Annotated in this window: 51 protein-coding genes and 2 tRNA genes (2 of these 53 cut by a window edge); 35 read left to right on the top strand and 18 right to left on the bottom strand. The window is 70.5% G+C overall.

What is annotated here, in order from left to right:
* The 12 genes from FFG40_RS14520 to FFG40_RS14465 all read left to right on the top strand — a co-directional run.
* Positions 1–4535 carry the 3' portion of a choice-of-anchor G family protein gene (locus FFG40_RS14520; RefSeq protein WP_138803830.1) on the top strand. It extends 3055 nt beyond the left edge of the window, so the window shows 4535 of its 7590 coding nt (coding positions 3056–7590); its start codon lies beyond the left edge, outside the window; its stop codon occupies positions 4533–4535.
* Positions 4536–4699: 164 nt separating this feature from the next.
* The gene (locus tag FFG40_RS14515) at positions 4700–7381 is read left to right on the top strand and encodes a DNA polymerase III subunit gamma and tau (protein WP_143882753.1); all 2682 of its coding nucleotides are present in this window, start codon (positions 4700–4702) and stop codon (positions 7379–7381) included.
* Positions 7381–7980 carry a recombination mediator RecR gene (gene recR / locus FFG40_RS14510; protein WP_017888680.1) on the top strand — a complete coding sequence of 200 codons (600 nt, stop codon included), beginning with the start codon at positions 7381–7383 and terminating at the stop codon, positions 7978–7980. The genes FFG40_RS14515 and recR overlap by 1 nt, the downstream gene beginning before the upstream one ends.
* A gap of 116 nt (positions 7981–8096) precedes the next feature.
* Positions 8097–9362: an aspartate kinase gene (locus FFG40_RS14505; RefSeq protein WP_017888681.1), complete on the top strand. Its 1266-nt coding sequence runs from the start codon at positions 8097–8099 to the stop codon at positions 9360–9362.
* A gap of 43 nt (positions 9363–9405) precedes the next feature.
* Positions 9406–10458 (top strand): aspartate-semialdehyde dehydrogenase, encoded by a 1053-nt coding sequence (locus FFG40_RS14500; protein WP_138803828.1) that lies wholly within the window; start codon positions 9406–9408, stop codon positions 10456–10458.
* A gap of 96 nt (positions 10459–10554) precedes the next feature.
* Positions 10555–12042, top strand: coding sequence for a malate:quinone oxidoreductase (locus tag FFG40_RS14495; protein ID WP_138803827.1), 1488 nt, complete (start codon positions 10555–10557; stop codon positions 12040–12042).
* A gap of 58 nt (positions 12043–12100) precedes the next feature.
* Positions 12101–13219, top strand: a complete 1119-nt coding sequence (locus FFG40_RS14490) for an Rv2578c family radical SAM protein (RefSeq protein WP_138803826.1) — start codon at positions 12101–12103, stop codon at positions 13217–13219.
* Between the two features lie 170 nt (positions 13220–13389).
* A complete protein-coding gene (locus tag FFG40_RS14485; protein WP_138803825.1) occupies positions 13390–14610 on the top strand; it encodes a sensor histidine kinase in 1221 nt (406 codons plus the stop codon).
* Positions 14607–15791 carry a hypothetical protein gene (locus FFG40_RS14480; protein WP_138803824.1) on the top strand — a complete coding sequence of 395 codons (1185 nt, stop codon included), beginning with the start codon at positions 14607–14609 and terminating at the stop codon, positions 15789–15791. Before FFG40_RS14485 ends, FFG40_RS14480 begins: the two co-directional genes overlap by 4 nt.
* Positions 15778–16479 (top strand): response regulator transcription factor, encoded by a 702-nt coding sequence (locus FFG40_RS14475; protein WP_035808846.1) that lies wholly within the window; start codon positions 15778–15780, stop codon positions 16477–16479. Before FFG40_RS14480 ends, FFG40_RS14475 begins: the two co-directional genes overlap by 14 nt.
* The gene (locus FFG40_RS14470) at positions 16479–17105 is read left to right on the top strand and encodes a thymidine kinase (protein ID WP_138803823.1); all 627 of its coding nucleotides are present in this window, start codon (positions 16479–16481) and stop codon (positions 17103–17105) included. The genes FFG40_RS14475 and FFG40_RS14470 overlap by 1 nt, the downstream gene beginning before the upstream one ends.
* Positions 17106–17225: 120 nt before the next feature.
* Complete coding sequence (locus FFG40_RS14465) at positions 17226–18275, top strand: LLM class flavin-dependent oxidoreductase (RefSeq protein ID WP_138803822.1); 1050 nt, start codon at positions 17226–17228, stop codon at positions 18273–18275.
* Between the two features lie 88 nt (positions 18276–18363).
* On the opposite strand, the gene FFG40_RS14460 is transcribed toward FFG40_RS14465, so the two are convergent.
* The 5 genes from FFG40_RS14460 to FFG40_RS14440 form a co-directional block, all read right to left on the bottom strand.
* On the bottom strand, positions 18364–18981 hold the full coding sequence (locus tag FFG40_RS14460) for a response regulator (protein WP_138803821.1): 618 nt from the start codon (positions 18979–18981) through the stop codon (positions 18364–18366).
* Positions 18978–20012 (bottom strand): sensor histidine kinase, encoded by a 1035-nt coding sequence (locus FFG40_RS14455; protein ID WP_138803820.1) that lies wholly within the window; start codon positions 20010–20012, stop codon positions 18978–18980. The genes FFG40_RS14460 and FFG40_RS14455 overlap by 4 nt, the downstream gene beginning before the upstream one ends.
* Positions 20013–20166: 154 nt before the next feature.
* A tRNA-Pro gene (locus FFG40_RS14450) sits at positions 20167–20240 on the bottom strand.
* 93 nt (positions 20241–20333) lie between these two features.
* The gene (locus FFG40_RS14445) at positions 20334–21290 is read right to left on the bottom strand and encodes a metallophosphoesterase (protein ID WP_138803819.1); all 957 of its coding nucleotides are present in this window, start codon (positions 21288–21290) and stop codon (positions 20334–20336) included.
* Positions 21287–23851, bottom strand: coding sequence for a transglycosylase domain-containing protein (locus FFG40_RS14440; protein ID WP_138803818.1), 2565 nt, complete (start codon positions 23849–23851; stop codon positions 21287–21289). Before FFG40_RS14440 ends, FFG40_RS14445 begins: the two co-directional genes overlap by 4 nt.
* A gap of 50 nt (positions 23852–23901) precedes the next feature.
* Here FFG40_RS14440 and FFG40_RS14435 point away from each other — a divergent pair, with 50 nt between their 5' ends.
* Positions 23902–24060, top strand: a complete 159-nt coding sequence (locus FFG40_RS14435) for a DUF4177 domain-containing protein (protein WP_017888699.1) — start codon at positions 23902–23904, stop codon at positions 24058–24060.
* Entirely contained in the window at positions 24057–24518 is a 462-nt protein-coding gene (locus tag FFG40_RS14430) for a RidA family protein (RefSeq protein ID WP_138803817.1), read from the top strand. The genes FFG40_RS14435 and FFG40_RS14430 overlap by 4 nt, the downstream gene beginning before the upstream one ends.
* An 80-nt stretch (positions 24519–24598) precedes the next feature.
* On the opposite strand, the gene acs is transcribed toward FFG40_RS14430, so the two are convergent.
* Positions 24599–26551 carry an acetate--CoA ligase gene (gene acs, locus FFG40_RS14425; protein WP_138803816.1) on the bottom strand — a complete coding sequence of 651 codons (1953 nt, stop codon included), beginning with the start codon at positions 26549–26551 and terminating at the stop codon, positions 24599–24601.
* Positions 26552–27174: 623 nt separating this feature from the next.
* Between acs and FFG40_RS17175 the strand changes: the two genes are divergently transcribed.
* Positions 27175–27528 carry a hypothetical protein gene (locus FFG40_RS17175; protein ID WP_185974199.1) on the top strand — a complete coding sequence of 118 codons (354 nt, stop codon included), beginning with the start codon at positions 27175–27177 and terminating at the stop codon, positions 27526–27528.
* A gap of 55 nt (positions 27529–27583) precedes the next feature.
* Here FFG40_RS17175 and FFG40_RS14415 read toward each other — a convergent pair whose 3' ends face one another.
* From FFG40_RS14415 to FFG40_RS14405, 3 genes are read right to left on the bottom strand one after another with little or no spacing between them, the layout of a single operon-like run.
* Positions 27584–28642 (bottom strand): hypothetical protein, encoded by a 1059-nt coding sequence (locus FFG40_RS14415; RefSeq protein WP_138803815.1) that lies wholly within the window; start codon positions 28640–28642, stop codon positions 27584–27586.
* On the bottom strand, positions 28639–29091 hold the full coding sequence (locus FFG40_RS14410; protein WP_138803814.1) for a hypothetical protein: 453 nt from the start codon (positions 29089–29091) through the stop codon (positions 28639–28641). Before FFG40_RS14410 ends, FFG40_RS14415 begins: the two co-directional genes overlap by 4 nt.
* Positions 29088–29411: a hypothetical protein gene (locus FFG40_RS14405; RefSeq protein ID WP_138803813.1), complete on the bottom strand. Its 324-nt coding sequence runs from the start codon at positions 29409–29411 to the stop codon at positions 29088–29090. The genes FFG40_RS14410 and FFG40_RS14405 overlap by 4 nt, the downstream gene beginning before the upstream one ends.
* Before the next feature lie 265 nt (positions 29412–29676).
* Here FFG40_RS14405 and FFG40_RS14400 point away from each other — a divergent pair, with 265 nt between their 5' ends.
* Together FFG40_RS14400 and FFG40_RS14395 are read left to right on the top strand one after the other, a co-directional pair.
* A complete protein-coding gene (locus FFG40_RS14400) occupies positions 29677–29865 on the top strand; it encodes a hypothetical protein (protein WP_138803812.1) in 189 nt (62 codons plus the stop codon).
* Between the two features lie 52 nt (positions 29866–29917).
* Complete coding sequence (locus tag FFG40_RS14395; RefSeq protein ID WP_138803811.1) at positions 29918–31180, top strand: hypothetical protein; 1263 nt, start codon at positions 29918–29920, stop codon at positions 31178–31180.
* A gap of 115 nt (positions 31181–31295) precedes the next feature.
* Here FFG40_RS14395 and FFG40_RS14390 read toward each other — a convergent pair whose 3' ends face one another.
* From FFG40_RS14390 to FFG40_RS14365, 6 genes are all read right to left on the bottom strand, one after another.
* A complete protein-coding gene (locus FFG40_RS14390; protein WP_185974198.1) occupies positions 31296–32441 on the bottom strand; it encodes an AAA family ATPase in 1146 nt (381 codons plus the stop codon).
* A 594-nt stretch (positions 32442–33035) separates the two neighbouring features.
* On the bottom strand, positions 33036–33371 hold the full coding sequence (locus FFG40_RS14385) for a hypothetical protein (protein ID WP_138803809.1): 336 nt from the start codon (positions 33369–33371) through the stop codon (positions 33036–33038).
* Positions 33372–33664: 293 nt separating this feature from the next.
* Positions 33665–34435, bottom strand: coding sequence for a hypothetical protein (locus tag FFG40_RS14380; RefSeq protein WP_138803808.1), 771 nt, complete (start codon positions 34433–34435; stop codon positions 33665–33667).
* The gene (locus tag FFG40_RS14375; RefSeq protein ID WP_138803807.1) at positions 34432–34833 is read right to left on the bottom strand and encodes a hypothetical protein; all 402 of its coding nucleotides are present in this window, start codon (positions 34831–34833) and stop codon (positions 34432–34434) included. Before FFG40_RS14375 ends, FFG40_RS14380 begins: the two co-directional genes overlap by 4 nt.
* A gap of 97 nt (positions 34834–34930) precedes the next feature.
* Positions 34931–36232 (bottom strand): hypothetical protein, encoded by a 1302-nt coding sequence (locus FFG40_RS14370; protein WP_138803806.1) that lies wholly within the window; start codon positions 36230–36232, stop codon positions 34931–34933.
* Positions 36233–36415: 183 nt separating this feature from the next.
* Positions 36416–38032, bottom strand: a complete 1617-nt coding sequence (locus FFG40_RS14365) for a recombinase family protein (protein WP_138803805.1) — start codon at positions 38030–38032, stop codon at positions 36416–36418.
* Here FFG40_RS14365 and FFG40_RS14360 point away from each other — a divergent pair.
* From FFG40_RS14360 to FFG40_RS14285, 16 genes are all read left to right on the top strand, one after another.
* Positions 38014–38664 carry an ATPase, T2SS/T4P/T4SS family gene (locus FFG40_RS14360; protein WP_313900871.1) on the top strand — a complete coding sequence of 217 codons (651 nt, stop codon included), beginning with the start codon at positions 38014–38016 and terminating at the stop codon, positions 38662–38664. The two genes, FFG40_RS14365 and FFG40_RS14360, sit on opposite strands and share 19 nt — an antisense overlap.
* On the top strand, positions 38661–39494 hold the full coding sequence (locus FFG40_RS14355; RefSeq protein ID WP_185974197.1) for a type II secretion system F family protein: 834 nt from the start codon (positions 38661–38663) through the stop codon (positions 39492–39494). The genes FFG40_RS14360 and FFG40_RS14355 overlap by 4 nt, the downstream gene beginning before the upstream one ends.
* 126 nt (positions 39495–39620) lie before the next feature.
* Entirely contained in the window at positions 39621–39818 is a 198-nt protein-coding gene (locus FFG40_RS14350) for a DUF4244 domain-containing protein (RefSeq protein ID WP_138804028.1), read from the top strand.
* A gap of 10 nt (positions 39819–39828) precedes the next feature.
* Positions 39829–40134, top strand: a complete 306-nt coding sequence (locus FFG40_RS14345) for a TadE family type IV pilus minor pilin (RefSeq protein ID WP_185974195.1) — start codon at positions 39829–39831, stop codon at positions 40132–40134.
* A 1-nt stretch (position 40135) separates the two neighbouring features.
* Positions 40136–40615, top strand: a complete 480-nt coding sequence (locus tag FFG40_RS14340) for a hypothetical protein (protein ID WP_138803802.1) — start codon at positions 40136–40138, stop codon at positions 40613–40615.
* Positions 40591–43410 carry a type I DNA topoisomerase gene (gene topA / locus FFG40_RS14335; protein ID WP_138803801.1) on the top strand — a complete coding sequence of 940 codons (2820 nt, stop codon included), beginning with the start codon at positions 40591–40593 and terminating at the stop codon, positions 43408–43410. Before FFG40_RS14340 ends, topA begins: the two co-directional genes overlap by 25 nt.
* Complete coding sequence (gene tmk, locus FFG40_RS14330; protein ID WP_111056144.1) at positions 43407–44042, top strand: dTMP kinase; 636 nt, start codon at positions 43407–43409, stop codon at positions 44040–44042. Before topA ends, tmk begins: the two co-directional genes overlap by 4 nt.
* Positions 44043–44067: 25 nt before the next feature.
* Positions 44068–45210, top strand: coding sequence for a DNA polymerase III subunit delta' (locus FFG40_RS14325; RefSeq protein ID WP_138803800.1), 1143 nt, complete (start codon positions 44068–44070; stop codon positions 45208–45210).
* A gap of 24 nt (positions 45211–45234) precedes the next feature.
* Positions 45235–45870, top strand: a complete 636-nt coding sequence (locus FFG40_RS14320; RefSeq protein ID WP_138803799.1) for a TetR/AcrR family transcriptional regulator — start codon at positions 45235–45237, stop codon at positions 45868–45870.
* A gap of 44 nt (positions 45871–45914) precedes the next feature.
* Positions 45915–45987, top strand: a tRNA-Thr gene (locus FFG40_RS14315).
* Positions 45988–46167: 180 nt separating this feature from the next.
* Positions 46168–46965 carry a glycoside hydrolase family 16 protein gene (locus tag FFG40_RS14310; protein ID WP_138803798.1) on the top strand — a complete coding sequence of 266 codons (798 nt, stop codon included), beginning with the start codon at positions 46168–46170 and terminating at the stop codon, positions 46963–46965.
* A 189-nt stretch (positions 46966–47154) separates the two neighbouring features.
* Positions 47155–47595: a BLUF domain-containing protein gene (locus FFG40_RS14305; RefSeq protein ID WP_051596899.1), complete on the top strand. Its 441-nt coding sequence runs from the start codon at positions 47155–47157 to the stop codon at positions 47593–47595.
* A 65-nt stretch (positions 47596–47660) separates the two neighbouring features.
* Positions 47661–48656, top strand: coding sequence for a Gfo/Idh/MocA family protein (locus FFG40_RS14300; RefSeq protein ID WP_138803797.1), 996 nt, complete (start codon positions 47661–47663; stop codon positions 48654–48656).
* 73 nt (positions 48657–48729) lie between these two features.
* Positions 48730–50238 (top strand): D-alanyl-D-alanine carboxypeptidase/D-alanyl-D-alanine-endopeptidase, encoded by a 1509-nt coding sequence (dacB, locus tag FFG40_RS14295; protein WP_138803796.1) that lies wholly within the window; start codon positions 48730–48732, stop codon positions 50236–50238.
* Between the two features lie 23 nt (positions 50239–50261).
* A complete protein-coding gene (locus FFG40_RS14290; RefSeq protein ID WP_185974194.1) occupies positions 50262–50882 on the top strand; it encodes an isochorismatase family protein in 621 nt (206 codons plus the stop codon).
* Positions 50879–52393 carry an NAD-dependent succinate-semialdehyde dehydrogenase gene (locus FFG40_RS14285; protein WP_395876467.1) on the top strand — a complete coding sequence of 505 codons (1515 nt, stop codon included), beginning with the start codon at positions 50879–50881 and terminating at the stop codon, positions 52391–52393. The genes FFG40_RS14290 and FFG40_RS14285 overlap by 4 nt, the downstream gene beginning before the upstream one ends.
* Before the next feature lie 47 nt (positions 52394–52440).
* Here the strand turns inward: FFG40_RS14285 and FFG40_RS14280 are convergent, their stop codons facing one another.
* Both FFG40_RS14280 and FFG40_RS14275 read right to left on the bottom strand, forming a co-directional pair.
* Positions 52441–54294 carry an ABC transporter ATP-binding protein gene (locus FFG40_RS14280; RefSeq protein ID WP_138803795.1) on the bottom strand — a complete coding sequence of 618 codons (1854 nt, stop codon included), beginning with the start codon at positions 54292–54294 and terminating at the stop codon, positions 52441–52443.
* 7 nt (positions 54295–54301) lie between these two features.
* On the bottom strand, positions 54302–54547 hold the full coding sequence (locus FFG40_RS14275; RefSeq protein ID WP_395876464.1) for a hypothetical protein: 246 nt from the start codon (positions 54545–54547) through the stop codon (positions 54302–54304).
* Positions 54548–54855: 308 nt separating this feature from the next.
* Here FFG40_RS14275 and ahcY point away from each other — a divergent pair, with 308 nt between their 5' ends.
* Positions 54856–56334, top strand: a complete 1479-nt coding sequence (gene ahcY, locus FFG40_RS14270) for an adenosylhomocysteinase (RefSeq protein WP_138803728.1) — start codon at positions 54856–54858, stop codon at positions 56332–56334.
* 145 nt (positions 56335–56479) lie between these two features.
* Here ahcY and FFG40_RS17385 read toward each other — a convergent pair whose 3' ends face one another.
* Positions 56480–57349, bottom strand: coding sequence for an RDD family protein (locus FFG40_RS17385; protein WP_138803727.1), 870 nt, complete (start codon positions 57347–57349; stop codon positions 56480–56482).
* A gap of 42 nt (positions 57350–57391) precedes the next feature.
* Here FFG40_RS17385 and FFG40_RS14260 point away from each other — a divergent pair, with 42 nt between their 5' ends.
* Positions 57392–57671 carry the 5' end (the start) of a stage II sporulation protein M gene (locus FFG40_RS14260; protein ID WP_138803726.1) on the top strand. Its footprint extends 719 nt past the window's final position, so only the first 280 of its 999 coding nucleotides appear in the window; it begins with the start codon at positions 57392–57394; its stop codon lies off the right edge, out of view.

The following is a 57671-nucleotide window of genomic DNA, read 5'->3' as shown; positions in this document are numbered from 1 at the left end:
TCACCGCTCCGGCGCAGGACGCCACCGTCACGGTCGCGACCGACGACTCCGTCCTCGACGTCACCGTGCGGGGTACCGCGCAGCCCGGCGCCCGCGTCGAGGTCGTCCTGGACGACGGTGAAGCGGTGTCCACGACGGCGAACCCGGAGGGCACCTGGTCGGTGCTCCTCACCGACGTCGGCACCGGCGACCACACCGCGACGGTCACCCAGACCGTCGACGGTGCGACCTCGGCACCGGTGGACCGTGACTTCGCGGTCGAGGCCGGCGACGAGCTCGTCATCGTGGCACCGGGTGACGCCCAGCAGGTGCCCGCCGGCACCGGCGGCCAGGCCAACGTGGTCGTCCGCGGCACCGCGGAGCCCGGCGCGACCGTCGCCGTCACGATCGACGACGGCGACCCCGTCGAGGTCGTCACGGACACGGCCGGCAACTGGGAGCTCCCGACCACGCAGCTCGGCATCGGCGAGCACACCGTCGAGGCCGTGCAGACCGTGAACGGCACCGACGGCCCGGTGGTCACGCGTGACTTCACCGTGGTCCCCGGCAACGCCATCGTCATCGACACCCCAGCGAGCGGCGCACGCTTCGTCGCGGTCGACGCCGATGCCACCGCGACCGTCCGAATCACCGGCACGGCCGAGCCCGGTGCCGCGGTGACCGTCTCGGTCGGACCCGGCACCCGGTTCACCACCACGGCCGACGACGACGGGCGGTGGGCGGTCGACGCGACCGGTCTCGCCCCGACCGGCCTGTACACGGCGTCGGCCAGCCAGGAGGTCGAGGACGTCGTGACGAGCGCCGTCCCGATCACCTTCGAGGTCGTCACGGCCAACGCGCTGACGATCACCGGTCCGGACACGGACCCGATCTCGGTCGCAGGCCCCGACGTCGAGCGCGACGTCACGGTCACCGGCACCGGCCAGCCCGGCGCCGCGGTCACGGCGACCCTCGCCGGCTCCGAGGACCAGGAGACGACGGTCGGTGCCGACGGCACGTGGTCGGTCACGTTCCCCGACCTCGGCGTCGACGTGCACCAGGTCACGGTCACCCAGACCCTGGCAGGCAGCGTCTCCGACCCGCGCACCTCCGACCCGGTCGAGCGCACGATCACGATCGAGGCCGCCGAAGCCGTCACGATCACCGCACCGGCGACCGACGCGGTCCTGCTCGTGCCGGACGCCGACGCGACGCGCGACGTCGTGGTCACGGGTTCGGCGGAGCCGGGCGCGCCGGTGACGGTGCGACTCGGCGACGACGAGGCGACCACCACCGCGGACGCGGACGGCGACTGGACGGTCACGTTCGGTGGGGTCGGTGTCGGCACCCCGACGCTCACCGCCAGCCAGACGGTCGGCGGGACCACCGCCTCCGGTCCGGACCAGACCGTCACGGTGCGGGCCGGGACCGCGCTCACCATCGTGACCCCGGAGGACGGCGACGTCCTGACGGTCGCCGACACGTCCGGCACCGCCGACGTCGAGGTGACCGGTCGGGCGCAGCCCGACGCCGAGGTGACGGTCCGGATCTCGACCGGCGAGACCGAGACGGTGACGGCGGACGAGGACGGCCGGTGGGAGACCACCTTCCAGGACGTCCCGGTCGGTGACCACCGCGTCACCGCGACGCAGGTCGTCGGCGGGCAGACCTCGGCGCCGGTGACGGCGGCGGTGTCGGTCCGTGCCGGAGCCCCGCTCGTCGTGTCCACGCCGCGGGGTGCCACCACCGTCACGGTGGCGGACGACGACGCCACCACCGGGGTCGACTTCGCGGGTACCGGTGAACCGGGCGCGACCGTCACGGTCGACCTCGGCGACGGCGGGACCGCGACGGCGACCGTGGACGAGGACGGCCGCTGGGCGACCACGGTCGAGGACGTGCCGACCGGCTCGTTCACGGCCTCGGTCACGCAGGCCGTGAACGGCACCACGAGCGCTGCGGTCGAACGACCGGTGTCGGTGGTCGCCGCTGCCGACCTGGTCATCCGTGAGCCCGGCGACGACCCGATCACGGTGGCCGACGGCGACGCGACGACGACCGTGACGGTCGCGGGTGACGCCCAGCCCGGCGCCACGGTGACGGTCACCGTCGACGACCGCGACCCCGTCGAGGTCACCGCCGGCGACGACGGCTCGTGGAGCGTCGACGTGCCGGACCTCGGTGTCGGCGAACACACCGTCGCGGTGACGCAGACCGTGGACGGCTCGACCTCGACCACCCCGGTCGGGACGACGTTCGAGATCGAGGCGGGCGCGCCCGTCGTCATCACCGAGCCGACGGCCGACCAGGAGTACACGGTCGCCGACGGGGACGGCACGACGACGGTCGACGTCGCCGGCACCGCCGAGCCGGGCGCGACCATCGTGGTCGACCTGGGCGACGGTCGCACCGAGTCGACCACCGCGGACGACGACGGCGCCTGGAGCGTCTCCGTCCCCGGTGTGCCGGCCGGCACCACGACCGTCAGCGTCACGCAGCGCATCGACGGCACCGAGTCCGCGCCGGTGACGGTGGACGTCCGCGTCCTCGTCGCCGACCCGATCACGATCGCCACCCCGGCGGATGGCACCACGATCCGGGTCGCCCAGCGCGACTCGCTCGCGACCCTCACCGCCGCGGGGGCCGCTGAGCCCGGTGCCGAGGTCCGTGTCACGATCGACGGCGGCAACGCCCGGACCGTGACCGCGACCGACGCTGGCACCTGGAGCGTCGACCTGCCGGACACCGCCGTCGGTGAGCACACGATCCGTGCGACCCAGACGGTCGACGGCTCGACGTCCGCAGCGGTGCGCAGCACCTTCACCGTCGCACCCGGTGCGGCGCTGACGGTCACCGCCCCGGCTGACGACACCACGTTCACCGTGCCGAGCACCGACCCCACCGCGACCGTCCCGGTCGGCGGCGAGGGCCAGCCCGGCGCGACGGTCCGCGTCGTCCTCGACGACGCCGACCCGGTCGTGGTCCGTGTCGGCACCGACGGACGGTGGGAGACCACGCTGGTCGACGTGCCGGCCGGCGAGCACACGCTCGTCGTCACCCAGGTCGTGAACGGCACGACGTCCGATGCGATCGAGCGCGACGTGACCGTCGTGGTCGCCGCCGCGGACGCGATCGTCGTGACCAGCCCGGCCGACGGCGCCGACCACCGGGTGCTCGGCGGCTCGACCGACGTGCGCGTGACCGGTACCTCCGCACCGAACGCCGCGGTCTCGGTCCGCATCGACGACGGCACCGCGGTCACCACGACCGCGGACGACGACGGCGCGTGGTCCGTGACGGTGCCGGACGTCGCCGAAGGGACCCACACGATCGCCGCCAGCCAGACGGTCGACGGTGCCACCACCGACGCCCCGCGGGTCGGCTTCACCGTGACGGCCGCGACGCCGGTCGTCATCTCGAGCCCGACCGACGGCCAGGCGTTCCCGACCTCGGGGTCGACGAGGTCGGTCCCGGTGAGCGGCACCGCCGAGCCGGGAGCGACCGTCACGGTCGACGTCGACGGCCGGACCGCCACGACGACCGCCGGCGACGACGGCTCGTGGACGGTCACGATCGGTGGGGTCCCCGTCGGGGAGCACACGGTGTCGGTGACGCAGACGGTCGGCGGTCGGACCTCCGACCCGGTGACCGCCGACGTCACGGTCGTGGCCGCGCAGGAGACGGGCATCGTCATCACGAGCCCCGACCCAGGGCAGCTGATCACGGCGGACGGGTTCGGTGACACCGGCTCGTTCACGGTGACCGGCCAGGCCACCCCCGGCGCCGCGGTGACGGTGACCCTGTCCACCGGGCAGGTCCGCGCCACCACCGCCGACGACGAGGGCGCGTGGAGCGTCGCGTTCGAGCGTGTCCCCGAGGGCGAGTGGACGATCGGCGCCACGCAGTCGGTGAACGGCACGACCTCGGCGGCGCCCCGGGTGCCGATCGTGGTCGACACCCTGGAGCCGCTCGCGGTCACCTCACCGACACCGGGTGAGCAGCAGATGGCGGACGAGGACGGCGGGGTCGACTGGATGGTCACCGGGACCGCCGAGCCCGGCGCGACCGTCACCGTGCAGCCGATGGGGCGCGACGCGGTCGCGACGACGGCCGACGAGGACGGCGAGTGGGCGACCACCGTCTGGTTGCCGGTCGGCGTGCACATGCTGCGGGTCACCCAGTCGGTCGGCGGGTTCACCTCGCAGGCGCAGATGGTCCGCGTCATGGTGATGGACGACGCCGTCGACCCGGGGGAGCCGGGCACGCCCGGCACCCCGGGGACGCCCGGTACCCCTGGAACGCCGGGTGCGCCCGGTCTGCCCGGCACGCCGGGGACCGGCGGTGGCTCCGGCACCGGCAACAGCACCGGCGGCGGCTCCGGGAACGGCTCCGGCACCGGGATCGGTGGCTCCGGCAACGGCACCGGTGACCTCGCCTGGACCGGCGCGGACGTCGTCCCGATCGCCGGCACCGCGGCGGGCCTGGTGGCCCTCGGGTTCCTGCTGCTGGGGCTCTCCCGCCTCGCCCGCGGGTTCCGTCGCCGCACCCGCGGCTGAGTCCGCACCAGCGTCACACACCGCGCCTCCCGCCCGTCGACCAGACGGACGGGAGGCGCGGTGCCGTCCGGGCGCTCGGCCCACCGCCGGTGGGTGGTCCGGCCCGGCGGGACGACCTGTGGACGGGCACGCGGGTTGTCGGTCGTGACGGCTACCCTTGTCGCGTGGTCACCGCCCTGTATCGCCGTTACCGGCCCGAGAACTTCGCCGAGCTGATCGGGCAGTCGCAGGTCACCGACCCGCTCCGCACGGCGCTCCGCACGAACCGCGTCAACCACGCCTACCTGTTCAGCGGCCCGCGTGGCTGCGGCAAGACGACGTCGGCCCGCATCCTCGCGCGCTGCCTGAACTGCGCCGAGGGCCCGACCGACACCCCCTGCGGCGTCTGCCCGAGCTGCGTGGAACTCGCCCGCGACGGCAGCGGCTCGCTCGACGTCATCGAGATCGACGCCGCGAGCCACAACGGTGTCGACGACGCCCGTGACCTGCGCGACCGGGCCGTGTTCGCCCCGGCTCGCGACCGCTACAAGATCTTCATCCTCGACGAAGCGCACATGGTGACGCCGCAGGGCTTCAACGCGCTGCTCAAGCTCGTCGAGGAACCCCCGGAGCACGTCAAGTTCATCTTCGCGACGACCGAGCCCGAGAAGGTCATCGGCACCATCCGGTCGCGCACCCACCACTACCCGTTCCGGCTCGTCCCGCCCGCGGTCATGCTCGAGTACATCGAGCAGCTCTGCACGCAGGAGTCCGTGTCGGTGGCCCCCGGCGTCCTGCCCCTGGTGGTGCGTGCCGGCGGCGGATCCGTCCGTGACACCCTGTCGCTGCTCGACCAGCTGATGGCCGGCAGCGAAGACGGTGCGATCGCCTACGAGCGTGCCGTGGCCCTGCTCGGCTACACCGACGCCGCCCTGCTCGACGACGTCGTCGACGCCCTGGCCGTCGCCGACCCGGCGTCCGCGTTCGCCGCGATCGACCGTGTCGTGCAGACCGGACAGGACCCCCGCCGCTTCGTCGAGGACCTGCTCGAGCGCCTGCGCGACCTGATCGTCGTCGCGGCGACGAACGAGAGCGCCGCCGCGGTCCTGCGCGGGGTCTCGCCGGAAGAGCTCGACACCATGAGCCGCCAGGCCGGGGTCTTCGGCGCGACCGGGCTCTCCCGTTCCGCCGACATCGCGAACCGGGCCCTCACCGAGATGACCGGCGCGACCTCCCCCCGGTTGCACCTCGAACTCATGACGGCCCGGATGCTCGTGCCCGAGGCCGACGACACCCAGCGCGGAGCCCTCGCCCGGGTGGAGCGGCTGGAGCGTCGTGTCGGGGTCGGCGACGCCGGTGGACACCAGGCCGGGGCCGGCGACCAGTCCGCTCCCGCCGTCGCCGCTGCACCGCGTCGTGAGCAGCCGGCAGCCGCGGCTCCTGCAGCGCCTGCTCCCTCGCTTGCCCCGACGCCCGCTCCGGCAGCGGCTCGCACGACGCCCGAGCGTCCCGTCGAGCAGCCCGTCGCGCCGCAGGCCGACTCCGGAGCCGTGGCTCGTGACGCCGCAGCGTCGTGGGCAGCGGTCGCTCCGAGCGCTCCTGGAGCGCCCGCGCAGACGTCGACGGAGCCCGCGAAGTCCGAGCCCTCGAAGCCCGAGCCTTCGACGCCCGCTGCTGAGCCGGTCAGTCCGTCGTCCACCGGTCAGGGCACGACGATCGGTGACGAGCCCGCCGTCCGGACCGTCGGTGCCGTCGGGTTCCAGCAGATGCGCGACTCCTGGCCGCAGATCGTCGAGCACGTGCAGCACGCCAAGCGTTCGGCGTGGTCGGTGGTCGTCACGGCGCAGGTCACCGCGCTCCGAGACGACGTGCTGACGCTGACGTTCCCGAGCCAGCAGGACGTCGCCTCGTTCAAGGAGATGTCCGACCCCTCGGCGAGCGTCAGCGAACTGCTCCGTGCCGCCATCGTGGACGTCCTCGGTCTGCGCGTGAAGTTCGTCGCCCGCGGGACCGGACAGCAGCAGCGTCCCCAGCAGCAGCAGCAGCCGGCTCCGGCGCAGCAGGCCGCGCCGGCCCAGCGTCCGGCTCCCGCCACGCAGGTGCCCGCCGCCGCTGCCCCGACCCCGGCCCCGGCTCCGGAGCCCACAGCACCGGAAGCCCCGGCGCCGGCGTCCGCTGCCACCCCCACACCGACGGCCACCCCTGCCACGGAGCCGAAGGCAGCGCCGACCGCGCCCGCGCCGCAGCGCGAGCGGACACCGGCCGAGCCGACCCCCGCTCCCTCCGGTGCGCCGGTGACGGACTGGGCGGTCGCGACCATCCCCGCCAGCGACCCCACCACCGACGCCGTCCCGGAGTCCGTCGAGCCCAGTTGGGCAGCACCCTTCGGCACCGTGCCGGCGTCCGCGCCGGTCGCTCCCGCCGAGACGAGCACGCCCCAGTCGACCGAGTCGGCACCGTCGGCCGCACCCGCGCGACCGGCCGGTGCCACGGCCGGGCAGCCCGAACAGCCGACCGCCCCGGGTCCGCAGGCGGCGTCCGGAGCGTCAGCCGTGCCTCCCGGCGGTCCCGTCGCGCCGGGCGTACCGGTCGACGACTACCCGCTCGACGACGAACCGTACGACGACGGCGCACCGTTCCCCGACCCGGGGATCGGGCGCGGCGCAGCGCCCGCAGCCGCGGCGCCGGCAGCCCCGGCGCAGCAGGCCGCACCGCAGCGCGCGGCCCAGCCCGCCGCTGCTCCCGCACGCACCGCACCGCCCGCGCGCCGCGCCCCGGTCGCCGGCCGGTACGGCGAGGCCGTCGTGCGTGAGATCCTCAACGCCCAGTTCATCGAGGAGACCGCTCTCCACCAGGACGGTGCCTGATGTACGACGGGATCGTCCAAGACCTCATCGACGAGTTCGGCCGCCTGCCCGGCATCGGACCGAAGTCGGCGCAGCGCATCGCCTTCCACATCCTGCAGACCGAGTCGTTCGACCCGAGTCGTCTGTCCGAACTGCTGGCCGACGTCAAGGAGCGGGTCCGCTTCTGCGAGATCTGCGGCAACGTCACCGAGAACGTCCAGTGCAGCATCTGCCGTGACCCGCGCCGCTCGCCGGCCACGATCTGCGTCGTGGAAGAAGCGAAGGACGTCGCCGCGATCGAGCGCACCCGGGAGTTCCGTGGGCTGTACCACGTGCTCGGCGGGGCGATCAGCCCGATCGACGGCATCGGACCGGACGACCTCCGCATCCAGCAGCTCATGACGCGCCTGGCCGACGGCACCGTGGCCGAGGTCATCATCGCGACCGACCCCAACCTCGAGGGTGAGGCGACGGCGACCTACCTCAGCCGGCTGCTCGTCCCGATGGGCATCCGCACCACGCGGCTCGCGTCGGGGCTGCCGGTCGGCGGCGACCTGGAGTACGCCGACGAGGTCACGCTCGGTCGTGCCTTCGAGGGGCGCCGCGTCGTCGGCGGCTGACCCCCACGCAGGATCCTTGCGTCGGGGCCCGCTCGCACGCAACATCCCCGAAACACCGACTACCATTGTGAGACCGCGTGACCTCGCGGTGTCGCCGTCTCCGGGAGTACCAGCCAGTGGCCTTGATCGTGCAGAAGTTCGGTGGTTCATCCGTCGCGGACGCCGAGAGCATCAAGCGCGTGGCGAAGCGGATCGTCGAGACGAAGAAGGCCGGCAACGACGTGGTCGTGGCGGTGTCGGCGATGGGCGACACCACCGACGAACTCGTCGACCTGGCGCACTCCGTCACGCCGATCCCCGCCGGCCGTGAGCTCGACATGCTCCTGACCGCAGGGGAGCGCATCTCGATGGCGCTGCTCGCGATGGCGATCAAGAGCCTCGGGGTCGAAGCGTCCTCCTACACCGGCAGCCAGGCCGGCATGCTCACCGACGCCCAGCACGGCAAGGCCCGCATCGTCGACGTCACCCCGAAGCGCGTGCGCGAGGCGCTCGACTCCGGCCACGTCGCGATCGTCGCCGGGTTCCAGGGCTTCAACCGCACCACGGGCGAGATCACCACGCTCGGCCGCGGCGGCTCGGACACCACGGCCGTCGCCCTCGCCGCAGCACTCGACGCCGACGTCTGCGAGATCTACACCGACGTCGACGGCATCTTCACCGCCGACCCCCGTGTCGTGCCGAAGGCCCGCAAGGTCGACCGCGTCACCAGCGAGGAGATGCTCGAGCTCGCAGCCTCGGGTGCCAAGGTCCTGTACATCCGCGCCGTCGAGTACGCCCGGCGGCACGGCGTCACCCTGCACGTCCGGTCCTCGTTCAACAACAACGAGGGCACCATCGTCTACAACCCTGCCGAGGGGGAAACCGTGGAAGAACCGATCATCACCGGGATCGCCGGAGACCTCTCCGAGGGCAAGATCACCGTCGTGGGGGTCCCGGACCAGCCGGGCAAGGCCGCCGAGATCTTCACGAACGTCGCGCGCGCCGGGGCGAACATCGACATGATCGTCCAGAACGTGTCGGCGGCGTCGACCGGGCGGACGGACATCTCGTTCACCCTGCCGAAGGACCAGGGCCAGACCGTGCTGACGGCGCTCGAGGTCGCGAAGGCCGACATCGGCTACGAGAGCATCCAGTACGACGACCAGATCGGCAAGCTCGCCCTGGTCGGCGCCGGGATGCGCACGAACGCCGGTGTCTCGGCGCAGCTCTTCCGTGCCCTGCACGACGCGTCGATCAACATCGAGATGATCTCCACCTCCGAGATCCGCATCTCGGTCGTCACCCGCGCCGACACCCTGAACGAGGCGATGCGCGTCGTGCACAGCGCGTTCGGCCTCGACGCCGATGCCGAGGCCGTCGTCTACGCCGGCACCGGCCGCTGACGCCCGCCGACCCGTCGATCCGCTGAACCACCAGGAGCACCGCATGAGCACCCTCACCGTCGCCGTCGTCGGCGCCACCGGCCAGGTCGGCGCCGTGATGCGTCGCCTGCTCGAAGAGCGCGCGTTCCCGGCCGACCGGGTCCGTTTCTTCGCGAGCGCCCGTTCCGCCGGCACGACGCTGCCGTTCCGCGGCGAGCAGATCGTGGTCGAGGACTCCGAGCTCGCCGACCCGTCCGGCATCGACATCGCGCTGTTCTCCGCCGGGGCCACCGCCTCGCGGGCCCTCGCGCCGAAGTTCGCCGCAGCCGGGGCGCTCGTCGTCGACAACTCGAGCGCCTGGCGCATGGACCCCGACGTCCCGCTCGTCGTGAGCGAGGTGAACCCGCACGCCATCGACCAGGCGCCGAAGGGCATCATCGCGAACCCGAACTGCACGACCATGGCGATCATGCCGGTGCTCAAGGTGCTCGACACCGAGTCCGGGCTCCGCCGACTGGTCGCGACGACCTACCAGGCGGTCTCGGGTTCCGGGCTCGCCGGGGTCGAGGAACTCCTGGGTCAGGCGAAGGCCGCGCTCGAGCAGGACACCGCTGCGCTGACGCACGACGGATCCGCCGTGACGTTCCCCGAGCCCGTCAAGTACGTCCGCCCGATCGCCTTCGACGTCGTGCCGCTCGCCGGCAGCATCGTCGAGGACGGCCTGGGCGAGACCGACGAGGAGAAGAAGCTCCGGAACGAGAGCCGGAAGATCCTCGAGCTCCCCGACCTGCTCGTCGCCGGCACGTGCGTGCGCGTCCCCGTGTTCACCGGGCACTCCATCTCGGTGCACGCCGAGTTCGAGCGTCCGCTGTCGCCCGAGCGTGCGACCGAGATCCTGTCGAGCGCAACCGGAGTCGAGCTCTCCGACGTCCCGACCCCGCTGCAGGCCGCCGGCCAGGACCCGGCGTTCGTCGGCCGCATCCGTGCGGACCAGTCCGCGCCCGAGGGGCGCGGCCTCGTCCTGTTCGTCAGCAACGACAACCTGCGGAAGGGCGCCGCGCTCAACGCGGTGCAGATCGCGGAGACGATCGTCGCGCGCCGCTCCGTGGACGCGTAGCGCGCCGAGCGCGACCAGCAGACGGACAGGAGGCCCGTGGCGACACCGCCACGGGCCTCCTGTCCGTCTGTCGGGTGCCGCCGGTAGGATCGACGGGTGGCAGAGCAGCAGGTGGAACCCATCGACGTCGTCCTGATCGGCGGAGGCATCATGAGTGCCACGCTCGGGGCCATCATCCACAAGCTCGAGCCCAGCTGGAAGATCCGCGTGTACGAGCGGCTCGGCACGGTTGCGCAGGAGTCCTCGAACCCGTGGAACAACGCCGGTACCGGGCACTCGGCACTGTGCGAGTTGAACTACACGCCGGAACTGCCGGACGGCCGTGTCGACATCGCGAAGGCCGTCACGGTCAACGAGCAGTTCCAGGTCTCGCGGCAGTTCTGGGCGCACCTGGTCGAGACCGGCGTGCTGCCGGAGCCGTCGAACTTCATCAACCCCACGCCGCACATCTCCTTCGTGTGGGGCGACGCCAACGTCGCCTACATGCGTGCCCGGTACGAGGCCATGCGTGACCACCCGCTCTTCGCGGGCATCGAGTTCTCGGACGACCCGGCGCAGATCCGGAAGTGGGCGCCGGCACTGATCCCCGGCCGCAAGAAGGACCAGCCGATCGCGGCGACGTACTCGGCAGCCGGCTCGGACGTCGACTTCGGGTCGCTCACCCGCCAGCTCTTCGACCAGCTCGAGATCGACGGTGTCGAGTTCGAACCCTCGCACCAGGTCACCAACCTGACCCGCTCGAAGGTGTCCGAGGGCTGGGTGCTCAACGTCCGCAACGAGATCGGCCGGTCGACGCAGCGCATCGCCGCGAAGTTCGTCTTCGTCGGCGCCGGTGGCGGAGCCCTGCACCTGCTGCAGAAGTCCGGCATCCCGGAGATCCGGGGCTACGGCGGCTTCCCGGTGTCGGGCGAGTTCCTGCGCACCGACGACCCCGAGGTGGTGCAGAAGCACTCCGCCAAGGTCTACGGCAAGGCCAGTGTCGGCGCCCCGCCGATGTCGGTGCCGCACCTCGACACCCGCATCGTCGACGGTGGTTCGTCGCTGATGTTCGGGCCGTACGCCGGGTTCAGCCCGAAGTTCCTGAAGCAGGGCTCGGTCCTCGACCTGTTCCGCTCGATCCGGCCGCACAACCTCCGCCCGATGCTGAGCGTCGCGTTCTCGAACTTCGACCTGGTCCGCTACCTGGTCGGCCAGCTCCTCGCGTCGAAGCACACCAAGTTCGAGGCGCTCCGTGACTTCATGCCGAGCGCCGAGCCCGAGCACTGGCACCGCATCACCGCTGGGCAGCGCGTCCAGGTGATCAAGCCCGACAAGGACAAGGGCGGCGTGCTGCAGTTCGGCACCGAGGTCATCACCGCCGCCGACGGTTCGATCGCGGGGCTGCTCGGGGCGTCGCCGGGAGCCTCGACCGCCGTGCCGATCATGCTCACGATGCTGCACCGGTGCTTCCCGGACCGGTGGGACGCCTGGCAGGACGACGTCCGAGCAATGGTGCCGACCTACGGGCAGGACCTCGGCGACGACCCGGAGCTGGCGGACGCCACGCTCGAGCGCACCGCGAAGGTGCTCGGCCTGCACCACTGAGGACTGCCCCGGACCGCTCCGGCTTGCGGTCCGTTCGAACGTGTGTTCGAATGACGGCATGCGGTGGAGTGGACAGGCGATCGATGCCGAGCAGAGTGGCGCGCTGCCCGGGATGGAGTCGAACAGCGGGTTCGTCCGGAGCGTGACGACGCCCGAGTTCGCCGGGGTGACCTTCCACGAGGTCCTGGCGAAGAGCGCTCTGAACCGGGTGCCGAGCGCGGACGGCTCGGGGACGTACGGCTGGACGATCAACCCGTACCGCGGGTGCAGCCACGCCTGCGTGTACTGCTTCGCCCGCCCGACGCACACGTACCTGGAGTTCGACGGCGGCGCCGACTTCGACCAGCAGATCGTGGTGAAGACGAACGTCGCCGAGGTGCTGCGGCGTGAGCTCGGCAAGCCCTCGTGGGACCGCCACCCGGTGGCGCTCGGCACGAACACCGACCCGTACCAGCGGGCCGAGGGGCGGTACCGCCTGATGCCCGGTGTGATCGAGGCGCTGGCGGAGTCGCGCACCCCGTTCAGCATCCTGACGAAGGGCACGCTGCTGCGCCGCGACCTCCCGCTGCTGGTCGAGGCGGCGAAGGTGGTGCCGGTCGACCTCGCGATGTCGATCGCCGTGTACGACGACTCGCTGCAGCAGTCGGTCGAGTCCGGCACCCCGACGACGTCGGCCCGGCTGGCGACCGTGCGGGCCATCCGCGACGCGGGGCTCGACTGCGCGGTGTTCCTGATGCCGGTGCTGCCGTACATCACCGACACCCGCGCACACCTCGACGACGCCATCGGTCGGGCGACCGCGGCCGGCGCGACGAGCATCATGTACTCGGCGCTGCACCTGCGACCCGGCGTCAAGCCGTGGTGGTTCGAGTGGCTCGGCCGCGAGCGACCCGACCTGGTGCAGCGGTACCGCGCGATGTACCTCGACAACACGTACGCGCCGAAGGACTACCGACGGTGGCTGTCGGAGCGCATCCGCCCGATCCTGGCGGCGCACGGGGTCGGACTGGGGCGGGTGGACCCGGCGACGGGGTCGATGGGCTTCTCCGAACCGCGAACGCTGCAGTCGGGCGTGCCGCAGGAGCAGTCGGTGCCGACGGTGTCACCGCTGAAGCGCGCCGACCCCGGGTTCGACCGGCGGCTGCTCCGGCCGGCGGCGGCACAGACGCTGTTCTGAGGGGCGCCCGTCCGGGGCGTGTCCGGTCCACGTTCGGGGGACAGCAAGACCCCGGTCCGGGCCGCTATCATCGTGCGGGTCGCCGCACGGCCCCGGATTCGGGGTACACGGCCGCTGCTCCGGTGGTTGGATCGTGGACGGCGCCCTCGCCACCCGGAAGGATCCACCTCGTGCTCGGCATCCCCACGCACCTCGCACCGCGAGTGAACGCGTGGTCGACCGTGCGCGCATTCCACGCCGGTGCCATCGGGTCCCTGTCGGCCGCGGCCATCACGCTCGTGCTCTACGGCCTGTCCGAGCCCGGGGTGCAGGTCGTCGGCACCGCGCTGGCGGTCGTCCCGATGCTCGCCATGATCGGTGTGCACGTGCAGTTCGGCACCCGGGTCTCGGCGATCGCGTTCCTGGCCGTCGGCGGTGTCTGCGCCTGGTGGTTCGCCGTCGGGGTCCAGCAGCAGGTGCCGACCGGGTGGGTGACCTCGTACCTGATGTCCCTCGTCGTGATCCCGCTCATCCTGGTCGGGGGAGCGGGGGCCGTGCCGAGCCGCGTCGTGCTGTGGTCCTTCGTGGGCTTCCTGACCGGACGACTCGCGACCTGGATCGCCATCGTGCAGGCCGACCAATCGCCCCGTCCGCTCATCCTGGCCTGGGTCACCTTGGGCTTCGTGGTCGCGCTCGTGCTCTTCACGACCCGCAGCACGGGGCGGAGCGAACGGGTGCAGCCCGAGCTCCTGCGCTCGGCGCGCGAAGAACACGTGTCCGCCTACCGCGCCGGGGTCGAGGCCGAGGCGTCCGCGATCCTGCACGACACCGTGCTCAACCACCTGGGCGCGATCACCCTCGCGCCGGACGGCCCGATGGACCCGCACCTCGCCGAGACGGTCGACGCCGACGTCGCGGTGCTCACCGGCAAAGGGTGGCTCGCGCCGGCCGCCCGCCCGCGTCCCGGGGCTGCGGCCGAGGCGTTCGGTGCCATGGTCGACGAACACCGGACGCTCGGGCTCGACGTGACCGTCTCCGGTGACACCTCCGCGCTCGAACGGCTGGACCAGCGTGCACTGTCGGCGGTCGTCCGAGCCGTCGGCCAGTGCCTGGCCAACGTGCGGAAGCACGCGGGCACCGACGCCGCCGAGGTGAGCGTGTTCGACGACAGCGCGTCCTGCACCGTCATGGTCGTCGACGACGGTCGTGGGTTCGACGAGGACGCCACCGGAGCCGACCGGATGGGCCTCCGCGGTTCGGTGCGTGAGCGGATCGGCCGGGTCGGCGGTGACGTCCAGATCTGGTCGTCGCCCGGCTCCGGCACGAGCGTCATGATGACCGTGCCGTACGGACCGGTCACCGGCGCGGTCACCGTGCCCGTGATCAGTGACGACCGGGGGACCGGGCGATGACGGCGGCACGGCAGCGCGGGTCCCGCCGCACCGCGCAGCAGTACGACCCGCTCGGCGCGATGGGGTCGCGGCCCCTGGCCCTCGTGCTCGGGGCCGGCAGCGTCGTCTGGGCCCTGCTCGTGTCGATCTTCGACCGCGACGTCGTGGGCAGCCCCACGCTCAGCGCCCTCACGGTGCTGCTCGTCGCGGCCTCGGCGGTGGTGGTGCTCGCTGCCTCGAGCCCGTTCCGTGCGCCGTTCCCGCGGTCCGCGTTCGTCGCGCACGTGGGCTTGCTCGGCCTGGCGTCGGTCATGAGCGTCGCGGCGCAGTGGGGGCCGGACCGCAGCGCCCTGAACGACTTCATGTCCCTGATCACCGCGACCGGCATCGTCATGGTCGCGCCGTACCGTCCGTGGACCGACCTGACGATCGGCGGGCTCGTCCTGGCCGCCGTGAACGCCGTGACCTGGGGCGCTGGTGCAGCCGAGTTCCCGCACGAGGTGCCGGTCGCCGTCGCGGCGTTCCTGGCCGCGGCCCCGACGCTCGTGCTGACCGCCGCGTCCGCGGTGTTCGCCTGGACCTTCGCCGGGCTCGCCGAACGGGTGCAGATCCGTGCCGGGTCGTACTCCGTCGCGCGTGCCGAGCGGGACGGCATCGCGGCGAGCGTGCAGCAGGACCGCTCGACGATCCTGTCCCGCGACGTCGCCCCGTTCTTCGCCGAGCTCCGCACGCGCGACGTCATCACCGACGCCGACCGTGCCCGTGCCCGCGCGATCGCCGACGGCATCCGGGCGTCCATGGTCGCCGACGCCGATCGCACCTGGTTCGAGCACGCCGTCCGGGTCGACGGCGGCCAGGCACCGGTGGTCGACGACCCCGACGGCCTCATCGCGACGCTCGACACCGACCAGCGGGCGGTCGTCCGCACCTTCGTCCGTGCGGCCCTCCGCGCGTCGACCGTCGACCCGGCCGGGTTCCGCGCGACCGTGCGACGCGCACACACGGTGGCGGACCAAGCAGCCCAGGCACCCGCACCTGCTCGTGTGTCCGTCGACATGGAGCTCGCCGTCGCGGACTCCGACATCGGCATCCACCGCACCTTCGACCCCTACTTCGCCGTCCTCCGCGTGACGTTCCCCGACCTCGACGTCGCGGTCCGCCCTTCCGCCCTCGCACTAAGGTTTTCCTATGACCAGCACTGACCCGAACAGGCTCTCGGAGGGGTCGCCGTCCCTCCCGAACCCGGGAGCACGCCGTGTGCGGCTGGCCATCCTCGACGACCACGAGGTGCTGCTGGACAGCCTGTCGAGCTGGATCGCGGTGAACGCGTTCGACTTCGACCTGGCCCTGACCGCGCACACCTGGCTCGAGATGGTCCACAGCGACAGCTTCCCGACCGACCTGGTGTTCCTCGACTTCCAGCTCAAGGAACCCGTCTCGATCGAGGCCCGCGTCCGCACCTGCCGTGCCGCCGGCGCGAAGGTGATCGTGCTCTCGAGCGTCGACAGCCGTGAGTCCCGCGACCGTGCCCTGGCCGCCGGCGCCGCGGCGTTCCTGTCGAAGTCGCTCCCGATGCGCGAGGTCATGGACGTCGCCCGCGAGATCATGGGCGTCGCCCGCGAGACCCCGCAGCCCCGGGAATGGCGTCCGCTGCCGACGGGCGCCGCCGCCCACCAGCGGCCGAAGCTCAGCGCCGGTGAAGAAGAGGCGCTGCGGCTCTACGTGTCCGGCTACTCGACGAACGAGGTCGCCGCGCAGATGAACGTGCAGTACGAGACCGCCAAGACCTACCTGCGTCGCGTGCGCGAGAAGTACAGCAAGGTGGGCCGCCCCGCCTCGAAGAAGTCCGACCTCATCCGGCGGGCCGCCGAGGACGGGTTCCTCGCGTAGTGGCGAAGCTCTACTTCCGCTACGGCGCGATGAACAGCGGCAAGAGCACGGGCCTGCTGCAGGCGGCGTACAACTACGAGGAGCGCGGGCACCGGGTGCTGCTCGCCAAGCCCGCCGTGGACACCAAGGGCGACCGTGAGATCGTCTCGCGCCTGGGCGTCACCCGGACCGTCGACATCGTCTTCTCCCCGGATGCCGACGTGCGCCAGGCCGTGACCGCCGCCGGTGCCGTCGACCCCGAGTCGGGCCGCCTGGACGGCATGGTGCGGCCCGTCAGCTGCGTGCTCGTCGACGAGGCGCAGTTCCTCACCCCGCGGCAGGTCGACGACCTGCTGCGCATCGCGGTGCTCGACGAGATCCCGGTCATCACCTACGGCATCCGCACGGACTTCCGCACCGAGGCGTTCCCCGGCAGCGCCCGCCTGCTCGAGGTCGCGCACTCCCTCGAAGAGCTGAAGACCATCTGCCGCTGCGGCCGCAAGGCGGTCTTCAACGCCCGCACGGTCGACGGTCGGTTCGTCTTCGACGGCTCCCAGGTCGCGATCGACGGCGTCGACGTCGCCTACGAGTCGCTCTGCGCCAACTGCTACCTGACGGAGTCCGGCGGCCGCCTCGACGGCGCCTGACCGCGCGGCGCCCGAGACGCAACCGAAGGGCGGACTGGAGGCGCGGCGCGGCCCCGCCACGGGCCTCCAGTCCGTCGCGTGCACCGGAATGCGCGCGCGCCCGCGCGCGTTGGTGACCACATGACCGACGACACCCTGCACCTGTCCGTCCTCGACCTGGCCACCCGCGAGTACGGCCAGTCCAACACCGAGGCCCTGCAGGGGTCCATCGACATGGCCGTGCACGCCGAGCAGCTCGGGTACGAGCGGTTCTGGGTCGCCGAGCACCACGGGATGCCTGGGATCACGTCCTCGGCCCCGGCGGTGCTGCTGAGCGCCGTGGGTGCGGCCACCTCGACCATCCGCATCGGTTCGGGCGGCGTCATGCTGCCGAACCACGCGCCCCTCGTCGTCACCGAGCAGTTCGGCACGCTCCGCGCCCTGTACGGCGACCGGGTCGACCTCGGGCTCGGGCGCGCTCCCGGCACCGACGGCGCCACGGCGATGGCCCTCCGTCGCACGGACCGACTCGACGTCGACGACTTCCCGGACCGTCTGGCCGACCTGATCGGGTTCTTCACCGGCATGGGCGCGGAGAACCCGCTGGCCGGCATCCGCGCCGTGCCGGGCTACGGCGACGTGCCGGAGTTCTGGCTGCTCGGGTCCTCCGGCTACAGCGCCCAGGTCGCCGGTGCGCTCGGCATCTCGTTCGCGTTCGCCCACCACTTCGCGTCGGACAACACCGAGGCCGCGCTCGCCCTGTACCGCGACTCGTTCCGTCCGTCGCGCTTCCGCCAGACGCCGAACGCGCTGATCGGGGTGCAGGTCGTCACCGACGAGGACCCCGCCGTCATCGACGAGCAGAGCGCCCCGGGCATGATCTCGTTCATCCGGATGCGCTCGGGCCGGAAGCCCGAGCCGGTGTCGATTGACGAGGCGCGTGCGTACGAGTTCAACGACCTCGAGCGTCGGTTTATCGCGGCCCGCACCGAACGTCAGGCCTACGGCAACGCCGAGCAGGTCGCCGAGAAGATCAACGCGCTCGTGGCGTCGACCGGCGCGAACGGCGTGATCGTGTCGCCCGGTGCTGCGCAGGCGCGGTACCGGCACCAGGCGCTCGACGTCGTGGCCGGGCTGCACGCCGCCGGCAAGCTCCTGCCCGCGGGTGCGGCTGCTGCGTCCGTCGGCTAGTCAGTCGAGTTCGTTCGCTTCGTGAGCAGGAATGGTCGGGTGTCCACTGGGCACCCGACCATTGCTGCTCACGGAGTTCCGCGGAGGCTCAGGTGAGCAAGCCCAGGCGCGTGGCCGCGGCGACGGCACCGACGCGGGAGCCGACGTCGAGCTTGCGGAACACGTTGTAGACGTGCCGCTTGACGGTGCCGATCGCGAGCTGCAGGTCGGCGGCGATCTCGGCGTTGCTGCGTGCGGCGGCGATGAGTCGCAGGACCTCGAGCTCGCGGTCGCTCAGCGGTGAGCCGGCACGGGCCTCCGTGACCAGGTCGACGGGGAACGTGACCGGAGCCGCATCGGCATGTGCCGCACGCGCGATCCGGTCGACGAGTTCGCGGCTCGGGGTGTCCTTCGTGACGAAGTCGACCGCACCGGCGTCGAGCAGGGTGCGGCGGAGGACCGCGTCGCGGTGCATCGTGAGCACCACCACCCGGATGTCCGGGCGGGTGCGGCGGATCGTGGCGATCGTCGTCCGTGCCGGAGGACCGTCCAGTTCGACGTCGAGCAACAGGACGTCGACCGCGGCGGCCTCGGGGGAGTCGAGCACCTCGGCCGGTCGCTCGCCGTGTGCGACGACGCGGATCGTGGGGACCGCAGCCAGGATGGTGGCGAGCCCTTCACGGAACAGCCGGTGGTCGTCGACGATGGCGACGTGGGTGACGGTCACAGGGTGCCCCTCGGGATCCTCAGGCGGACGGTGGTGCCGTGCTGTCGGCTGCCGCGGGTGCTCTCGACGTCGAGCCGTGCGCCGATCACCGCGGCGCGCTCGCGCATCGTCTGCTGCCCGAGGCGACCGTCGGCGTCGCGCTGCACGTCGAAGCCCGGGCCGTCGTCGGTCACCGTCACCACCACGGCAGCGGGGGACCACGCGAAGTGCACCGAGGTCGTCGACCCCGGGGCGTGCTTGCTGCGGTTCGTGAGCGCCTCGAGCAGGATCGTCAGCGCTTCCTCCGCCTGCCAGTTCGGCAGTGGACCGGAGGTGCCCGTCGACTCGATGGACAGGTGGTCGTCGTCGGGGAACAGGTCGTGCACGTGCCGACGGAGCGCGTCGTCCAGCAGTGCGTCACCGACGCGGGCGTGCAGGCTCACCGCGAGGTCCTGCACGTCGCCGAGCGCACTCCGGAGCAACCGTGCCGCGTCGTCGAGCTGCGCGGCACGCTCGTCCGAGGGCGGGTCCGTCAGCAGGACGAGGTCGAGGCGCTGCAACCCGGCGAGGATCCCGTGTGCCACGCGGTCGTGCAGGTCTCGCGCGATCTGCGTGCGGGAGTCCAGGTGTGCCGTGGTGACGCGCTGGCGCAGTGCCTCCGTGTACGCGACCGCCCCGGCCGGGAACCGGCTCCAGATGCCGGCGTGCAGGGCTCTGGTGGCACGCAGGACCTCGGCAGTGGACTCCGCGCCGACCTCGTCGACGAAGACCGGCAGGTAGGCGTCGAAGAGCATCTCCGCCGCGAGCATGGCGCCGGCCGGGTGCTGGGCGTGCTCGGCGTGCAGACTGCCGGTCGCCAGGTGCTCGGGGTCGAGGAACGTGTGGCTCACGACGCTGCCGTCGGCCCCCGCCGCGTAGCGCTCGTGGGCCTCGGCGATCATCGACGTGACGTTCTCCGTCAGGTTCTTCGCGAGCACCGGGTCGTCCGCGATGTCGGGGAACTCCGCGGCGATCGTGGTGAGCACGGCGGCGAGGGGATGGTCGTTCTGCATGGCGCTTGCGAGCGTAGCGGGAGGTGGTGTTCACAGCGGGGGACGAACGGACCGAGTGGGTCGTGCGACCCATCGGACAGACGAGCTGTACCGGAAAGCAGAAGGCCCTGGTTCCGGAGAACCAGGGCCTTCTTCGTACTGTCTCAACACAGTGTCGGGGTGACAGGATTTGAACCTGCGACCTCCTCGTCCCGAACGAGGCGCGCTACCAAGCTGCGCCACACCCCGCGGTGTGATCACTCCGTACCGGAGCAACCCGACAATACTATCCGATGATCCAGGGTGCTCACGACCATCCGGCGAACTCCCGGGCGCGTCGGCTCAGGAAGCCCGTGCGGTGAGGGTGACCACGACGGCCTCGGGCCGGCAGGCGAACCGGACGGGGGCGTAGATCGAGGTGCCGAGACCCGCGGAGACCTCGAGCCACGACCAGTGGTTGCGGTGCTCCCACTTGTGCAGCCCGCTGGCGTACCGGCGGGGGAGGTCGCTGTTCGTGACGAGCGCACCGACCCCGGGGACCGCCACCTGACCGCCGTGGGTGTGCCCGGCGAAGATGACGTCGGCGCCCTGGGTCACGAAGGCATCGAGCACGCGACGGTAGGGGGCGTGCGTGACACCGATCGCGACCGGCGCGGGGCCGTCCTCGTCCTCGGACCACGGCACGTCACTGCGCATCTCGTCGACGTTGGTGGGCAGCAGGTCGAGGCGGTCCCAGTCGCGGTGCGCGTCCGAGGTGCCGAACAGCTCGAAGCGGGAGCCGCGGAGTTCGATCGCGTGCGCCTGGTCGTTGAGGTCCAGCCAGCCGAGCGACTCGAAGAACGCCGTCTGCCGATCGATGTCGAGCCCGACGGGCTCCGCGGCCTTGTGCATCCGGCTCGGCCCGGAGAAGTACTTGAGCGGGTTGCGCGGGGACGGCCCGAAGAAGTCGTTCGACCCGTAGGCGAAGACGCCGGGCACCCCGCGGAACGGCTCGAGCGCGTACTCCACGGCGGCGTTCGCGGTCGCGTGGCCGAGGTTGTCCCCGGTGTTCACGATGAAGTCCGGTTCGACCAGGCTCAGGTCGCGCAGCCACTGCTGCTTGTCGGCTTGCCACGGGGCCATGTGGATGTCGGACAGGTGCAGGACCGTGACGTCACGGGAACCCGGCGGGAGCACCGGGACGGTCTCCCACCGGATCCCGAAGCGACGGCGTTCGACGAGCGAACCCCAGGCTGCCGAGGCAACTCCGACGGCCGCACCGGCTGCGAGGACCCCGAGTGCCGCGCGCCCGCGGGTCACTTGCAGTCCTTGGGCGCCTTGCCGTTCTTGTCGCCGTACAGCTTGATCCGCACCTGGTCGCCCTTGTTCGCCGTGGCACTGATCGCCGGGTCGACCGCGGCGACCTTGCAGGTCTTGTCACCGCCGCCCTTGGCGTAGTCCTCGGTGAGGCTGACGTTCGTGAAGCCAGCGTCGTTCAGGGCCGAGCGGGCATCCCCGAGGGAGTCGCCGCCGATCTCCGGAACCGTCGCCTGGGTGCCGTCCGACGTGTAGACGGTGACGCTCGAACCCGAGGACAGGAGTGCACCGGCCGCCGGGGACGTCGAGGTCACGGAACCGGGGTTGCCGGGGCCGGGTCGGGCACCGCCGTCGACGTAGGTGAACCCGGCGCCGGAGATGGCCGCACGGGCCTCGTCTGCGGTCTTGCCCTGCAGGTTCGGCAGCGCCTTGGCGTTGCCGCGCAGCGCCGAGCTGTTCGGGTCGGTGAACGCGCCGGCCGGGTACGTGGCGTTGATCGGGGTCATCGCCTGCCTCCAGACGTCGGCACGGACACCGGCGTACGTGCCGTTCACCCCGTTGCTGTAGTGACGGAGGTTGTTCAGCTTGCCGTCCGTGTTGCCCTGCCAGTAGGCGGTCGCGACGCGCGAGCTCGCACCCACGAGCCAGATCTGGTTCGCGGTGTCCGTCGTGCCCGTCTTCGCGAAGAGCTGCGTGCCGTCCGGGGTCTGGGCGCCACGCGCGGTACCGCTCGTGATGGTGCCCTTCATCGCGTAGACGGCTGCGTGCGCGACCTCGGGGTCGATGGCCTGCTTGCAGTCCTTCGTCTGGCCGCCGAGCTTCTTGCCGGACGGCGAGGTGATCTCGTCGATGGCGATCGGCTTGCAGTAGATGCCGTTGTTGGACACGGCTGCGTAGGCGGCCGCCATCGTCATGGGCGCGATGTCGTTCGTCCCGAGGACAGCCGACGGGTTGTACTGCAGCTCGCCGCCGTCCGCGCGGTGCACACCGAGCGACTCGGCGGTGTCCCGGATGTCACAGAGGTCGAGCTTCTGCGCCATGTTCAGGAACGCCAGGTTGATGGATCCGGCAGTCGCTGCTGCGACGGTGTAGTTGCCGCTCTCACCCGGGCTGTCGTTCTTGGGGTTGTAGTCGCCCGCGTAGACGGGCTGCCCGCACGCGGTCCAGCCGGTCGACATGTTCCGCGGCGCACCGCTCACGACCTCGTTGAGACCGTGTCCGGCCTGCAGCCAGGCGAGCAGCGTGAAGAGCTTGTACGTCGATCCCGTCTGGAAACCGCCGGAGTTGCCGTACTTGTAGTCGACGCTGTAGTTGATGCTCGTCGACGTCGGCGCGGACTTGAGGGACTGGTCGTAGTCCTTGTTCTGCGCCATCGTGATGATGCGTCCGGAGCCGGCTTCGATGGAGTTGAGCGTCGCACCGAGGGCGAGGTTGGTCTCGGCCTTGTTGTCGTACGTGTTGACGAGGCGCTTCTGCTCGGCGTTCAGGTTGATGTTCAGCGTCGTCTGGATCTTGTAGCCGCCGTTGCGCCAGGCGGTGTCGCGGGCCTTCTGCGACGAGCCGAGCTGCGACATCTCCTTGACGACCTTGACCGCGTAGTCGCAGAAGAACTGCGAACCGTCACCGACCGAGGCACGGCAGCCCTGCGAGGGCTCGGTCAGGTGCACGTAGTCCGCCGGCTTCGACTGGCGGGCCGTGCGGTACTCGGCCTCGGTGAGGTTCTTCTGGTCGTACATGGAACGGAGCACGACGTCGCGTCGGGCGACATTGGCCTCGTACTTCTTCGGGTTCGACAGGTTGCGCGCCTCGGGGTACTGCACGATCGCGATGAGCGACGCGGCCTCGGCCGGGGTCAGGTCGGTGGCGCTCTTGTTGTAGTAGTGCTGCGCCGCCGCCTGCACGCCGTACGTCTGGTCGCCGAAGTAGGCGATGTTCAGGTAGGCGGTGAGGATCTCCTTCTTGGAGTACTTCTTCGCCAGGCCGATCGCGAGCTTCATCTCCTCGAGCTTGCGGGGGATGGTCTGCTCGACGGCCTCGTTGTAGGCCTTGACCTGCTCCTTCTTCGTGGGGAGCTCGAGTGCCTGCTGCATCTTGATGTTGCGGACGAGCTGCATCGTGAGCGTCGACCCGCCACCGGATTCGCCCAGGCCACCGGCGATGCTGCCCACACCGGCACGCACCAGGGAGGTCATGTCGACGCCGCCGTGGTCGTAGAAGCGCTTGTCCTCGCCGTCGATCGCGGCGTTCTTCAGCTGGTCGCTGATCTGGTCGAACTTCAGCTCTTGGCGGTTCTGGTCGTAGACCGTCGCGAAGTGCGTCGACTTGCCGCCCGAGTACGCGTACAGCTCGTTGCGCTGGGGGAGGTCACCGATCTCGATGTACTCCGGCAGGGACTCGAACACCCCGATCGTGGACGTCGTCGTGACACCGGCGACCGCGATGGCCGGCGTGACGCCGATCGTGACGAGCAGGCCGGCGAGGGCACTGAACCCGACGAATCCGATGAAGGCGCCGACTGCTGAGACGGGCTTGGTCCGCGATGCAGACGTCTTCTGGGCAGACATAGGATGCAGCCTAAACGACACCCCCGACTGAAAGGCTGGCAAGGAACCGCATGACTCGCTGGGAGTACTTCACCACGCCGCTGATGATCCACAACACCACCGCGATCCTCAACAACTACGGGGACGAGGGCTGGGAGCTGGTCCAGATCGTCACCGGACCCGAGGGCGGTCTCGTCGCCTACCTGAAGCGCCCCAAGGCCGACGCATGAGCGTCTCCGACCGGCTCGCCGCGCTCGGCCTGACGATCCCCGCGGTCGCCGCGCCCGTCGCCGCGTACGTGCCCGCCGTCGTGACGGGACAGTACGTCTACACGGCCGGCCAGCTGCCGTTCGTCGACGGCGCCCTGCCCGTGACCGGCAAGGTCGGCACCGCCGTCGACGCCGAGACCGCCGCCGCCCAGGCCCGTGTGGCCGCGCTGAACGCCCTGGCCGCCGTGCAGTCGGTCGCCGGGTCGCTCGACCGCGTGGCGCGGGTCGTCAAGGTCACGGTCTTCGTCGCGTCGGACCCGTCGTTCACCGGGCAGCCCGGTGTCGCGAACGGGGCGTCGACCCTGGTCGGCGAGGTCTTCGGTGACGCCGGCGTCCACGCGCGGAGCGCGGTGGGCGTCGCGGTGCTCCCGCTGGACGCGCCGGTCGAGGTCGAGCTGGTGGTGGAGCTCACCGCCTGACGGACCGTCAGTCGAACGCAGGACGTGAGCAGGGCCTCCAGTCTGGATCTGACTGGAGGCCCTGCTTCCGTCTGGCGGGACTACATGAGTTCCGAGATGGTCGCCATGATCGTCGGGTCGGCGAGCGTCGTCGTGTCGCCGATGCGGCGGCCCTCGGCCGCGTCGCGGAGCAGCCGACGCATGATCTTGCCGGAGCGCGTCTTCGGCAGCTCCGGCACGATGACGACCTGGCGTGGCTTCGCGATCGCGCCGATCCGCTTGCCGACCCAGTTGCGGAGCTCCGCGGAGGCGGCGTCGCGGTCGACGTCGGCGGCGGCGTCGGCCGTCAGGATGACGAACGCGACGACGGCCTGCCCGGTGGTCTCGTCGGCGGCACCGACCACGGCCGCCTCGGCCACGCCCTCGTGGCCGACCAGGGCGGACTCGATCTCGGCGGTCGACAGGCGGTGGCCCGAGACGTTCATGACGTCGTCGACGCGTCCCTGCACCCAGATGTCGCCCTGCCCGTCGAGCCGCGCGCCGTCGCCGGCGAAGTAGCGGCCGGGGAACCGCGACCAGTACGTCTCGACGAACCGGTCCGGGTCGTTCCAGATCCCGCGGGCCATCGACGGCCACGGCTCGGTGATCGTCAGGTAGCCGCTCTCGCCCGGGTCGGCGCGGTTGCCGTCGTCGTCGACGATCTCGGCGACGATGCCGGGCAGGGGCGTCTGCGCGGCGCCGGGCTTGAGCTTCGTGACGCCGGGCAGCGCGGAGATCATGATCGCGCCGGTCTCGGTCTGCCACCACGTGTCGACGATCGGCGTGCGGTCGTGGCCGATGACCTGCCGGTACCACTGCCACGCCTCGGGGTTGATCGGTTCGCCGACGCTGCCGAGCAGGCGGAGGGTCTCGAGGCTGCGCGCCTCGGGGATCTCGCGGCCGGCCTTCATCGCCGCGCGGACCGCCGTCGGTGCGGTGTACAGGACGGTCACGCCGTAGGCGTCGACGAGGTCCCACCAGCGGCCGGGCTTCGGCTCGTCGGGGGTGCCCTCGTAGAGCACCTGGGTGACGCCGTTGGCGAGCGGGCCGTAGACGACGTAGGAGTGCCCGGTGATCCAGCCGATGTCGGCGGTGCACCAGTAGACGTCCTTCTCCGGGTGCATGTCGAAGACGTTCTTGTGCGTGTAGGCCGCCTGCGTCAGGTAGCCACCGGAGGTGTGCACGATGCCCTTCGGCTTCCCGGTCGTGCCCGAGGTGTACAGGATGAAGAGCGGCGTCTCGGCGGGGAACGCCGGGGCCTCGTGGTTCGGCGCCGCCTTGGCGAGCTCGTCGTGCCACCAGAGGTCGCGGTCGTTCCAGGCGATGTCGTTGCCGCCGCGCTTGACGACCAGGACGTGCTCCACCGTGTCGGTGCCCTCGCCGGTCAGTGCCTCGTCGACGGCGGGCTTGAGCGGTGAGACGACACCCCGCCGCCACCCGCCGTCCGCGGTGACGACGAGCTTCGCGCCGGCGTCCTCGATGCGGGCGCGGAGGCTCTCCGCGCTGAACCCGCCGAAGACGACCGAGTGCACGGCACCGATGCGGGCGACGGCGAGCATCGTCACGACGGCCTCGGGGATGAGCGGCAGGTACACGACCACCCGGTCGCCCTGGCCCACACCGAGGTCGGTGAGCATGTTCGCGGCGCGCTGCACCTCGGCGGTCAGCTCGGCGTAGGTGATGCGGCGCGTGTCGCCGGGAGCACCCTCGAAGTGGATCGCGACCCGGTCGCCGTTGCCGGCGCGGACGTGTCGGTCGAGGCAGTTCTCGGCGACGTTGAGCGTGCCGTCGGCGAACCACTTCGCGAACGGGGCGCCCGACCAGTCCAGGGTCTGCGTGAACGGGGTGCGCCAGTCGAGCAGGGAGCGGGACTGCTCGGCCCAGAACGCCTCACGGTCGGCTGCTGCCGCGTGGTGGAGGTCCTCGCCGGCGACCGCGTCGGCCACGAACTCGGGCGGCGGTGCGAAGGTCGCTCCGTCGTCGCCTCGGGGGTCGGTCTGGGTCGGAGTGGACATCGATGTCCTTTCGCGTCGTTGCGGCCTCTAGTGGCATCCGTCGTGGTTGCGTGCGTGCATCCGCGGCGGTTGCGTGCGTGCATCCGTCGCCGGTGCCTGCGTGCATCCGGAGACTACCCCTCGGCCGGGTCGGGGCGCGGCACGCCCGGAGGTCGTGTCCGGGGTTGCCCTCGAGGGCCGATCGTGGGGTACAGTAGTTCCCGCTGGACTCGTTTCCGGCGGCATCGAATCGGATTCCCCCCAATCCCTCGATGTCAAGGCGGCACCTGTTCCCCCCAACCGGTGCCGCCTCTTCTGTTTCCCGGGGTCCGACTCGAGCGACGGTTGCTCGTCGGGCCCCGTCGTGTGCCCCGATCCGCGCAGGGACGCCGGTCGCGTGGACAGACCGGTCCATGCTCGTGCATGCATTCTGCATGTTCTCGCGTAGCAGGTGCTACGCACAGTCCGGCCGTGGGAAGCGGGGGTGGTGGGTCACCCCGAGCGCGTCGGTGTCGCATCATCAACCGGGGTACGGCTTTCCGTTTCGGGGGACAAACCGGTCCGTTGGTGGGGCATACCGACGTTGTCCACAGAAGTGGGGACCGTCTCATCGGGGCGGTCGGTCGCTCCCTACCGTCGGCGGCATGCCCCTGCACCGTGCTCCTCTTCCTCCCCGCGCGTCGGCGTCGGAGTCCCCTTCGGCCTCGGTGTCCGCCGCGTCGCCGTCTCATGCCTCGGCACCCTTCCTTCCAGGGGCCGCGCCGCCGGCGCGTCGCCGGGCCGCCGTGGTCGTCGAGTTCGAGGAACTCGCCGCCCTGGTGACCGATGCCACCGTGACGGACGTCCTGGTGCTCGGCGGCGTGGGGACGTGGGTCGACCGCGGGACCGGCCTCGAAGCCGTCCAGCCGCGACTGACCGAAGCGCGCGCCCGCGAGCTCGCGACCCGCCTCGTCGCGCTCGGCGGTCGCCACGTCGACGAGTCGAAACCAACTTTTTGACAGATTTCTGACCTGGGAGTTTCATTTTTTCGCAGTCCGGGAGCGGACTTCGCGCTCATCGTGCGGCTGACACGGTCCGGAGCTCCCTGGCGAGGTCTCCGAGGCCAGTCACGTGCGCCCAGGGTGTCACGTTCGGCTCTGTGCCCGGCGGCAGTGCGCACCAGGCGCGCAGACTGTCGACCTGCACGGTCGTCCGACCGAACTCGGGGACCTGACCCTCTGGCAACTCGGGCGGGCGCACGTCGAGGAACGCGAACAACGCCTTTTCCATCCCGGTCGGACCGACCCCTGGGCCGATCGAGGCCACCGCTCGAGCGCAGGTGGGGCAGAGGTAGCCGTACAGGTCGTCCGGCCGGCGCCTGCCGCCGAGCAGTCCCGGAGCCACGGCGCGGAGGGGGCCCCAGACGTACTCGGTCTGCTTCCGCATCGCGGACACTGCGCCCACCCCGCACAGGAGGCAGCCTCGCATGGCCGTCCGGAACTCGGTTCCCTCGGGCGGTGGGACGAGCCGCGGGCCGTCGGTCAGGTCCGCCAGCATCTCTCCGTACGCCTCGCGGAAGGAGTCGACGAGGCGTGCACTGAGGTGCGCCCAGCGGGCCTCGGTGGGCATCACGAAGTCATGCCGGATTGTCGGAGTGATCGAGGCTGACCATCGGGCCGCGCCGCCAAGGCCGCGGAATCGGTGCATCGCGGTCCGGACGCTCTTCTGGCCTCCCCGGACGATCGAGCGCCAGTCCATCCCGATGACGTCCGGCACGAGCAGCATCGCCTCGAAGGCGAGCGTGGCGTACCAGCGGTCGCCGAGTGTGCGGGCGAGCGTGGGGTACTCATCCACGAGTGCAGCCGCGGCCCGGTTCCGCGTGCGGCACCGCCTGCACTGCGAGACCTCCACATCAAGCGGCTCGATGTCCTCGGTGCGGATGAAGGGCTGGCCACCCCGCATCGGGAACGCGACTTCGCGAGCGGTGGCGGTGACCAGTTCGGTCGGGCCATCGACCGCCAAGACGATCGTTCCGCAGTCTCGGCAGGGGAGTCCCGGAGTATCGCCGGGCTCCTGGATGCGCCCACTCATGAGGAACTCCCGCCACTGCGTCGGGTTGAGGGCCGGGCTCATCGACGGCTCCGATCGGTCTTGCCTGGACGGAGGCGGGAGGCACGGACGCGCGCTGCGAGGGCCGCGGCCCGTTCTTGCAGATCGTTCTGCGCGCGGGTGTTGTAGTCCTTGGCCCAGGCGGGAGGTTCGGCCTCGAAGCGTGTCGGCTCGATGATCGCGGCGAAGGCATCCGGGTGGTCCGGCTCACCGTGGCCGTGCGAGTGCTTGCCGCAGTTGCAGGAGAACACCTGGCGCACGGAGCCGCGTTCATCCACGCGGATCCCGGCCTGCCACCGCTGCTCAGCAGGAGCAATCGGGTCAACGACCGTGAAGGTCGCCTTGCGAGCGCGGTCGTTGTGAATCCGTTCGGCTGCGGCCTCGTGGTCCTGCTTGGAGGCCTGCTGGGCATCCTGCGAGGCGACCGCATCGGCGTGCGTCACGCGCACGAAGCGCGGCTGGGCGGGGCTCATCGGGCAGCCCTGACCGGGTGGCGGTTCGGGTGGCGTCGATCCGGGGTGGTCTTCGCCTCGGGCAGGGTGAGCGCGGGGCTCGACAGCCCGCGCGGGCCGGGAGCCGGGATCGAGAGGGTCAGGCCCTTCTCGTAGCGATAGTGGCAGAAGCCATTCACGCGGGGGAGGCAGTAGACGCCCGGCTGCGCAGCGCACTGCGGGCACGGGAGGGCTAGCGCGTTCTCGACCCGCTGGCGCGAGAGGGCGAGGCTGTTTCGGGTCCGGCGCTCGTCCTGGAGCTCCAACCCGATGCGCATCGCTTCGGTCTTGGTAGGGGGCATGGATCGGCCTTCGATCTCAGGCCCGGCCCTACTGCCAGCGGCGTCCGTGGACGGGGGAGATGCCTCCCGCGTCTGGTCACACCGTACTACTGTTGCAGGCAAGGTTTCGACCTATAGTAGGCAGGGATTGGCGACGCTCGCTCTGGGTGCCCGACTTCATGCGGAACGCGGCCGCAGGCGCTGTGCAGTGGGAACGACCACGGCGCTGGGGTCGGGCTCCCTGACCGGGCGTTGCCTTTCCGACGAAGGAGACGAAGGAGCAGCCATGAGCGAGCAGCAGAAGACCACCCAGACGATGACGGCACGCACTCAGACGTTCTCGTACCAGCCGTCCCAAAGCACGAAGGCAGCACGCTCCCTCGCCGCCGTGGATCGGATCCGGGACCCCGAGAAGCGCTACCAGGCGTTCTCTCGGCACATGGCTCAGTTCCCGCCAACGATTGCTTCCTACTGAACGTCGGGTCCGACGGCGAAAGGCTGTCCTACCTACTCGGTACAGTCATGTCATGCCCGATGCCCCTCACCCGCGCATTCTCTTCCAAGGAGTGCCGGACGATCTTTACCCCGAGCTGTCAGCGCTGGCCGGAACCGCGTTCCGGATGACCTCGAGTACCGTCCCGTGGGAGATCCACGATTCTGACTGGGATCTGCTTGTTTCGTTCGCCGGCACCCCATATCGAGGCCGAGCTATTCACAGCCTGACCTTTGGTGCAACCCACTTCCGCTCCTTCCGGCAAAACGGCGTTGAGCGTCAGACGGTGCGGCTGAACCCGCTTTTTGCTAGGGAAACCAAGGTTGCTGATGATGTTGCCGAGGGCGAAGTTCGTCGGCTCCTCGAGCGGTCGGTGGTCAGGAACGACCCCGGCCCGGGCGCGCGGAAGGGGCTTCACATGTTGCCCCCTCGCTTCACCAAACTCGTTACAGCGGGTGACGAGAATACAGCGTGGGCCGCGTTGTTCGACTACCAGACAGAACTGGTGTGGGCACTCCCTGGAGAAACTTCACATCATGTGGAGTGGCTGGCACTCGTGCTGCGCCTTCTGAACGAGGTTGAGCCTGAGAGGTTCCCACCTGAGCCAGATTGGCGATCGCGCGATGACTGGGCGACGCCAGACGTGCTTGCCGTGCGCACACAGCTCCGTGACCTCCGCCTGGAGAGGGAGCGAGCGATCGCGGAGTTTGAACGTCGAGATGCAGAGCACGTTGCGAAGCTGAAGGTACAGCAAGCGGAGGCGTCCTTGGGAGCGCTTCGACTGCTGACGGAGCAAGGCGAGCCTCTGGTAGCTGCCGTGGCGCACGCTCTCGAATGCTTCGGCTTCGAAGTCGCGGACATGGACGATCACCATGACGAGAAGACCGGATCGAAGCTCGAAGACCTGCGAGTGAGCTTCACCGCCGAGGGTGGCGTCACCTGGACAGCGCTCGCGGAGGTGAAGGGCTACGGCAGAGGTGCAAAGGCGAATGACGTAGGCCAGGTCGTCGGACGGCCGGCTCTCGTGTACTTCAAGGAAACGGGTCGAGAGCCGGACGGGCTCTGGCACATCGCGAACAGCTTCCGGGAGCATGACCCATCGACTCGTCCTAAGGCGCTGGCGGGTTCCGCGGATCTAGCGATTCTCGCTGCGAACGGGGGCTGCTTCATCGACACTCGCGATCTGTTCCGTGCTTGGCGTGACGTGGCCGAAGGGAAGGAAACCCCGGCGGCGGTGCGGGCGACCCTGATGGCTTCGCGCGACCGATGGGTGTGGCCTACTCCTCCGGTCGATTGATCCTCGCAAGTGTCCGGTGTCCTGTGTCCCTAGTAGGGGAGTGTCCCTGGACACTCACCTCTCACTAGGACACGGGACACGGGACACGGGACGCAGGACGCAGGACTCAGTGGGATCAGCGGTGCTCGGACAGGAACCAGCGGGAGCCTCTGCCCTCGGCGATGGAGAAGATCAGGCCCGCCTCCACGAGCCGATCCCGTGCCTCACGGCGAAGCGCGCCCTCGCGCCCGTGACCGGTCAAGTTGGTCCCCGTTAGGCCCGCCTTCCCAGCCACCGTTAGACGCGTGAGCACGTCCTGATCACACGCCTCACCCTCGTCGCGAGTTTCGGTCGGGCCCGCGTCGGCCTCGTTCGAGGTCGTTCGTCCTGCTGGCTGGGTGTCTCTCGACACAAGCCGCATCATTCCGTCATCACCCATCGTCATGCGGTGGTTGAGTACGACCGGATCACCCATCCGCGGTGCTGTGTAAAACTCTCGGCCAGTGGACGCGAAGACCGGGAAGGATGACGCGCCGAAGTACCAGATCCCGTCCCACTCGCCCATCGATTCGACGCCGTTCATCGGTGTCGGTGCCCGGCCGGCGCCCACAGCCGACATGGGCGAGTGGAGAACTCCGAGGCCGTTCGAAATACCTGCCTCCTGCAACAAACGTCGGAAGCCGGACGTCCAGACTCCGTAGCCGCTCGTGTTCGAGCCCAGCATGGCCGTGACGCCGTCAGCGATCACGGTCAGCGGCGGCTCGCGCCGAGCAGCGAAGCTGATCAGTCGTTCCTCCCAGAGTCGCCGCTTGGCGTCATCGGTGAGGTCGAACGAGACCGCCCCTCCGTTTCTGGGCAGGTGCTCGACGATCAAGACTCCTTGGTGCTCCCAGTCGAGAACTGCTGGGTCGTGGTAGCAGGGCACGCCTTCTCGATAGCCGAAGGCCAGACCTGCGCGCTGCAGTTCCTCATGTACCGCGCTCGGGTGAGTCTCCGAGTTGATGAGCCACACGTCTCTGCGTCGTTCCTCGGCTGAGACCTCCGCGGGCTCGAAAATGCCGAGGAACCGTCTGTTCCGGATGATGAGGGCCGCGCAGAGTTGGCAGACGAACGTCGTCTTGCCGACGCCCTTTGGGCCAGAGAGCGCCGGAATACGGCCGTGGTTCATCAGTCCTGCGATGTAGGCCCGGGTGGGCGGTTCCTGAGTCGGGTCGAAGATCGGTAGGGCCTTCTTGGAGCCCGTGATGCGTTCTCGCCACTCGTCCTCGCGGTTCTTCGGCACGGGCTCGTCCCCAAGCCGTAGCGGACCGCGGAAGAGCGCTTCCTCCACGGATCGCGACTGCAACGGAGCGAAGGCTTCCCGCCAATCCGGTCCCCACACGTCGGATGGAATCTCGGTCCACCCGTACTCGCCCTGTGCCGGGTACTCGTGTACCGAGATGGCTGCTTGCTTTCGAGGGCTCATCCGTCCAGGCGCTTTCTGAGGTCATCGAGCGCTGCTCGTGCTTCGTCCTGAATGGCCCTTGCTCGCTCCGAACTCACGATCGGTTCGGACTTCGGCGGTCGGAGCGACAGCATGCGTCGTGACCAGGACGCGGAGCGGCACTGCACGGAGCAGAACCTGCCGCCCTTGGTCCAAGGCCGGAACCGGCGTCCGCACTCGTCGCAGTCCTTCGGTGAGCCCTTGCGAGAAGGGCTGTTCGGGTTCTTGACCGGTGGGAGGTTGGCGCTCATCGGGTCGCCTCGGGAACACGCCCCAGTGTGAGCAGCGCAGCAACGCGCGCGACCTGAGCATCGGTGAGGGGCGGGAGGGCGCGTGCCCGAGCATGAGCAGCGTCCTGACGGTCGCGGGCGTCGAGCTCCGCCGTGACGCGGGTCACTTGGCGTCCTCAGCGGCAGGCTCGCGGGTGATCGGCAGCGGAACGATCCGTGCCTTTGAGCCGTAGCGCTTGCGCGGGTCGCGCATCTTCCCGGCTGCGAAGGCGGCTTCGATCTCGTCGAGGTCGACGAAGATGGTGCCAGTTGTGTTGCGGTAACCGGCGACCCAACCTTCTCGGACCCAGCGCTCGACGGCCCGAGGGCCACAGGTAAAGTAGTCGGCGGCGCCGGCGTAGGTCCTGTAGCGCTTGGTGCGGCGCTGATCGCCGCTTGAACCGGACTCGGGCTCGGCGATGTGGCGGAGGAACGGCCTGTATGAGCACAGGTTGGACATGAGAATGGCTCCCTGGGAGAACCACCTGTTCCGAGGGTGGGTCTGGGGGAGCCGTACTGCGAAGCTGCCGCGCTGTGCCGATCGGCACTCGTCCCTGTCGCGCGTGGCCTGCTGGATGCGAGGCGCAGGCACCGTCCTCGTTTACATTCTAGCGGTTTGGGCGGTTCGCTCGCGTGCCGAAATCCGCCGTTTTGCGGCGCTGCGCACCCCGCGTTCTGGCAGGGAGACCGGCTCACGTTTTCGACGCGCCAGCGGAGCGCACAGCGCCGCAAATCGACAGATTTCGCGCGTGGTCAGCTTGCGGGGTGCGGCTCAGGCGACGTCTGCTCGGGTTCAAGCGGGTCCTTCAGGAAGTCCAAGAACCGTTCGCCGAAGCCGGAGACCGTGACGCTGACTCGCGTCTCAATGGTCTGCTCCACCTTCGGCTCACCGTTCGGGCCTCGCCGGAAGGAGGGCTGTCTCCGTTCCTTGATCTCCGTCTTCTCGTCCTCGTCCACGAGACCGAGGCTTACTAGCAGGGCGATCCGAGTGACTAGGAGATCTGGCTTCGGAACTCCCCACCGTTCGAAGGCTTTCGGCACGCTGTGTCGTGGGCTCGTGTACTTGCGCCTGTGCGCTCCCTCCCAGCGTGTCTCTTCTTCGAGCGCGACGAGTACGCGAACGTCAGTCGCGTCGCAGGAGTCCAGCGCCCGCTCGAACCCGTCCGCCCCATCGAAGCCTGCGGCACGGTTTAAAAGCGCGTTGCGGAGAAGCTTCCGCTTCTCGGTGGACCCACTCTCTAGCAGACGCCGGATGGTCCGATGCATTGCCGCTTGGAAGTCGTCGGATTCTGCAAGGTCCATTGTGAACGTTGCCCGTCCCGACTCCTCGAGCCGTATCAGGTCGTCGCGCATCTCCGTAAGGATCTGCTTCGTGCGACGCTCGAACGACGACCCCATAGTGCGATTCGCGAAGACCGCCAAGAACGGTCCGACCCCCGGGACGAGAGACATTAGCGCCTCAAGGGTCGCCCCTCCGATGTCCTGCGACCAGTCTTCGAGCTGGTCTTTCCGATCCTCGTTCACCCTACGAAGTCGTGCTTGTCAGGCCGCCAAAAGGTTACTGGGATAGTCCCCTCCGCCTGGTAGATCCGGTCCCGAGGGTCGTTGACGCGGTAGTCGAGGCCGAAGCGCTCGGCAAACTCGGCGGCCAGCGGCCGGACCTCTTCCTCGTCGGCGTACGGCGACGAGATTGCCATCACCGGCTTCTTCGCTCCCGATCCGCGTGGCTTGAACCGCTTGGTGTGGTCGAAAAGCGCCCCGAAGTGACCGTGGTCACTACTCGGCTTGTCGTCCCGAAGGTCTTTCTGGATCAGGTCGTTGATGTCGTAGGGGCTGCCGTACTGGCCGTCCCAAATCAGTCCCTCGCGGTCGGCAATCTCGTTCACGTTCACGTACAGGTTGTCTTTCGGGAAAACAGGCATCCGTGTCTCCATGTCTCACCAGGGCACGCTGCCATGGTCCTGTGCGCAATCTAGCTCAAGGCACAGCCATCCTCGAGAGAGGGCGCGCTCCAACTGTTCACGCCGCGTTCTGCGCCGTGATCCAATCACGAGCCATCTGCAGAGTCAGCTGACCCTTCAGGCCACGCAGGTGAGACCTCAAATGAGCCCGGTCGGATGCATGCTCGTCAGCCCATTCGGCGAGGACAAATAGTGCGGCCGAATCGAAAGCCAGACCGTCTACAGCGGCGAGTGCCTTCAGTTCGTCCTCTCGGAAGACGTCTCCGCGAACGTCTGGATCGCGGTCGATCAGCCTGTTGACGATCAACCACTGGCCGGGTGCGGCGGGAGGGTGCTCGAGCAAGACGAATTTGGTCGCATAGCCCCCCAACGTCTGAAGCTTCGAAGCCTTCGCGCCCTTCGCCACGCCTGTGGCATCACCGATCACAATCCAACTGGGATCGTCCGCGTCCCGGATTCGGAAGTCCTCCCGTCGTTCTCGATCAGGCCAGACCTCGTCCATGTCCTCGACATCGAAACCAAGCGCGGTTAGTGCTTCTAGCGCCGCGGTCTGGAACGCGTCATCTTGAGCGGTAAGGAGGGCTCTACGACCCGAGCGAGCCGCCTCTCGTTCGCCGGCGAGTTCAGCGGTGAGCCGCAGCGCGTTCGCCTCGTAGTCGACGCGGGCTCGCTCAAACGCGTCTCGCAGTTGCGCTACTTCGGCGTGCAGTTTCCGCTCCGTCCCTGTCATCCAGAGCTCGTCATCTTCCCAATGAGCCACCGCGGGGAACGTTCCCGGTTCACGACGATGCCACTCGAGCAGCGCTTGTGAGAACCACGCCTCTGGCTGCGAAACATCGCCGGGGATGATCCATGCCGAGCCCCCATCGATCCGTTCATAGCTTCCCGCGAGGATCAAATCTTGCGGACCGATCAAAAAGGGGCGTAGCCGCTTCAACCCGGAAGGACGCTTGTCGTAGACAACTTCCGTGAACCCGTGCTGGTAGTCCCGTTGCTCAACCACGGCGAGGAGATCTGACTGAACTAGGTCCTGTAACGCCTCCGGCAGCCCGTCTACGCGACGAACTTGGTGCCCGGCGACGTTTGCTGCTGGCTCGAGTACCGATACTGGAGCACCGTCGACCCATTTGAGTGGTTGATTCGAGCCAGTGGTATTGGCGAAGTCGAGTGGCTGACCTTGTAGAAGTGTCGCGTCGTAGGTGAGCACGCCGAACACGTACATGGACGCTGGAATCGCCCTTCGCAGCACGGTAGAGCGGAATCCGTTGCGGTCCTGCCCCCACTCGGCAAACTGCTGGTCAGTGACCAGTAGATCCCACTCGTTCAGATCCACCTCGGAGAGATAGTCAATCTTCCTCAAGGTGCCAACCAGGGGCTCGAGCCAAGAGAACCGGGAAGGCCTGTCTGTCCATAGAAGCGTTCGGGGCCGCTTCCTCTCGTTCAGTACACGGCCGGGCTTGTAATCAGTGGTCATCGTCGCTCTGGCTCAGTCCTCGCGGCAGTGGGAAGCTCGGTACGAGCAGTACCGAAGGTAGAGGTCAACCTAGCCGATCGGAGACATCCTCAGGCGCTCGGCGCTCCACTTCGAGCCGCGGGTGAACGCAGGAAGGACTTCGACGCGGAGCACAGAGGCGAGGACAGCGCGCTGCACGTCGATCGGGGCGTCGAGGAATGCCTGTCCCGGGTCGGGAGCGCGCAGCACGGACGACGACGCGGACCGGCTGAGGCCCTTCGCGAGCCGGGCGTCCACCTTCGCGAGTTCGGCTTCTACGGTGGCGGTGGCCTTGGCGAGCTGGGCGCCGGTGATGTTCCCGAGTGCGTAGTCCGTCTCGAACGCTTCCAGGCGAGCGGAGAGGACGGTGCGCTTCTCGCGGTCGGCGGCGAGGTCTGGCGTACCGGGACTCATCGCGGCGACGATCCGTGGATCCCGCACGATTTCGGCGACGACGCCGCGCACGTAGTCGTCGGTCTGCTTCTGGCCGACGGTGAGGTGGGCTGATTCCGTGCAGCGGTACAGGTAGCGGCGCTCGTACTGGCGGGCGTACGTGCCGCCGTGCGGGGTTGCCCGGAGCGTGCCTCCGCACGGGTGCTCCTGGCCGCGCTCATCCACGACAGGGACTCCGCAGCGATAGATGCCTGACCCGAGCCACTTCGTCTCGTTGGAGGGCGTCAGGCGGCGCGAGGGGTCCGTGACGAGCCCCACGAGGGCGCGCCACTCGTCCTCGGACACGATCGCGGGCCACGAGGCGGGTCCCAGCACCTCGAACTCGTAGAACTGTCCCTTCTTGCCGGGTAGACCACGGGCCAGCAGGCCGGCATTCCGAGGGCGGATCAGCATGTCCCGCAGAGCGCCGTACTTCCACGTCTCGGAGCGTCCAGAAGTCTGGACACCGCGCTCGTTGAGCTCGCGCGTCAGCGCGGCGAGAGTGCGTCCTGCGAGCACGGCCTTCGTCGCGTCGCGGATGACCTGAGCCTCGGACTCGCGGATCGTCACGCCGTCCTTCTCGAAGCCGAAGGGGCGGATGCCACCGCGGTACTTCCCGCTCGCGGCTGCCTGCTCCTTGGCGCGCTGCACCCGCTCTCGGCTGTGGTCCACTTCGTGCTGCGCCGCTGCTCCGAGCATGCGAGCGACCATGCGTCCCGATGAGGTCGCGAGGTCGTACGAACCTGTCTGGACGGTCTGAATCTCGAGGCTGTGCGCTTCGGCCACGGTGATGAACTCCTCGAGTTCGGCTGCCCGGCGGTGAAGCCGGTCGGGGTGCCAGGCCACTACCCCGCGAACCTGTCCGGTCCTCACCGCTTCGAGCATCGATCGGTACTCCGGACGCACCTTGCGGCGGTCGTAAGCGCTGATGTCGTTGTCCACGAAGACCGCCACCACGTCCCAGCCGAGGCGTTCTGCAAGAGCCCTGCAGTCCGCCTCCTGACGGTCCACACCGAGCCCTGCTCCGGCCTTGTCGCGGCTGATTCGGGCGTAGATTGCGGCCGGGAGACCCTTCCGGGCGCTCGCGGCCGTCTGACGTTCTTCCATAGTGTCAATTTTACGGTTTCGACGAGACCACCCCGTGCGCGGACGTCCGGCACGGCGACGGCGTCCGGGTCCACGTCGTCCTTGCTCCGGTGTCCGTCGGCGGCACCGCCGTGTCGATCCGGCTGCCACAGGTCCAGCGACCCTCCCTCGCCGCCCTCGAGCGCGGTGGGGCCTTCGCGTTCGTCCCGCGGTCGGTCGTCGAGGACACCGTCGCCGCCCGCCGGAACGTGCTGGTCACCGGTGCGACCGGCAGCGGCAAGACCACCCTGCTCGCGGCGATGCTCGGGAACGTCCCCGTCGACGAGCGCATCGTGACGGTGGAGGACGTCGCCGAGCTCCGGATCGCCCACCCGCACGTCGTCGCGCTCGAGGCGCGGCAGGCGAACGCCGAGGGGGTCGGTGCGCTCGGCCTCGACCGGCTCGTGCGCGAGGCGCTGCGGATGCGGCCCGACCGGATCGTCGTGGGGGAGTGCCGCGGCGCCGAGGTCCGCGAACTCCTCTCCGCCCTGAACACCGGGCACGACGGAGGAGCCGGCACCGTGCACGCCAACGGCATCGCCGACGTGGCCGCTCGCCTCGAAGCACTCGGCGCACTCGCCGGCCTCGGCGCCGAGGCGCTCGCCCGGCAGGCCGTCAGCGCCTTCGACCTGGTCCTGCACGTGGAGCGACGAGCAGGACAGCGGCGGCTCGGCGGCGTGGGCACGTTGTGCGTCGGCCCGGACGGGAGGCTCGAGGTGCGCCCGGTGGACGGGCTGCGGTGAGCCGACCCACACCCGACGGCCCGGCGCGGGTGGCCGGGGTACTCGACCGGGTGGCGACGCTGGTCGCGGCGGGGGTCCCGCCGCCGCGCGCCTGGCGGCTCGTCGGCGGACTGCCCGGGGCCGGGGGACCCGCCCAGCAGGACATCGTCGTCGTCCTCCGCGTGGCGGACCGGACGGGAGCGCCCGTCGCGGAGACCCTCCGCGGGCTCGCCGGCGCGCTCCGACGCGCCGCCGCCTCGGACCGCGCGATCCGGGTCGCCCTGGCCGGTCCGCGGACGAGCGCCCGGGTCGTGCTCGCGCTGCCGCTCTTCGGGCTGGGCCTCGGTGCGGCCTGGGGTGCCGGCGCCGTCGAGGTCCTGGTCGGTTCACCGGCCGGTTGGGCGTGCTCGTGCACCGCGGCGGCCCTCGTCCTGGCCGGTCGGAGGTGGACCGCCCGGCTGGTCCGTTCCGCGACGCCCGACGGCCGCGTCCCCGGGGTGCTCCTCGACGCCTGGGCCGTGGCGGTCGCCGGAGGCGGGTCGTGGACCACCGCCGGGCAAGCCGTCGCCGAGGCGTCCGCGGGGGCCGCCGCGCCCGCTGGCGACCTGGACCGCCTGCGCGACGTCCTCGACCTCGCACGGCGGGCCGGGGTCCCCGCCGCAGGGTTGCTCCGCCGCGCCGCCGAGGACGTGCGCGACGAGGCCGCTGCCGACGGGCTCGTGGCGGCGGAACGACTGGCCGTCCGGCTGGTGCTGCCACTCGGGGTCTGCGTCCTGCCGGCGTTCGTGCTCGTGGGGGTGGTGCCCGTGGTGGTGGGGGTCCTCTCCTCCACGGTGGGCGGTACCGCGTGAGCTCTCCACAGATGCCACCGGGACCCCCTCGCCGACACCCCATCCCGGACACGCTGGTCCCACCGAACAGAAAGGACGGACACCGTGAGCACCACGTCATCCCCCGACCGCCGCACCAGTCGGGCCATCCGCCAGAGTCACCCGCGTCCCCCCGTCGCCCGGTGGTGGTCCCGACTGCGGGACGACCGGGGATCGGCCACCGCCGAGTACGCGGTCGTCATCCTCGCCGCCGTGGCCTTCGCCGGTGTGCTCGTCGCCGTCATGCGCTCCGGCGAGGTCCAGACCATCCTCACCGACCTCGTCCGTGGCGCGCTCTCGCTGTGAGCGCGGCTCAGTGACCGTCGAGTTCGCGGTGGCGCTCCCGGTGGTGGCGCTCGTGCTGACCGCCCTGGTCGCGGCGGTCCTCGTCGTCGACGCGCAGGGCCGCCTGCAACTCGCCGCAGCCACCGCCGCCCGGGCGATCGGGCGCGACGACGAGAGCCAGGGTCGGTCCGCGGCCGACCGGATCGCTCCGGAGGTCTCGCTCGTCGTCCGGTCGGACGGTGACCTGGTCTGCGTCGACGCCACGCGCGGCGGGACCGGACCCTTCGCGGCGCTCCCACTGGCCGCGACGGGGTGCGCCGTGGCCCGAGGGGGCTGACGTGACGAGTGCCGACGGCCAGCGCGGCTCGGCGACCGTGCTGCTCGTGGCGGTCCTCGGCGTGGGAGTCCTCGTCGGGTCGTCGGCGCTCGCCGCAGCTGGTCACCGGACACAGGCCATCCGCGCCCAGGGCGCTGCCGACGCCGCCGCCGTGGGCACCGCGGCTGCCGCCACCGGACTGGTACCGGGGGCGCCCTGCGCCCTCGCCACCCGGATCGCCACGGCGAACGGGGCCACCCTCGACGCCTGCGAACTCGTCGCCACCACGGCCCGGGTCCGCGTGGTCGTGGGCACCGGTCCGTTCGTCGTCGGCGCACTCGCGGTGGCCGGTCCGGCAGGCGACCCGCCCGAACACTATGTGTATGGTGTGCCTGTCGGCCCGCGGTCACCGATGTCCCGGTCGACCCGGACACGCTCGTGGACAGGGCCGATCAGCACCATCGATCAAGGAGACACGTGCCAGGCACGAAGAAGCTCGTGATCGTCGAGAGCCCTGCGAAGGCGAAGACGATCGCGCAATACCTCGGTGACGGATACGAAGTCCAGGCCTCGGTCGGACACATCCGCGACCTCGTCGAGCCGAAGAACCTGCCGGCCGAGCTCAAGAAGGGCTCCCTCGGCAAGTTCTCGGTGGACGTCGACAACGGCTTCGAGCCGTACTACGTCGTGTCCGACGCCAAGAAGAAGACCGTCTCCGAGCTGAAGCGCGCCCTCAAGGACGCCGACGAGCTCTACCTCGCAACAGATGAAGACCGCGAGGGTGAAGCGATCGCGTGGCACCTGCTGCAGGTCCTGAAGCCGAAGGTCCCCGTCAAGCGGATGGTCTTCCACGAGATCACGAAGGAGGCGATCCAGCGCGCGCAGGAAGCCACCCGTGAGCTCGACACCGCCCTCGTCGACGCGCAGGAGACCCGCCGGATCCTCGACCGTCTCTACGGGTACGAGGTCTCCCCGGTCCTGTGGCGCAAGGTCGCCCCCGGTCTGTCCGCCGGCCGTGTGCAGTCCGCCGCCACCCGTCTCGTCGTCGACCGTGAGCGCGAACGCCTGGCCTTCGTCTCCGCCAACTACTGGGACCTCTCCGCCCGGTTCGAGAAGGCCGGCGAGTCCTCCTTCTCCGCGCGACTCGCCCGGATCCACGGCACCCGTGTCGCCTCCGGTCGTGACTTCGACGACCGCGGCACGCTCAGCGGTGACGTCGTCCGGCTCGACCAGGCCGCTGCCGCGTCGCTGACGACGGTCCTCGAGCGCGCCGGTGACGCCACCGTCCGCAGCGTCGACTCGAAGCCGTACACGCGACGCCCGGCCGCCCCGTTCACCACCTCGACGCTCCAGCAGGAAGCCGCGCGCAAGCTCCGTCTGTCCCCGCGACAGACCGCTCGTGCTGCGCAGACCCTGTACGAGAACGGTTACATCACCTACATCCGTACCGACTCGGTCTCGCTCTCGAAGCAGGCCATCGACGCCGCTCGCAAGCAGGCAGCCGACCTGTACGGTTCGGCCACCGTGCCCGACAAGCCGCGGCTCTACGCGAGCAAGAGCAAGAACGCGCAAGAGGCGCACGAGGCGATCCGCCCCGCCGGCGACTCCTTCCGCACCCCGCAGGACCTGCAGGGAACCCTGACCGGTGTGGAGTGGCGCCTCTACGACCTCATCTGGAAGCGCACCATCGCGTCCCAGATGGCGGACGCCAAGGGTTCGACCGCGTCGATCGTGCTCGGCATCTCCTCCACCGAGTCGGTCGAGGGGATCGCCTCGACCGCGAACGGTACCGACGCCGAGTTCACCGCCTCCGGCACCGTCATCACGTTCCGCGGCTTCCTCAGCGCCTACGAAGAAGGCCGTGACGAGGACCGCCACGAGTCCTCCGAGCGTGCCGGTCAGGACGTCGCCCTGCCGAACGTGGCCCAGGGCGAACACCTCGCGGTCACCGACGTCGAGGCGAAGGGGCACGACACCACCCCGCCGCCGCGCTTCACCGAGGCGAGCCTCATCAAGACGCTGGAAGAGCTGGGGATCGGGCGTCCGTCGACCTACCCCACGATCAGCCCGACGATCATCGACCGCGGCTACGTCTCGCTCCGCGGCACGCAGCTGGTGCCGAACTGGATCGCGTTCAGCGTGGTGCGCCTGCTCGAGGAGTACTTCGGCGAGCTCGTGGAGTACGACTTCACCGCCGAGATGGAAGAAGACCTCGACCGCATCGCCCGCGGCGACGCCGACCGGGTGGACTGGCTCAAGGGCTTCTACTTCGGTGGCGGCGACGACGACCAGCGCGGCCTGCGGACCGTCATCGACAACCTCGGTGAGATCGACGCCCGCGAGATCAACTCGGTCGAGCTCGCTCCAGGCCTCACGCTCCGGATCGGCAGGTACGGCCCCTACATCGAGGTGCCGAGTGACGACCCCGGGAAGCCGCGGCGCGTCAACGTCCCCGAGGACCTCGCTCCCGACGAACTGACCGTCGAGAAGGCGAAGGAACTCGTCGACGCCCCGGTGATCGGCGACCGCGTCGTCGGGATCAACCCGGAGACCGGAAAAGAGGTCCTGGCGAAGGATGGCCGCTTCGGTCCCTACGTCACGGAGCGCACCCCCGAGCCCGAACCCACCGTGGACCCGAAGACCGGCGAGGTCGTCGAGGCACCCCCAGCGGCAGAGGCCCCGGCGGCCGAGGCAGCTGCTGCGACCGCGACGAGCGAGACGGCGACGGCGAAGAAGGCCCCCGCCAAGAAGGCGCCCGCGAAGAAGACGACGAAGAAGGCCGCGGCGCCGAAGGAACGCACCGCCTCGCTCTTCAAGTCGATGGACCCGCAGACCGTCGACCTCGAGACCGCGCTGAAGCTCCTCGACCTTCCCCGCGTCGTGGGCCAGGACCCGGAGACGGGCAACGACATCACGGCGCAGAACGGCCGGTACGGGCCGTACCTGAAGAAGGGGACCGACACCCGAACCCTGCCCGGCGAGGACGCGATCTTCGACATCGACCTGCCCGGTGCACTCGAGCTGTTCGCGCAGCCGAAGTACGGCGGCAACCGCACCGCGAGCGCCGCGCTCAAGGAGTTCGACGCCGACCCGGTGTCCGGCAAGCCGATCAAGATGAAGGACGGCCGGTTCGGCCCGTACGTCACCGACGGTGAGACGAACGCGACCATCCCGAAGGGCGAGGACGTCGAGGCGGTCGACCACGCCCGCGCGGTGCAGCTCATCGCCGACAAGCGTGCCAAGGGGCCGGTCAAGAAGAAGACCCCGGCTCGTCGGACGGCGGCCAAGAAGAAGTGACCGGTCGCTTCATCACGCTCGAGGGCGGCGACGGCGCGGGCAAGACGACCCAGGCGGAGCTGCTCTCGGCGTGGCTCGGTGCGCACGGCCGGACCGTGGTGCGCACCCGTGAACCCGGCGGAACGGACCTCGGCGTCCAGATCCGGCAGATGGTCCTGCACGAGCGGGGCCACGTCGCTCCCCGGGCCGAGGCGCTGCTGTACGCGGCCGACCGTGCCCAGCACGTCGAGACGGTCGTCCGTCCGGCGATCGCCCGTGGCGAGGTCGTCCTGCAGGACCGCTACATCGACTCGTCCGTCGCCTACCAGGGTGTCGCGCGCGGGCTCGGCGCCGAGCAGGTCCGCTCCGTCTCGGAGTGGGCAGCGGACGGTCTGGCACCGGACCTCACGATCCTGCTCGACCTCGACGTCACCGTCGGACGTGCCCGGGTGGCAGCAGCAAGAGGGGACACCTTCGACCGCCTCGAGTCCGAGGCTGCGGCGTTCCACGAGTCCGTCCGTCAGGCCTTCCTCGAGATGGCCGAGGCCGAGCCGGCGCGCTTCCTGGTGGTCGATGCCTCGGACCCGACCGACGCCGTGCAGGACGCGGTCCGTCGAGCGGTCGCCCCGCTCGTCGGGATCGACCCGGCATGACGGTGGTCACTGACAGGATGGTCCCGTGAGCGTGTGGGACGGCCTGACCGGGCAGGAAGAAGCGGTCGCGTCGCTGCGCAACGCGGCCGAGTCGACCGACGGCACCGGTGGCATGACGCACTCGTGGCTCATCACCGGCCCGCCCGGGTCGGGTCGGTCGAACGTGGCGACCGCCTTCGCCGCGGCGCTCGTGGGCAACAGCCCCGACGACGACCACACCCTGCGGCAGATCACCGCGAAGACCCACCCCGACGTCTCGGTGCTCACCACCCAACGGGTGATCATCACGATCGACGAGATCCGGCAGCTCGTCACCTCGTCGTACTACTCGCCGTCGGTCGGGCGGTACCGCGTCGTCATCATCGAGGATGCCGACCGCATGACCGAGCGCACCTCGAACCTGCTGCTCAAGGCGCTCGAGGAACCCCCGGAGCGCACGGTCTGGATCCTCTGCGCCCCGAGTGAAGCCGACCTGTTGCCGACGATCCGGTCGCGCGTCCGCTCGGTCCGTCTGCGTGTGCCCGGCATCGAGTCCGTCGCCGACCTGCTCGTCGCCCGCACCGGTGTGGACCGCGCCCTCGCGATGGACGCTGCTCGTCAGGCGCAGAGCCACATCGGCATGGCGCAGCGCCTGGCCACGAGCGAGCCCGCACGTGACCGCCGCCGCCGGACCCTGACGACCGTGCTCGGTGTGCGGAGCGTGGGTGACGCCGTCATGGCGGCCGCCGAGCTCCTCGCCGTCGCCGACGAAGACGCCAAGTCCATCACCGAGCAGCGGGACTCCGAAGAGCGCGACGCGGCCCTGCGCTCGCTCGGGGTCGAACCCGGCGGGACGATCCCGCCGGCGCTCCGGTCGCAGCTCCGCGCCCTCGAGGACGATCAGAAACGCCGTGCGACCCGCAGCCTGCGCGATGGCCTCGACCGGATCCTGGTGGACGTCTCCTCGCTGTACCGCGACCTGCTCCTGCTGGGGCTCGGAGCCCCGGCGGAACCGGTCAACCTGGCCATGCGAGACCAGCTCGAGCACGCGCTGCCGACGACACCGCCCGCTGCCGCGCTCGAGGTCCTCGACGCCGTCGCCCTGGCGCGCCAGCGCATCGCGGCAAACGTGGCGGCACTCCTGGCGCTCGAAGCACTGCTCGTCACCATCGCCCGCGCCCGCCGCTGAGGCACGGCGTGCGACAATCACGGCATGCCCGACGCTGAACCCGGCCTGCGCGAACGGAAGCGCCGCGCCACCCGGCGCGCCATCCAGCAGGCCGCGCTCCGGATCGCCATCGAGGACGGCCTCGGCGCGGTCACGGTGGACGAGATCTCCCGGCGGGCCGACGTCTCGCCCCGGACGTTCTTCAACTACTTCCCGAGCAAGGAGCAGGCGATCCTCGGGGACGACCCGCAGCTGCCCGACGACGCGGCGTTGCAGGCGTTCGTCGACGGTGGCCCGAGCGGGGACCTGCTCGCGGACATCGGCACGCTGCTCGTGCACTCCACGCGCGAACTGATCGAGGAGCGCGGGCTCATCGAGGAGCGGCAGCAGGTCCTCCGCGCGAACCCGGAGCTGTTCAGCCGTCGGATGGCGTCCATGAAGGAGTTCCAGGCGGAGCTGCAGGCGGCCGTCGCACGGCGTCTCGAGCACGCCGACCCGGAGCTCGCCGCGGACCCCGAGGCACTCCGTCGTCGCGCGGGTCTCGCGGCCATCGTCGCCCTCGCCGCCCTGCGCCACGCATGGTGGGAGTGGTCGGGTTCCGAAGCAGGGACACACCTGGTGGACGAGCTCGAACGGTCCTTCTCCGAGCTCGGCGTGCTGGTTTCGCGTTCACTCGTCTGAACCTGTATAGTCATTGCTCGTGCCACTCCGGACATGGAGTGTGCGCCGCCTTAGCTCAGTCGGTAGAGCGATTCACTCGTAATGAATAGGTCGTCGGTTCGATTCCGACAGGCGGCTCCGTGAACACCCCGGCAGGCCCACGCGAAGTGGCTCTGACCGGGGTTTTCGTATTCCGGACGAAAGCCGTGTCCCTCGCCCGAGGGGCAGACGTCGGGCGTGTCCGCGGGCTAGCCTTGTCCGCGATACGGGGGACACGATGACCGACCACCAGCCCAGCGCTCCACCGGCGGTGACGCCGTGCTGAAGCGAGTCCTCGTCATCGTCGTGGTCGCCGCCACCGCCGGAGCTCTCGCAGTGACCGCGGCAGCCGTGCCCGAGTCCGGCGCGACGTCCGCGTCGACCTCGTCGCCGAGCACCGGTCCGTCCGCGACCCCGACGGCGTCCGCGGCCGGCCCCGCGTACCTGGCCGACCGCGAGCCGACCTTCTCCGAGGACTTCGACACCCCCGCCGCCGCCGGCGGCCCCTTCGCCGAGACGTACCGGAACTCGTGGCAGCCGTACCCCGACGGCACCGGTGGCAAGTACTACTCGGACAAGCTCATCAGCGCCCACGACGGCTACCTGGACGTCGCGATGGACGGGGAGCACGGTGCTGCCGGAACGTTCGGCACGCCCACCGGCGCCTGGTCACACGTCGGTGGCACCTTCAGCATCCGCGCGCGGGCGACCGGCGGAGACGGCAACGGGATCGCGGTCATGCTCTGGCCGACGTCGAACGCCTGGGCCGACGGCGAACTGAACTACCCGGAGGGGCAGTTCGCGGGGTCGCCGCGTGTCTTCCACCACTCGATGCTGCAGGGCCTCGAGCGCCGATCCGAGCACTACAACACCCGGGTGGCCTGGAAGGACTGGCACACTTACACGACCGAGTGGGTGCCCGGGAAGATCATCCGCTACTACCTCGACGGAAAGCTCGTGTTCACGGTGCCGCGCAACGTGCCCACCACCCCGCACCGCTACATGTTCCAGGTCGGCAACTGGGGCGACCCGGGGCACGTGCAGATCGACTGGGTCCGCACCTACGACGCGGAGTGACCAATCCCCCCGGACGGGGGCTCCGAATCAGTCCGGTCGTACGACCCGACACCCGTGTGCTCGCGTCGATGACCCGAACCTCGACGCGGGTGCGCGGGCGGGAACGATCCCCGTTCTGGGGCTGCCCGTCGGGGCCCGCTCGGGCCACGATGAGAGACGAACCCGTTCCGTCGTCACCGAGAGGTCGTCATGCTGCTGTCCCTGGTCTACATGAGCGCGGCGAACGAGGTGTTCGACCAGGAGCGGCTCGACGCACTGCTCGAGCACGCACGGGTCCGCAACACCGCGTCCGGTCTGTCCGGTCTGCTCGTCTACAAGGACGGCCGGTTCATGCAGCTGCTCGAGGGTCCCGAGGCTGCTGTGCTCGAGACGTACCAGCGCATCATCGACGACCCGCGGCACACCGACGTCGGCCTGCTCGTCGAGGAGCGCATCCACACCCGGCGTTTCGGCGAGTGGAAGATGGCGTTCCACCGCGAGCCGGACGCCGACCTGCCCGACGGCTTCGACTCGTTCCTCGCCGAGGGCGATGCGAGCGCCGACACGAGCCGTGCCCGTGAGCTCCTGCGCTGGTTCCGGAACCACCCGATGGCCGCCCCGGACGCCGCGCTCGGCAAGCACCGCCGCTGACGACCCGAGCTGCCCCCGCCGCTGCCGCGCCGCCACACCCCACCCCGCGCTGGTAGACAGGACTCATGACGGTTCGCTGGGGAGTCATCGGCACGGGCGGCATCGCACGCTCCTTCGTGGGTGACTGCTCCGCGGCCGGTATCGTGTTCACCGCCGTGGGCAGCCGCACCCGCGAACACGCCGAGGCCTTCGCCGCGGAGTTCGGCATCGAGCGGGCCCACGGTTCCTACGAGGACCTGGTGGCGGACGAGCGCATCGACGCGGTCTACGTCGCGACCCCGCACGTCCGGCACGCCGAGGACGCCCTGCTCGCGATCCGGGCGGGCAAGCACGTCCTGGTCGAGAAGGCCTTCACGATGACCGCGGCGGAGGCCCGGACGGTCGTCGACGCCGCTCGGCACGCGGGCGTCGCGGTGATGGAGGCGATGTGGACCCGCTTCCTGCCGCAGATGGCGATGATCCGCGAGATCGTCGCCGAGGGTCGGATCGGTCGCCCGATGGTGGTCGAGGCGACCCACCACCAGGCCCTCCCGACGGACCCCGACCACCGTTTGCGCGACCCGGCACTCGGTGGGGGAGCGATGCTCGACCTCGGGATCTACCCGGTGTCCTTCGCGGTGGACGTGCTCGGCGTGCCGACCGCGCTCGTCGCAGCGGGCACGCTGAGCGAGCAGGGCGTCGACGAGCAGATGGGCCTGGTCATGACGCACGCGGGCGGCGCGCAGTCGATGATCCACTTCGGGATGGACCTGCGGAGCCCGAACACGGCGTCGATCATCGGTGAGACCGGCCGCATCGACCTCGACTCCACCTGGTACACGCCGACCACCTGGCGGATCCGCGACCGCGACGGTGCCGTGGTCGAGGAGTTCGACGGTCGCGAGGAACTCGCCGGCTACGAGCACGAGGCCCGAGCTTTCGAGACGATGATCACGTCGGGCCGCCACGACGGCGGCCCGATGGACCCGGACGAGACCGTCGCGATCATGGCGGTGCTGGACGAGGCACGTCGCCAGGTCGGGGTCCGGTACCCCGCCGACGGTCCCGTCACGGCTCCCTGATCCGGCGCCCGTCCTCGACGGATCCCGTCCCCGGCCTGGAGGCTCCTGCCGCAGTTCCGTAGGATCGGTCACGATGTCCGAGCAGCAGCCCACCCCGCGTTCCGTCCCGGAGCGGTTCCGCGCCGCCGTCACCGCGGCGCGCGCCTCCGCCGCACGACGCCCGGTCCCCTGGATCGCGGGTGGTCTCGCGGCGCTGCTCGTGGTCGGCTCCGGTGGTGCCGTCGCCGTCGCAGCGGCCACGACCCCCGACTCCCGGTCTGCCGCGCCGAGCTCGACCCGGACCGCGTCCTCGGCTCCGGACCGGGCGACCACCACGAAGCGCCCGACGGCGAAGCCGTCCCCGACGCCGACCGCCGACGCCCGTGCGGTGCCGGACGACCTCGCCGGCCCGTCTGCGCTGCGGACCTGCTCGATCGCGACGGCTGCGTCGGCGAGCGGCCTCGGCGACTTCGAGGGGTACGTGATGGACGCCGAGACGGGCAAGGTCCTGTTCTCGAAGCACGGCGAGCGGGCCGCCCAGACGGGCAGCGTCATGAAGACCCTGACCTCGGCGACCGCGCTCTCCGTGCTCGGGGGCGACCACCGCATCCCGACGACCGTCACACGGGAGTCCGCGAACACCGTCGCCCTGGTCGGGCACGGCGACGCGACGCTGTCCGCCGGCGGCGGCACCGTGTACCCGGGCGCCCCGACCCTCGCCCAGCTCGCGCAGCAGGTGAAGGCGAAGGTGGGTGCCACCCCGGTCACCACGATCGTCACCGACGACTCCTACTGGAGCGATGCCGACGCCTGGGACCCCACGTGGCCGGTCTCCGAGCGCACCATCGGGTACCAGCCGGAGGTCACCGCGCTGATGGTCGACGGCGACCGAGCGAACCCCGCAGCGGCGACGTCACCGCGGTCGGAGGACCCGGTCGGACGCGCGGGCGTCGCCTTCCGCACGGCACTGGCGAACGCGGGCGTCGCGGGCGCCGGTTCCGCGCAGATCGTCAAGCGGGCGACGACGGGCACCGAGACGATCGCCACGGTGTCCTCGCAGCCGGTGTCGACGCTCATCGGGCAGATGATCCCGAACTCGGACAACACCCTGGCCGAGATGCTCGCCCGGGTGTCCTCGAAGGAGTCCGGGTCGAACGGCTCGGCGGCGTCCCTGTCGTCCGTGTACCAGTCGGCACTGCGCTCCTACGGCCTCGACCCGGCCGGCATCGTGATCAAGGACGGCTCGGGCGAGAGCGCCTCGAACGCCGTGTCGCCGGAGTTCGTCGCCCACCTGATGGTGCAGGTCGCCTCCGGAGCGAAGGGCCTCGGGACGCTCGCGAACGCCCTGCCGGTGTCCGGTCAGTCCGGCACCCTCGCGAGCCGGTTCACCGGCGCGAACGCGGTCGCCCGTGGCAAGGTGCACGCGAAGACGGGTTGGATCGACAGCGCGAACACCCTCGGCGGCTACATCGACGCCGCCGACGGGTCGCGGCTGACCTTCGCCTTCTACGCCATCGGTTCGCCGCGTGCAGCGGCACTGCCGGCACTCGACGCGGTGACCGCCGCGACCTACTCCTGCGGGAGCAAGCTCACCGGCTCCTGAGCCGACGGGTGTTGGATGGACCCATGGCAAGAGCACTGCTCGTCGTGGACGTCCAGAACGACTTCACCGAGGGCGGTGCGCTCGCGGTCACCGGGGGAGCGGCGCTCGCGAAGCGCATCACCGCGTTCCTCGGTCGGCACGGGGACGAGTACGACCTGATCGTGGCGTCCCGCGACTGGCACCACGGCGACGACGACAACGGCGGACACTTCGCCGGACCCGACGGACCCGACTTCGTCGACACGTGGCCTGTGCACTGCGTCGCCGGCACACCCGGCGCCGATTACCACCCCGATCTCGACACCGCACTGATCGACGTCGACGTCCTCAAGGGGCAGGGGACGCCGGACTACTCGGCGTTCCAGGCCCGGACCGAGGCGGGCGTCCCGCTGGCCGAGGTGCTCGCCGAGCGCCGCGTGCACACGATCGACGTCGTCGGCATCGCGACCGACCACTGCGTCCGTGCCTCGGCGCTCGACGCCCGTGCCGCGGGCCTCGACGTCGCCGTGTACGAGGACCTGGTGGCCGGCGTCGACGCCGAGCGCAGCGCCCGGGCGCTCGACGAGATCCGGGCGGCCGGCGGACACGTCGACCGCAGCGACATGGACGAAGGCCTCGCGAACCCAGGAGGAGCACGACTGTGACCGACACCACCACGAACGAAACCACCACCACCACCACCACCGTCGCCGACGAACACGTCCGCGTCGAGGGCGTCCCCACCGGACTCTTCATCGGGGGCACCTGGCGTGCCTCGTCGAGCGGGTCCACGTTCGCCGTGCACGACCCGTCGACCGGAGCCGTCCTGGCCGAGGTCGCCGACGCCACCCCCGAGGACGGCATCGCCGCCCTCGACGCCGCGGCCACCGCGCAGGAGTCCTGGGCAGCCACGGCCCCGCGCACCCGGTCGGACATCCTGCGCCGGGCCTTCGACCTGGTGCACGAGCACGCCGACGACCTCGCGGCCCTGATGTCGCTCGAGATGGGCAAGCCGCTGGCCGAGGCCCGCGGCGAGGTCGTCTACGGCGGCGAGTTCCTGCGGTGGTTCTCGGAGGAAGCGGTCCGCATCACCGGCGACTACCGCACGAACCCCGAGGGCACCGGCCGCGCGATCGTGCTGAAGCGTCCGGTCGGCCCCGTCTACGCGATCACACCGTGGAACTTCCCGCTCGCGATGGCGACCCGGAAGATCGGACCGGCCTTGGCCGCTGGTTGCACGGTGGTCGCGAAGCCGGCCGACCTCACCCCGCTGACGACCCTGTTCCTGGTCGAGCTGTTCCGCCGTGCCGGGCTGCCGGACGGTGTGCTCAACGTGATCCCGTCGAGTGACGCCAAGGGGCTGTCGGAGCCGATCATCGCCGACCCGCGCCTGCGCAAGCTGACGTTCACCGGTTCGACCCCGGTCGGTTCGGCGCTCCTCAAGCAGGCGGCGGACAACGTGCTCAAGACGAGCATGGAACTCGGCGGCAACGCCCCGCTGCTCGTGTTCGACGACGCGGACCTCGACGCGGCGGTGGACGCGGCCATGCTCGCGAAGTTCCGCAACACGGGCGAGGCCTGCACCGCTGCGAACCGGTTCTTCGTGCAGGACGGCATCGCCGACGCGTTCGTCGCGGCCCTCACCGCGAAGGTGGACGCCCTGCGCGTCGGCCGGGGAACCGAGGACGGCACGACGCTCGGACCGCTCATCGACGACCGGGCCGTGGACAAGGCCGCGTCGCTCGTCGACGACGCCCTCGGCCGCGGTGCCCGGCTCGTCACCGGCGGCCACCGGATCGACCGCCTGGGCACCTTCTACGAGGCGACGGTGATCGACGACGTGCAGCCCGGCTCGGAGATCATGACGACGGAGATCTTCGGACCGGTCGCCTCGGTGACGCGCTTCAGCACCGAGGACGAGGGGATCCGGCTCGCGAACGACACCGAGTACGGACTCATCGCCTACGCCTTCACGACCGACTTCCGGCGCGGCCAGCGACTCGCTGAGCGTCTGGAGACGGGCATGCTCGGGCTGAACACGGGCGTCGTGTCCAACGCGGCGTTCCCGTTCGGCGGCGTGAAGTCCTCGGGCCTCGGCCGCGAGGGATCGCACGAGGGCATCGAGGAGTACCTCGAGACCGTCTACGTGCTGACGCCGGACCCGTTCGCAGCCTGAGCCCGAGTCGCCGGGTACGGCCGCGGTGCACGCGGCCGTCCCCGGACTCACACGAGCAGCTGGTGCTTCGCCAGGTCGCGGTAGAGCGGCGTCGACTCCACGAGCTCGGAGTGCGTGCCGCTGCCGACGACGCGGCCGTGCTCGAGCACGACGATCACGTCGGAGTCGACCACCGTCGACAACCGGTGCGCGATCACGAGCAGCGTGCGGTCCTCGGCGACGGCGTCGATCGCGAGCCGCATCTTCTGCTCGTTGACCCCGTCGAGTGACGACGTCGACTCGTCGAGCAGCAGGATCGGGGGAGCGGCGAGCAGCGCGCGGGCGATGGCCAGGCGCTGCCGTTCCCCACCGGAGAGCATCACGCCGTCCTCACCGACCTGCGCGTCGAGACCGCGGGGATCGCGGTGCAGGACCTCGCCGAGGTTGACCGCCTCGAGCACCCGGACGCAGTCGTCCTCGGTGGCGTTCGGCGACCCGAGCAGCAGGTTGGCGCGGATCGTGCCGGCGAGCACGGGGGCGTCCTGCTCGACGTAGCCGATCTGGGCACGGAGCTCGTCGCGGTCCATCCCGCGGACGTCGATGCCACCCAGGCGGATGACGCCGTCGGTGGGGTCGTAGAACCGCTCGATGAGCGCCAGGGTCGTCGACTTGCCGGCACCGGACGGGCCCACGAGTGCGACGCGCGAGCCGCGGGGCACCCGGAACGACACGTCATGGAGCACCACGTCGTCGGCCGGTCGCTCGTCGTCGACGTGATCCGGGCCTCCTGGGCGGTCCGCGGGGTCGGACGCGACCGCGCCGTCGGCACCCGAGGCGTCCGCCTGAGCGCGGTAGCGGAACGACACGTGCTCGAACGCGATGGCGTCGTCGGTGGCGACCGCTGCGGCGGGTCGGACCGACTCGTCGTCCTGGGACTCGGTCGGCAGGTGCAGGATCTCCTCGATCCGGCCGAGCGCGCCGAGTGCCTGGGCGACGGCCACGGCCGCGCCCATCGCCTGGCCGAGCGGCATGATCATCATGAAGAGCAGCAGGATGAACGTGATGAGCGTCGCGATGGTGATGGTGCCGGCCGCGACCTGTGCCCCGCCGACGCCCAGGACGGCGATGAACGCGACCTGCATGACGATGCTGGCGACGGGGACGACGAAGGCGGACATCTTGGCGATGTCGAGGCCCCGCTTGTAGGCCTCGGTCGCGTGGCCGTCGACCTCGCGAACCTCGCGCTCGGTGGCGCCGGCCGCTCGGATGGTGCGGACCGCGCCGATCCCGCGTTCGACGGCGGCGGTGAGGTCGCCGACCTTCTCCTGCGCACGCTTGGAGGCCACCCGGATGCGACGGCTCAGCCCGCCGACGACGACGATGGCGATCAGGACGATGACGACCACGATGCCGAGCAGCAGCGGGTCGATGATCGCCATCGCGACGATGGCGCCGACGAACGTGAGCGCGCCGCCGATCGACTCGATCAGTCCCTGGGTCAGGACGGCCCGCAGGAGCGTGGTGTCGCTGCCGACGCGGGACACCAGGTCACCGGTCCGGCGGGTGTCGAACTCCGAGATCGGCAGGTTGAGGATGCGGGCGATGAGCTTGCGGCGGGTGGAGAGCACGACGCCCTCGCCCGCGCGCTGCAGCAGGAAGTGCTGGACGCCGTTCAGCACCCCCGCGACGATGACGAGCCCGACCAGCAGCCACACGAGCGTGCTGAGGGTGTTGCCCTGCTGCACCGCGGTGATGACCTGGTTGACCAGGAGCGGCTGCGCAAGCGAGGCCCCCGCACCGAGGACGCTCAGCACGATGATCACGACCATCGCGGGTTTGTTCTCGAACAGGTAGGACAGCAGGCGACCGAACGTGGCGCGGGGGCCGTCGGAGGTCTTCGGGCGTGCGAAGGGGAAGCTCATCGTGTTCCTAGTTTCTGCCGTACTTCTTGTGCACTGCCTGTCGGCTGACACCGAGCAGCGTCGCGATCTCCTGCCACGAGGCGCCGGCGGTGCGTGCACGTCGCGCGGCGAGCTCTTCGGTCCGGTCGAGCTCACGGCGCAGTTCCCGCACGTTGGCGAGGGCGGAGAACGGGTCGTCCCCCGATGCTCCGGCCGCGAGGCTCGTGATGGTCGGTCGGTCCACGCCTGTCAACCTACATTGACGCACCGACATCCGTCAACCTACGTTGACGGCGTCTCGCCGCGCTGCATCGGGTGCGCAGACGCCGGCGTCTTCGATCGACGCCGCCACGCGCGCGAGACGCCGCCGAATCCGGCGGCGTCTCGGAGGGCATGCGGCGTCCCGCTGACACGACGGCGTGTTGCGGGGGGGGGGGGGGGGGGGGGGGGGGGAGCCGCTGCCGCGCGACGCCGACTGACGGCTCGCGTCCGCGACGTGCCGCGGTGGTCGGACGGGAGGCCCGTGGGACGTGACCCGGATCGGCCGGTGATCCGCGCCTCCCGGCATGGAAGACTGTGGGCATGCCCACCGAAACCCGCACCGCTGCTGCGTTCCGCGTCGCCGACCTGTCCCTCGCCGAGCCGGGCCGGCACCAGATCCGCCTCGCCGAGAACGAGATGCCGGGCCTGATGTCCCTGCGTGACGAGTTCGCGGCGTCGCAACCGCTCGCCGGCGCGCGCATCGCCGGGTCCCTGCACATGACGGTGCAGACCGCGGTGCTCATCGAGACGCTCGTCGCCCTCGGCGCGCAGGTGCGATGGGCCAGCTGCAACATCTTCTCCACCCAGGACGAGGCCGCCGCCGCCGTCGCCGTCGGACCCACCGGCACCCCGGACGCCCCCGCCGGTGTCCCGGTGTTCGCGTGGAAGGGCGAGACGCTCGAGGAGTACTGGTGGTGCACCAGCCGCATCTTCGACTGGAGCGACGAGGCCGCCGCGGCCGGCGCCGACTGGACCGGGCCGAACCTGATCCTGGACGACGGCGGCGACGCCACGATGCTCGTGCACACCGGTGCCGACGCCGAGGCGGCCGGCGCCGCTCCGGTCGCCGAGCCGGACGCGAGCACCGAGTGGAAGATCGTGCTCGACACCGTCGCGCGGTCGCTCGAGACGTCGTCGGACCGCTGGACCCGCATCGCGGCCGACGTCCAGGGCGTCACCGAGGAGACCACCACGGGTGTGCACCGCCTGTACGAGCTGTTCCGGAACGGCGAGCTGAAGTTCCCGGCGATCAACGTCAACGACTCCGTGACGAAGTCGAAGTTCGACAACAAGTACGGCATCCGGCACTCGCTGCCCGACGGCTTGAACCGCGCCACCGACGTGCTCATCGGCGGCAAGGTCGCCTTCGTCGTCGGCTACGGCGACGTCGGCAAGGGTGCGGCCGAGGCGCTCCGCGGGCAGGGCGCCCGGGTCATCGTCAGCGAGGTCGACCCGATCTGCGCGCTGCAGGCGGCGATGGACGGCTACCAGGTCGCGCGCCTGGCGGACGTCGTCGACACCGTCGACATGGTCATCACGTGCACCGGCAACCTGGGCGTCGTCGGGGTCGACGAGATGCTCGGGCTGAAGCACCTGGCGATCGTCGCGAACGTGGGGCACTTCGACAACGAGATCGACATGGCCGGGCTCGAGGCGCTGCCCGGCGTCTCGAAGGTCGAGATCAAGCCGCAGGTGCACGAGTGGCGGCTGCCGACCGGGCGGTCGATCCTGGTGCTGTCCGAGGGGCGGCTCATGAACCTCGGCAACGCGACCGGGCACCCGTCGTTCGTGATGAGCAACTCGTTCACGAACCAGGTGCTGGCGCAGATCGAGCTGCACACCCGGCGCGAGGAGTACCCGACCGGCGTGTACGTGCTGCCGAAGCACCTGGACGAGAAGGTCGCGCGGCTGCACCTCGACGCCCTCGGGGTGCAGCTGACGTCCCTGCGTCCGGAGCAGGCGGCGTACATCGGCGTCCCCGTCGAGGGTCCCTTCAAGCCGGACCACTACCGCTACTGAGCGCGGCGTTCCTGCGCTTCCGCAAGACACCGGTGTTCGCACGTTGAACCCCTGCGCGCGGGTGTTCAGCGCGCGAACACCGGTGTTTTGCGAGCCGCGCCGGCGCCGCGCGCCGGCGCCGCGCGCCGGCGCCGCGCGCCGCGCGTCAGCGCGGGAAGCCCGGCGGGGGCGCCGCCGCCGTCGCCCCCGCGGCGGTGAGCAGTTCTGCGCGGGCCCCCAGCGCCCGGACGTCCCGTCGGCGCCGCAGCACGACGACCCCGGCCAGGAAGACCTCCGGCGGGACGGGCGGCACGGGGTGCGCGAACGCGGACACCTCGGCCGCCAGGGTCTGCGCCGCAGCCTCGCGCAGCTCGGGGCGCATCAGAGCAGCCCCGCGGAAGAACGCACCGAGACGGTTCTCCAACCGCTGCGGCAGCGCCGAGACGTCCGCGACGACGGCCCATGCCGTCAGTTCCGGAGGCAGCAGCACCTCGGGGTCCCGCTGCTTCGGCAGCCGCTCGTGCTGCACGATCGTGCCGGCGAGCAGGTCTCCGAGGCGCCGAGGCCGACTACCGAACAGCGCGACGAGCAGGGCGACCGAGCCGAACGTCATCCAGAGCTCGAACAGGCCGACGAGCGCTCGGGTGAAGGCGTGCCGGAACCCGATCGCGCCGCCGTCGAGCCGGACGACCCGGGTGCCGGTGGCGAACCGTCCGACGCTCCGTCCCTTCGTCACGGTCTCGACCGCCGCGGGCACCAGCACCAGCACGACGACGAGCAGCACGATGCCGAGCGCTGCGCCCCAGGCCGGGTCGATGCCCCTGGGCCAGAGCCGCGAGACACCGAAGAGCGCGAGCACGAACAGGACGAGGACGCACAGGCCGTCCAGCAGCGCGGCCGCGAGCCGCAGCACGAGTCCGGCGGGCTGGACGTCGAGCGCGACGCCCTCGCCCACCACCAGCTCGTCGGCGGTCTCGTCGAGGTCGCGCGAGAACCGGGTGTCGGCGAGGTCACGCGGCGTGCGGGGCTTCGGCATGGGATCATTCTGTCGGAGATCGCGCGACCTGAGGGGGAACACGTGGACCTGGATGCCTACACCGAGGTGCACCGTGACCGGTGGCAGGAGCTCGACCGTCTGGCGCGTGCCCGGCACCGGTCCGGTGCGGACGTCGACCGGCTCGTCGCCGGCTACCAGGAGGCCGCGACCGACCTCGCTCGCATCCGGGGCGCCGCACCGCGCACCGTGGCCGGCGACCGGCTCTCGCTGACGCTGTTCCGCGCCCGCCTGCGGTTCACGGGGACCCCCGTCGACCCGCTGACCGCGGTCGCCCTGTTCTTCACGCGGCAGCTGCCCGCGG

Origin of the sequence: Curtobacterium sp. KBS0715 (assembly GCF_005938005.2) — a bacterium.
Taxonomy (GTDB): domain Bacteria; phylum Actinomycetota; class Actinomycetes; order Actinomycetales; family Microbacteriaceae; genus Curtobacterium; species Curtobacterium flaccumfaciens.
This window is presented reverse-complemented; position numbering and strand designations above follow the sequence as displayed.

Excerpts from the sequence above, each read along its gene's own strand:
- FFG40_RS14290 (WP_185974194.1), top strand. The coding sequence starts at position 50,262 with ATGGCAAGAGCACTGCTCGTCGTGGACGTCCAGAACGACTTCACCGAG.
- FFG40_RS14435 (WP_017888699.1), top strand. The coding sequence starts at position 23,902 with ATGACTCGCTGGGAGTACTTCACCACGCCGCTGATGATCCACAACACC.
- FFG40_RS14490 (WP_138803826.1), top strand. The coding sequence starts at position 12,101 with ATGCGGTGGAGTGGACAGGCGATCGATGCCGAGCAGAGTGGCGCGCTG.
- FFG40_RS14410 (WP_138803814.1), bottom strand. The coding sequence starts at position 29,091 with ATGAGCCCCGCCCAGCCGCGCTTCGTGCGCGTGACGCACGCCGATGCG.
- FFG40_RS14475 (WP_035808846.1), top strand. The coding sequence starts at position 15,778 with ATGACCAGCACTGACCCGAACAGGCTCTCGGAGGGGTCGCCGTCCCTC.
- FFG40_RS14280 (WP_138803795.1), bottom strand. The coding sequence starts at position 54,294 with ATGAGCTTCCCCTTCGCACGCCCGAAGACCTCCGACGGCCCCCGCGCC.
- FFG40_RS14500 (WP_138803828.1), top strand. The coding sequence starts at position 9,406 with ATGAGCACCCTCACCGTCGCCGTCGTCGGCGCCACCGGCCAGGTCGGC.
- acs (WP_138803816.1), bottom strand. The coding sequence starts at position 26,551 with ATGTCCACTCCGACCCAGACCGACCCCCGAGGCGACGACGGAGCGACC.
- FFG40_RS14465 (WP_138803822.1), top strand. The coding sequence starts at position 17,226 with ATGACCGACGACACCCTGCACCTGTCCGTCCTCGACCTGGCCACCCGC.
- FFG40_RS14405 (WP_138803813.1), bottom strand. The coding sequence starts at position 29,411 with ATGCCCCCTACCAAGACCGAAGCGATGCGCATCGGGTTGGAGCTCCAG.
- FFG40_RS14385 (WP_138803809.1), bottom strand. The coding sequence starts at position 33,371 with ATGTCCAACCTGTGCTCATACAGGCCGTTCCTCCGCCACATCGCCGAG.
- FFG40_RS17385 (WP_138803727.1), bottom strand. The coding sequence starts at position 57,349 with ATGCCGAAGCCCCGCACGCCGCGTGACCTCGCCGACACCCGGTTCTCG.
- FFG40_RS14395 (WP_138803811.1), top strand. The coding sequence starts at position 29,918 with ATGCCCGATGCCCCTCACCCGCGCATTCTCTTCCAAGGAGTGCCGGAC.
- FFG40_RS14480 (WP_138803824.1), top strand. The coding sequence starts at position 14,607 with ATGACGGCGGCACGGCAGCGCGGGTCCCGCCGCACCGCGCAGCAGTAC.
- FFG40_RS14440 (WP_138803818.1), bottom strand. The coding sequence starts at position 23,851 with ATGTCTGCCCAGAAGACGTCTGCATCGCGGACCAAGCCCGTCTCAGCA.
- FFG40_RS14415 (WP_138803815.1), bottom strand. The coding sequence starts at position 28,642 with ATGAGCCCGGCCCTCAACCCGACGCAGTGGCGGGAGTTCCTCATGAGT.
- ahcY (WP_138803728.1), top strand. The coding sequence starts at position 54,856 with ATGCCCACCGAAACCCGCACCGCTGCTGCGTTCCGCGTCGCCGACCTG.
- FFG40_RS14300 (WP_138803797.1), top strand. The coding sequence starts at position 47,661 with ATGACGGTTCGCTGGGGAGTCATCGGCACGGGCGGCATCGCACGCTCC.
- FFG40_RS14375 (WP_138803807.1), bottom strand. The coding sequence starts at position 34,833 with ATGCCTGTTTTCCCGAAAGACAACCTGTACGTGAACGTGAACGAGATT.
- FFG40_RS14320 (WP_138803799.1), top strand. The coding sequence starts at position 45,235 with ATGCCCGACGCTGAACCCGGCCTGCGCGAACGGAAGCGCCGCGCCACC.
- FFG40_RS14275 (WP_395876464.1), bottom strand. The coding sequence starts at position 54,547 with ATGTCGGTGCGTCAATGTAGGTTGACAGGCGTGGACCGACCGACCATC.
- FFG40_RS17175 (WP_185974199.1), top strand. The coding sequence starts at position 27,175 with ATGCCCCTGCACCGTGCTCCTCTTCCTCCCCGCGCGTCGGCGTCGGAG.
- dacB (WP_138803796.1), top strand. The coding sequence starts at position 48,730 with ATGTCCGAGCAGCAGCCCACCCCGCGTTCCGTCCCGGAGCGGTTCCGC.
- recR (WP_017888680.1), top strand. The coding sequence starts at position 7,381 with ATGTACGACGGGATCGTCCAAGACCTCATCGACGAGTTCGGCCGCCTG.
- FFG40_RS14455 (WP_138803820.1), bottom strand. The coding sequence starts at position 20,012 with ATGCAGAACGACCATCCCCTCGCCGCCGTGCTCACCACGATCGCCGCG.
- FFG40_RS14305 (WP_051596899.1), top strand. The coding sequence starts at position 47,155 with ATGCTGCTGTCCCTGGTCTACATGAGCGCGGCGAACGAGGTGTTCGAC.
- FFG40_RS14400 (WP_138803812.1), top strand. The coding sequence starts at position 29,677 with ATGAGCGAGCAGCAGAAGACCACCCAGACGATGACGGCACGCACTCAG.
- FFG40_RS14430 (WP_138803817.1), top strand. The coding sequence starts at position 24,057 with ATGAGCGTCTCCGACCGGCTCGCCGCGCTCGGCCTGACGATCCCCGCG.